47 protein-coding genes and 1 riboswitch (1 of these 48 only partly in view) are annotated in these 57,393 nt (G+C 62.1%); of the genes, 18 read left to right on the forward strand and 29 right to left on the reverse strand.

Features of this window, described 5'->3' with window-relative positions:
• The first annotated feature begins 256 nt into the window (after window positions 1-256).
• Complete coding sequence (locus tag ACJ8IN_RS22645) at window positions 257-1,309, forward strand: NAD(P)-dependent alcohol dehydrogenase (protein ID WP_047570363.1); 1,053 nt, start codon at window positions 257-259, stop codon at window positions 1,307-1,309.
• Between the two features lie 30 nt (window positions 1,310-1,339).
• On the opposite strand, the gene maa is transcribed toward ACJ8IN_RS22645, so the two are convergent.
• The 5 genes from maa to ACJ8IN_RS22670 all read right to left on the reverse strand — a co-directional run bounded on the left by maa (window position 1,340) and on the right by ACJ8IN_RS22670 (window position 4,692).
• Window positions 1,340-1,897, reverse strand: a complete 558-nt coding sequence (gene maa / locus ACJ8IN_RS22650; protein WP_041036886.1) for a maltose O-acetyltransferase — start codon at window positions 1,895-1,897, stop codon at window positions 1,340-1,342.
• Window positions 1,898-2,047: 150 nt separating this feature from the next.
• Window positions 2,048-2,401 carry an MmcQ/YjbR family DNA-binding protein gene (locus ACJ8IN_RS22655; protein ID WP_019453210.1) on the reverse strand — a complete coding sequence of 118 codons (354 nt, stop codon included), beginning with the start codon at window positions 2,399-2,401 and terminating at the stop codon, window positions 2,048-2,050.
• 4 nt (window positions 2,402-2,405) lie between these two features.
• Window positions 2,406-2,822 carry a secondary thiamine-phosphate synthase enzyme YjbQ gene (locus tag ACJ8IN_RS22660; protein WP_004936779.1) on the reverse strand — a complete coding sequence of 139 codons (417 nt, stop codon included), beginning with the start codon at window positions 2,820-2,822 and terminating at the stop codon, window positions 2,406-2,408.
• 126 nt (window positions 2,823-2,948) lie between these two features.
• Window positions 2,949-4,142 (reverse strand): amino acid aminotransferase, encoded by a 1,194-nt coding sequence (locus tag ACJ8IN_RS22665; protein WP_033636195.1) that lies wholly within the window; start codon window positions 4,140-4,142, stop codon window positions 2,949-2,951.
• Window positions 4,143-4,224: 82 nt separating this feature from the next.
• The gene (locus ACJ8IN_RS22670; RefSeq protein ID WP_004936775.1) at window positions 4,225-4,692 is read right to left on the reverse strand and encodes an Lrp/AsnC family transcriptional regulator; all 468 of its coding nucleotides are present in this window, start codon (window positions 4,690-4,692) and stop codon (window positions 4,225-4,227) included.
• A gap of 215 nt (window positions 4,693-4,907) precedes the next feature.
• Between ACJ8IN_RS22670 and ACJ8IN_RS22675 the strand changes: the two genes are divergently transcribed.
• Window positions 4,908-5,675 carry a transporter substrate-binding domain-containing protein gene (locus ACJ8IN_RS22675; RefSeq protein WP_039569645.1) on the forward strand — a complete coding sequence of 256 codons (768 nt, stop codon included), beginning with the start codon at window positions 4,908-4,910 and terminating at the stop codon, window positions 5,673-5,675.
• A gap of 44 nt (window positions 5,676-5,719) precedes the next feature.
• Here the strand turns inward: ACJ8IN_RS22675 and alr are convergent, their stop codons facing one another.
• Both alr and dnaB read right to left on the reverse strand, forming a co-directional pair.
• Window positions 5,720-6,799, reverse strand: coding sequence for an alanine racemase (gene alr / locus ACJ8IN_RS22680; protein ID WP_039569648.1), 1,080 nt, complete (start codon window positions 6,797-6,799; stop codon window positions 5,720-5,722).
• A gap of 17 nt (window positions 6,800-6,816) precedes the next feature.
• Window positions 6,817-8,241, reverse strand: a complete 1,425-nt coding sequence (dnaB, locus tag ACJ8IN_RS22685; RefSeq protein ID WP_025160134.1) for a replicative DNA helicase — start codon at window positions 8,239-8,241, stop codon at window positions 6,817-6,819.
• 167 nt (window positions 8,242-8,408) lie between these two features.
• Between dnaB and ACJ8IN_RS22690 the strand changes: the two genes are divergently transcribed.
• On the forward strand, window positions 8,409-9,392 hold the full coding sequence (locus tag ACJ8IN_RS22690; RefSeq protein ID WP_033654713.1) for a quinone oxidoreductase: 984 nt from the start codon (window positions 8,409-8,411) through the stop codon (window positions 9,390-9,392).
• A 300-nt stretch (window positions 9,393-9,692) separates the two neighbouring features.
• Here ACJ8IN_RS22690 and pspG read toward each other — a convergent pair whose 3' ends face one another.
• The 3 genes from pspG to ACJ8IN_RS22705 all read right to left on the reverse strand — a co-directional run bounded on the left by pspG (window position 9,693) and on the right by ACJ8IN_RS22705 (window position 11,762).
• A complete protein-coding gene (gene pspG / locus ACJ8IN_RS22695; protein WP_033654714.1) occupies window positions 9,693-9,911 on the reverse strand; it encodes an envelope stress response protein PspG in 219 nt (72 codons plus the stop codon).
• Window positions 9,912-10,068: 157 nt separating this feature from the next.
• The gene (dusA, locus tag ACJ8IN_RS22700) at window positions 10,069-11,079 is read right to left on the reverse strand and encodes a tRNA dihydrouridine(20/20a) synthase DusA (protein WP_033644410.1); all 1,011 of its coding nucleotides are present in this window, start codon (window positions 11,077-11,079) and stop codon (window positions 10,069-10,071) included.
• 110 nt (window positions 11,080-11,189) lie between these two features.
• Window positions 11,190-11,762, reverse strand: a complete 573-nt coding sequence (locus ACJ8IN_RS22705) for a sugar O-acetyltransferase (protein ID WP_033654715.1) — start codon at window positions 11,760-11,762, stop codon at window positions 11,190-11,192.
• Window positions 11,763-12,007: 245 nt separating this feature from the next.
• Between ACJ8IN_RS22705 and zur the strand changes: the two genes are divergently transcribed.
• Window positions 12,008-12,520: a zinc uptake transcriptional repressor Zur gene (zur, locus tag ACJ8IN_RS22710; RefSeq protein WP_015379223.1), complete on the forward strand. Its 513-nt coding sequence runs from the start codon at window positions 12,008-12,010 to the stop codon at window positions 12,518-12,520.
• Window positions 12,521-12,622: 102 nt separating this feature from the next.
• On the opposite strand, the gene ACJ8IN_RS22715 is transcribed toward zur, so the two are convergent.
• The 4 genes from ACJ8IN_RS22715 to ACJ8IN_RS22730 all read right to left on the reverse strand — a co-directional run bounded on the left by ACJ8IN_RS22715 (window position 12,623) and on the right by ACJ8IN_RS22730 (window position 15,667).
• Window positions 12,623-12,832, reverse strand: a complete 210-nt coding sequence (locus ACJ8IN_RS22715; protein ID WP_060425033.1) for a CsbD family protein — start codon at window positions 12,830-12,832, stop codon at window positions 12,623-12,625.
• Between the two features lie 315 nt (window positions 12,833-13,147).
• Window positions 13,148-14,485 (reverse strand): MATE family efflux transporter DinF, encoded by a 1,338-nt coding sequence (gene dinF, locus ACJ8IN_RS22720; RefSeq protein WP_060425035.1) that lies wholly within the window; start codon window positions 14,483-14,485, stop codon window positions 13,148-13,150.
• A gap of 102 nt (window positions 14,486-14,587) precedes the next feature.
• A complete protein-coding gene (gene lexA, locus ACJ8IN_RS22725) occupies window positions 14,588-15,196 on the reverse strand; it encodes a transcriptional repressor LexA (protein WP_004936736.1) in 609 nt (202 codons plus the stop codon).
• A 102-nt stretch (window positions 15,197-15,298) separates the two neighbouring features.
• The gene (locus ACJ8IN_RS22730) at window positions 15,299-15,667 is read right to left on the reverse strand and encodes a diacylglycerol kinase (RefSeq protein ID WP_015379225.1); all 369 of its coding nucleotides are present in this window, start codon (window positions 15,665-15,667) and stop codon (window positions 15,299-15,301) included.
• Between the two features lie 148 nt (window positions 15,668-15,815).
• Between ACJ8IN_RS22730 and plsB the strand changes: the two genes are divergently transcribed.
• Window positions 15,816-18,281 carry a glycerol-3-phosphate 1-O-acyltransferase PlsB gene (plsB, locus tag ACJ8IN_RS22735; RefSeq protein WP_033649708.1) on the forward strand — a complete coding sequence of 822 codons (2,466 nt, stop codon included), beginning with the start codon at window positions 15,816-15,818 and terminating at the stop codon, window positions 18,279-18,281.
• Between the two features lie 65 nt (window positions 18,282-18,346).
• Here the strand turns inward: plsB and ubiA are convergent, their stop codons facing one another.
• Window positions 18,347-19,219 (reverse strand): 4-hydroxybenzoate octaprenyltransferase, encoded by an 873-nt coding sequence (gene ubiA, locus ACJ8IN_RS22740; RefSeq protein WP_033636207.1) that lies wholly within the window; start codon window positions 19,217-19,219, stop codon window positions 18,347-18,349.
• Window positions 19,220-19,236: 17 nt separating this feature from the next.
• A complete protein-coding gene (ubiC, locus tag ACJ8IN_RS22745; RefSeq protein WP_033636208.1) occupies window positions 19,237-19,752 on the reverse strand; it encodes a chorismate lyase in 516 nt (171 codons plus the stop codon).
• 392 nt (window positions 19,753-20,144) lie between these two features.
• On the opposite strand from ubiC, the gene ACJ8IN_RS22750 reads away from it, so the two are divergent.
• From ACJ8IN_RS22750 to ACJ8IN_RS22760, 3 genes are read left to right on the forward strand one after another with little or no spacing between them, the layout of a single operon-like run.
• Complete coding sequence (locus ACJ8IN_RS22750; protein WP_033654718.1) at window positions 20,145-21,527, forward strand: MFS transporter; 1,383 nt, start codon at window positions 20,145-20,147, stop codon at window positions 21,525-21,527.
• Between the two features lie 24 nt (window positions 21,528-21,551).
• On the forward strand, window positions 21,552-22,553 hold the full coding sequence (locus ACJ8IN_RS22755; RefSeq protein ID WP_033649706.1) for a LacI family DNA-binding transcriptional regulator: 1,002 nt from the start codon (window positions 21,552-21,554) through the stop codon (window positions 22,551-22,553).
• Window positions 22,554-22,574: 21 nt separating this feature from the next.
• Complete coding sequence (locus ACJ8IN_RS22760; RefSeq protein WP_060425037.1) at window positions 22,575-23,558, forward strand: nucleoside hydrolase; 984 nt, start codon at window positions 22,575-22,577, stop codon at window positions 23,556-23,558.
• Window positions 23,559-23,613: 55 nt separating this feature from the next.
• Here the strand turns inward: ACJ8IN_RS22760 and malM are convergent, their stop codons facing one another.
• The 4 genes from malM to ACJ8IN_RS22780 form a co-directional block, all read right to left on the reverse strand.
• Window positions 23,614-24,513, reverse strand: coding sequence for a maltose operon protein MalM (gene malM / locus ACJ8IN_RS22765; RefSeq protein WP_308326076.1), 900 nt, complete (start codon window positions 24,511-24,513; stop codon window positions 23,614-23,616).
• A gap of 100 nt (window positions 24,514-24,613) precedes the next feature.
• Complete coding sequence (locus tag ACJ8IN_RS22770) at window positions 24,614-25,903, reverse strand: maltoporin (RefSeq protein WP_033649704.1); 1,290 nt, start codon at window positions 25,901-25,903, stop codon at window positions 24,614-24,616.
• Between the two features lie 32 nt (window positions 25,904-25,935).
• Window positions 25,936-27,045 (reverse strand): maltose/maltodextrin ABC transporter ATP-binding protein MalK, encoded by a 1,110-nt coding sequence (malK, locus tag ACJ8IN_RS22775; protein ID WP_033636214.1) that lies wholly within the window; start codon window positions 27,043-27,045, stop codon window positions 25,936-25,938.
• Window positions 27,038-28,009 carry an alpha-amylase family glycosyl hydrolase gene (locus ACJ8IN_RS22780; protein ID WP_033638605.1) on the reverse strand — a complete coding sequence of 324 codons (972 nt, stop codon included), beginning with the start codon at window positions 28,007-28,009 and terminating at the stop codon, window positions 27,038-27,040. The genes malK and ACJ8IN_RS22780 overlap by 8 nt, the downstream gene beginning before the upstream one ends.
• A gap of 358 nt (window positions 28,010-28,367) precedes the next feature.
• Between ACJ8IN_RS22780 and malE the strand changes: the two genes are divergently transcribed.
• Genes malE through malG form a run of 3 tightly spaced genes read left to right on the forward strand, consistent with a single transcriptional unit; the run spans window position 28,368 to window position 32,098 of the window.
• The gene (gene malE, locus ACJ8IN_RS22785; protein WP_033636215.1) at window positions 28,368-29,561 is read left to right on the forward strand and encodes a maltose/maltodextrin ABC transporter substrate-binding protein MalE; all 1,194 of its coding nucleotides are present in this window, start codon (window positions 28,368-28,370) and stop codon (window positions 29,559-29,561) included.
• 57 nt (window positions 29,562-29,618) lie between these two features.
• On the forward strand, window positions 29,619-31,196 hold the full coding sequence (malF, locus tag ACJ8IN_RS22790; RefSeq protein ID WP_101427454.1) for a maltose ABC transporter permease MalF: 1,578 nt from the start codon (window positions 29,619-29,621) through the stop codon (window positions 31,194-31,196).
• A gap of 11 nt (window positions 31,197-31,207) precedes the next feature.
• The gene (gene malG / locus ACJ8IN_RS22795) at window positions 31,208-32,098 is read left to right on the forward strand and encodes a maltose ABC transporter permease MalG (RefSeq protein ID WP_021505147.1); all 891 of its coding nucleotides are present in this window, start codon (window positions 31,208-31,210) and stop codon (window positions 32,096-32,098) included.
• 152 nt (window positions 32,099-32,250) lie between these two features.
• Here the strand turns inward: malG and psiE are convergent, their stop codons facing one another.
• Window positions 32,251-32,658 (reverse strand): phosphate-starvation-inducible protein PsiE, encoded by a 408-nt coding sequence (psiE, locus tag ACJ8IN_RS22800; protein WP_033636217.1) that lies wholly within the window; start codon window positions 32,656-32,658, stop codon window positions 32,251-32,253.
• A 225-nt stretch (window positions 32,659-32,883) separates the two neighbouring features.
• On the opposite strand from psiE, the gene ACJ8IN_RS22805 reads away from it, so the two are divergent.
• Window positions 32,884-34,317, forward strand: coding sequence for a capsule assembly Wzi family protein (locus tag ACJ8IN_RS22805; protein ID WP_033636218.1), 1,434 nt, complete (start codon window positions 32,884-32,886; stop codon window positions 34,315-34,317).
• Window positions 34,318-34,378: 61 nt separating this feature from the next.
• On the opposite strand, the gene pgi is transcribed toward ACJ8IN_RS22805, so the two are convergent.
• On the reverse strand, window positions 34,379-36,025 hold the full coding sequence (pgi, locus tag ACJ8IN_RS22810; protein ID WP_033636219.1) for a glucose-6-phosphate isomerase: 1,647 nt from the start codon (window positions 36,023-36,025) through the stop codon (window positions 34,379-34,381).
• A 228-nt stretch (window positions 36,026-36,253) separates the two neighbouring features.
• Between pgi and ACJ8IN_RS22815 the strand changes: the two genes are divergently transcribed.
• From ACJ8IN_RS22815 to ACJ8IN_RS22835, 5 genes are all read left to right on the forward strand, one after another.
• Window positions 36,254-38,062 carry a cation:proton antiporter gene (locus ACJ8IN_RS22815; RefSeq protein WP_033636220.1) on the forward strand — a complete coding sequence of 603 codons (1,809 nt, stop codon included), beginning with the start codon at window positions 36,254-36,256 and terminating at the stop codon, window positions 38,060-38,062.
• Window positions 38,063-38,114: 52 nt separating this feature from the next.
• Window positions 38,115-38,309, forward strand: a riboswitch (Lysine riboswitch).
• Window positions 38,310-38,417: 108 nt separating this feature from the next.
• Complete coding sequence (lysC, locus tag ACJ8IN_RS22820; RefSeq protein ID WP_033649702.1) at window positions 38,418-39,785, forward strand: lysine-sensitive aspartokinase 3; 1,368 nt, start codon at window positions 38,418-38,420, stop codon at window positions 39,783-39,785.
• 142 nt (window positions 39,786-39,927) lie between these two features.
• Window positions 39,928-40,845 (forward strand): ketopantoate/pantoate/pantothenate transporter PanS, encoded by a 918-nt coding sequence (panS, locus tag ACJ8IN_RS22825; RefSeq protein ID WP_025304471.1) that lies wholly within the window; start codon window positions 39,928-39,930, stop codon window positions 40,843-40,845.
• A 385-nt stretch (window positions 40,846-41,230) separates the two neighbouring features.
• Window positions 41,231-42,910 (forward strand): ShlB/FhaC/HecB family hemolysin secretion/activation protein, encoded by a 1,680-nt coding sequence (locus ACJ8IN_RS22830; protein ID WP_049211607.1) that lies wholly within the window; start codon window positions 41,231-41,233, stop codon window positions 42,908-42,910.
• A 45-nt stretch (window positions 42,911-42,955) separates the two neighbouring features.
• Entirely contained in the window at window positions 42,956-47,782 is a 4,827-nt protein-coding gene (locus tag ACJ8IN_RS22835; RefSeq protein WP_308326077.1) for a hemagglutinin repeat-containing protein, read from the forward strand.
• A gap of 48 nt (window positions 47,783-47,830) precedes the next feature.
• Here the strand turns inward: ACJ8IN_RS22835 and ACJ8IN_RS22840 are convergent, their stop codons facing one another.
• The 6 genes from ACJ8IN_RS22840 to ACJ8IN_RS22865 form a co-directional block, all read right to left on the reverse strand.
• Window positions 47,831-49,480 (reverse strand): Na/Pi cotransporter family protein, encoded by a 1,650-nt coding sequence (locus ACJ8IN_RS22840; protein ID WP_033636226.1) that lies wholly within the window; start codon window positions 49,478-49,480, stop codon window positions 47,831-47,833.
• A 240-nt stretch (window positions 49,481-49,720) separates the two neighbouring features.
• The gene (locus tag ACJ8IN_RS22845; RefSeq protein ID WP_060429165.1) at window positions 49,721-50,713 is read right to left on the reverse strand and encodes an ABC transporter ATP-binding protein; all 993 of its coding nucleotides are present in this window, start codon (window positions 50,711-50,713) and stop codon (window positions 49,721-49,723) included.
• Between the two features lie 4 nt (window positions 50,714-50,717).
• Complete coding sequence (locus tag ACJ8IN_RS22850) at window positions 50,718-51,503, reverse strand: ABC transporter permease (RefSeq protein ID WP_033636228.1); 786 nt, start codon at window positions 51,501-51,503, stop codon at window positions 50,718-50,720.
• Between the two features lie 17 nt (window positions 51,504-51,520).
• A complete protein-coding gene (locus ACJ8IN_RS22855) occupies window positions 51,521-52,366 on the reverse strand; it encodes an ABC transporter permease (RefSeq protein WP_033649696.1) in 846 nt (281 codons plus the stop codon).
• The gene (locus ACJ8IN_RS22860; RefSeq protein WP_033636230.1) at window positions 52,363-53,172 is read right to left on the reverse strand and encodes an alkaline phosphatase family protein; all 810 of its coding nucleotides are present in this window, start codon (window positions 53,170-53,172) and stop codon (window positions 52,363-52,365) included. The genes ACJ8IN_RS22855 and ACJ8IN_RS22860 overlap by 4 nt, the downstream gene beginning before the upstream one ends.
• 11 nt (window positions 53,173-53,183) lie before the next feature.
• On the reverse strand, window positions 53,184-54,245 hold the full coding sequence (locus ACJ8IN_RS22865) for an ABC transporter substrate-binding protein (protein WP_033649694.1): 1,062 nt from the start codon (window positions 54,243-54,245) through the stop codon (window positions 53,184-53,186).
• A 193-nt stretch (window positions 54,246-54,438) separates the two neighbouring features.
• Between ACJ8IN_RS22865 and ACJ8IN_RS22870 the strand changes: the two genes are divergently transcribed.
• The gene (locus tag ACJ8IN_RS22870) at window positions 54,439-55,149 is read left to right on the forward strand and encodes a UTRA domain-containing protein (RefSeq protein ID WP_033649693.1); all 711 of its coding nucleotides are present in this window, start codon (window positions 54,439-54,441) and stop codon (window positions 55,147-55,149) included.
• Between the two features lie 37 nt (window positions 55,150-55,186).
• Here ACJ8IN_RS22870 and metH read toward each other — a convergent pair whose 3' ends face one another.
• Window positions 55,187-57,393, reverse strand: partial view of a methionine synthase gene (gene metH, locus ACJ8IN_RS22875; RefSeq protein WP_154640464.1) — the 3' portion only. 1,489 nt of this gene lie beyond the right edge of the window; only the last 2,207 of its 3,696 coding nucleotides appear in the window; its start codon lies off the right edge, out of view; its stop codon occupies window positions 55,187-55,189.

A 57,393-nucleotide genomic window follows, 5' to 3' on the forward strand; every position in this document is an offset into this window, starting at 1 on the left:
CCCCCCCCCCCCCCCCCCCCCCCCCCCCCCCCCCCCCCCCCCCCCCCCCCCCCCCCCCCCCCCCCCCCCCGGCCCGTTTCGCTGCAATCAAACAGAAACAGGCAAGATTTCGACATTTTCAGGCATTTCCCTCCGCGCTCACCGCTTTTATCATCAATGTTCCCTCGGCGGCCGCCCTGTCTGACTCAGGCCGCGTCTCACCGGCACTCGCTGCCGGCCAAGCGTTGTCCCCCATACATTGATAACTGGAGCGACCATGAACATTACCCATGCCTATGCCGCGCATGACGCGAAGTCTGCGCTGGTGCCTTTCGATTACCAGCCGCGCGCCCTGCGCGAGCACGATGTGCAAATTCAGGTGTTGTTCTGCGGCGTCTGCCACTCGGATCTGCACCAGGCGCGCAATGAATGGAGCAATACCATTTACCCGGTGGTGCCAGGCCACGAAATCGTCGGCCGCGTTAGCGCCGTCGGCGGCCACGTCTCGCGTTACCGGGTCGGCGATCTGGTCGGCGTCGGGTGCATGGTAGATTCCTGCCGCAGCTGCCCGAGCTGCGATGAGGGGCTGGAGCAGTATTGCGAGAACGGCTTCACCGGCACCTATAACGGTCAGGATCGCCAGACCGGCGCCGTGACCTACGGCGGCTACTCCACCGATCTGGTGGTAGATCAGGACTTCGTGCTGCGCGTGCCGGAGAATCTCGATCCGGCCGGGGTCGCGCCGCTGCTGTGCGCCGGCATCACCACCTATTCGCCGCTGCGCCAGTGGGGCGCGGGGCCAGGCAAAAAGGTCGGCATCGTCGGGCTCGGCGGGCTGGGGCACATGGGCGTCAAACTGGCGCGGGCGATGGGCGCGCACGTGGTGCTGTTCACCACCTCGCCGTCGAAAATCGAAGACGCCAAGCGTCTTGGCGCTCATGAAGTGGTGATTTCGCGCAACCCGGAGGAGATGGCGCAGCACGTCAACAGCTTCGACTTCATCCTCAACACGGTAGCGGCCCAGCACGATCTGAATCCGTTCCTCAACCTGCTGCGCCGCGACGGCACCCTGACGCTGGTCGGCGCGCCGGAGCACGATCATCCGTCGCCGCAGGTGTTCAATCTGATCATGAAGCGCCGCCGCATCGCCGGTTCGCTGATCGGCGGCATCGCGGAAACGCAAGAGATGCTGGACTTCTGCGGCCAACACGGCATCACGTCGGATATCGAGCTGATCCCGATGCAGCAGATTAATGAAGCCTATGAGCGCATGCTGAAAAGCGACGTGAAGTACCGCTTCGTGGTGGATATCGACTCGCTGCGGGTCTGATGACGGCGGGCGCCCAACGGCGCCCGTTTCTTATAGCTGCTTGATGATCCTGGCCGGGTTGCCGCCCACCACGCAATTGGCCGGCACGTCTTTGGTTACCACCGCGCCGGAGGCAACGACCGCATTGTCGCCGATGGTCACCCCCGGATTGATCACCGCGCGCCCGCCGATCCACACGTTATCGCCAATCCTGACCGGCTTGCCGAACTCCGCCCCGCCGACGCGGGTCTCGGCGTCCAGCGGATGGGTCGCGGTGTAGATATGCACGCCCGGCGCCAGCAGGCAGTTGTCGCCGATATGCACCTCGCACACGTCGAGGATCACGCAGTCGAAGTTGGCGTAGAAGTTCTTGCCCAGATAGATGTTATAGCCGTAGTCGCAGCGGAAGGTCGGCTCGATGGTGCCGCCCTGATAGCCGCCCAGCAGCTCGCCCAGCCACTGTTTGCGCAGCTCGCCCTCTTCCGGCGAGGAGTGGTTATAGCGATGCGTCAGCTGGCGCGCGCGCCGACGTTCGCTGCGCAGCAGGTCATCGCCGGCGTCGTACAGTTCCCCGGCGATCATCTTGCGCTTTTCTTCGCTGATGGCCATGTCGGCCTCCTTATTTTACCCGCGTTTCTTGAATGCCCAAGCGTAGCCGCTTTAGCCCGGCAACAGAAAGGGAACGTTCCCAACTTAAAACCGCGATCACGCTTTAACATGAAAAAGCAGGAGAAAACGGGCGGCGCCGCCGCCCGACAATCAGGCGCGCAGTTCCTGGCGCACGTGTTCGGGCAGGCCTTCCACCACCAGCTGATAGGAACTGTCGATCAGCGTGTAAAACTGCGAGTTCGGCAGGTTGCCGTCAAGAAACACCGTGTTCCAGTGCGCCTTGTTCAGGCCGTCACAGGCGACGATCTCCGGATGGTGTTCACGCAGGCTTTCCGCCAGCTCCGGGCTGGACTTGACCGCCAGCGCCGGCCGCCCTTCGACCTCGCACACCATGGCGAACATCACGTCGCCCACCTTGATCTGGCTGGCCTGCCACTGGTTCTGGTCGCTTTGTTCCGCGCCCGGCTTCGCCATGCAGTACTCCAGCAATGCACTGTTATTCATTGGGTTATTCCCCCTGTAACGTGGCCACAATACGGCGTGCTCCGCCGTGGATGCGGTGCTCCCCCAGCCAGATGCCCTGCCATGTGCCCAACATCAGCCGCCCGTGCCTGACGGGCAGCGTCAGGGAAGCGCCCAGCAGCGAGGATTTGATGTGCGCCGGCATGTCGTCCGGCCCTTCGTAGTCATGCTGATAGGGTGCGTTTTCCGGCACCTGACGCAGGAAATGCTGCTCCATATCGGCTCGCACCGTGGGATCGCAGTTCTCGTTGAGCGTCAGCGAGGCCGAGGTATGCTGCAGCAACAGATGCAGCAGGCCGGTTTGCAGGCGGTGTAAGTGGGTTAACTGGTTGACGATCTCGTCGGTAACCAGATGAAAGCCACGCGCTTTTGCGCTGAGGATTAGCGTTTGCTGATGCCACATGAGTGAGCGCCCCTCAATCAGTATATTCTCTCTCCGGTTTGCGGCAACTTCGGCGGCGCGCCGGCAATAAAAAAGGAGCGATATCGCTATCGCTCCCCGATGAACGTCCGTTCAGACTAACAGGCGTTACTGCACCGCGGCAAACGCCTCGGCCACCTGACGCACGTTGTTGTGGTTCAGGCCGGCCACGCACATGCGGCCGCTGTGGATCAGGTAGACGCCAAACTCTTCACGCAGGCGATCGACCTGCGCCGCGCTGAAGCCGGTGTAGCTGAACATGCCGCGCTGCGCCAGCAGGTAATCGAAGTTGCGCTGCGGCAGCGCGCTCTTCAGGGTGTCCACCAGCGCGTGACGCATCTCGAGAATGCGGGTGCGCATGCTCTCCACTTCGTCCAGCCACTGGGTTTTCAGCTGGGCGTCGTTCAGCACCTTGGCCACCAGCTGCGCGCCGAAGTTCGGCGGGCTCGAGTAGTTGCGGCGCACGGTGGCCTTCAGCTGGCCCAGCACGCGCCCGGCCGCCTCTTCGCTTTCGCACACCACCGACAGGCCGCCGACGCGCTCGCCGTACAGCGAGAAGATCTTCGAGAACGAGTTGCTCACCAGGCACGGCAGGCCGGCCGCCGCGATGGCGCGAATGGCGTAGGCATCCTGCTCCATGCCGCCGCCGAAGCCCTGATAGGCGATGTCGAGGAACGGAATGATTTCACGCTCGGCGATCACCTTGACCACCTCATCCCACTGGGCAGGGGTCAGGTCGGAACCGGTCGGGTTGTGGCAGCACGGGTGCAGCAGCGCGATGCTGTGCTTCGGCAGCTGTTTCAGCGCTGCGAGCATGGCGTCGAACTTCACGCCCAGGCTTTCGCCGTCGAAATACGGGTAGGTATTCACCTTGAAACCGGCGCCGCTGAAGATGGCGACGTGGTTTTCCCAGGTGGGATCGCTGACCCACACCTGCGAATCCGGGAAGTAGCTTTTCAGGAAGTCGGCGCCCACTTTCAACGCGCCGGAACCGCCGACGGTCTGAATGGTGGCGATGCGCCCCTGCTGCAGCATCGGGTGCTGCGCGCCGAACAGCAGCTGCTGGATGGCGGAACGGTAGGGTTGCAGCCCTTCCATCGGCAGGTATACCGAGGCGCCGTGCTCGACGCTGTTCAACTGCGCTTGCGCCGCGGCGACCGCCCGCATCTGCGGGATGATGCCCTGCGCATCGTAGTACAGGCCGATACTCAGGTTCACCTTGTGCGCGCGCGGGTCTTGTTTGAATTTTTCCATCAGCGACAGAATGGGATCGCCGGCATAGGCGTCAACGTTCTGGAACACGGGGGTTTTCTCCTGGTTTATTGTGGTTTGGGCACAGCGTTACGTTCCTAATATAGACGGAAAACCGCATTCGGTTTTAGCTTTATCTCGCCACCGGCAACAAACCGTTTTCCTTGATGCGATTGAGCACCACCGCCGTTTTGATATGCGCCACGCTTTTGTGCGGCGACAGCGTCTGGCTGATGAACTCGCTCAGCGCCGGCAGATCCGCCACCGCCACTTTCAGCAGGTAATCGGCGTCGCCGGTGGTCTTGTAAGCGTCAAGGATCGCATCCACCTCCTCCAGCATCTGATGAAAGCTGTCGATCTGCTCCTGCGCGTGCGTGATCAGGCTGACTTCGATCAGCCCTACCAGCCCCAGGCCGACCGCCTCCGGCGCCAGCCGCGCGTGGTAGCCGCGGATCAGCTGCGCCTGCTCCAGGCTGATGCGCCGCCGCGAACATTGGGAGGCGGAGAGCCCGACCAGCTCGCTCAGTTCCTGATTGGTCAGACGGCCGTTGGCCTGTAACAGCGTCAGGATTTTCATATCAAAATCGTCAATGTTGTACATAGCCACCTGTAAACTGTGTTAATAAATGTTGACGTTACAGCCTACCAGTTTTTTTACCGTTGCCGACGTCACACCCTGGCGCTTAAATCGCGTACAGCAGCAACGCCCGGCGTTTTCGCCGGTAAGCGGCATAAAAAACGGCTAACTCATGCAGGTAAACGACAATTAACGGCGAAGTAACGCATAAAACCACGAATGTATAAAAAGGACGCCAGATGAAAAAGCTACTCCCTCTCGCGCTGCTGCTCGCCGCCGGCGGCGCCGGCGCGCAATCCCACCTGGACAAGGTGCTGCAGCAAAAGACCCTGGAAGTCTGCACCACCGGCGACTACAAGCCCTATACCTTCCTCAAGGAAGACGGCGGCTATGAAGGCATCGACATCGATATGGCGGAGTCGCTGGCCAAGAGCCTGGGCGCCAAAGTGAAGTGGGTGAAAACCAGCTGGAAAACCCTGACGCCGGACTTCGTCGGCGGCAAGTGCGATATCGCGATGGGCGGCATCTCTGTCACGCTGGAGCGACAAAAACAGGTGTTCTTCGCCGACAAGCTGGATACCGACGGCAAAATCCCGCTGGTGCGCTGCACCGACGTGAAGAAATACCGCACTCTCGAGCAGATCAACAAACCGTCGGTGCGCCTGCTGGAGCCGGCGGGCGGCACCAACGAAGCCTTCGTGCACGCCTATCTGCCGAAGGCCAAGCTGACGCTGACGCACGACAACATGAGCATTTTCCAGCAGTTGGTAGACCGCAAGGCGGACGTGATGATCACCGACGCCTCCGAGGCGCTGTACCAGCAGAAGCGCTATCCGAAACTGTGCGCGGTGAATCCGAGCAAACCGATGCAGTACGGCGAGAAGGCTTACATGCTGCCGCGCGACGATTTGAGCTGGAAACTGTATGTGGATCAGTGGCTGCACCTGGCCAAGGCGACCGGCGAGTATCAGAAGATTATCGACAAGTGGTTGGCGGTAAAGAAGTAACCCGCTGAGAAACGGGGCCGACGCGCGTCGGCCCCTGCTGCGCATCAGTCGCCGATGTATTCCATCGCCACGCGCTGCGTGAGCTTGGTGATCAGTTCGTAAGCGCTGATGCCGGTGCAGGCGGCGATGCGCTCGACCGGCAGCGCCTGGCCCCACAGCACCGCTTCATCCCCCACCTTATCGGCGGCGTCCGGCCCGAGATCGACCGAAATCATGTCCATCGACACCCGGCCGACGATCGGCACTTCGCGGCCGTTGATCAGGATCGGCGTACCGGTCGGCGCGCTGCGCGGGTAGCCGTCGCCGTACCCCATCGCTACCACGCCCAGCCGCGTATCGCGCGGGCTTACCCAGGTGCCGCCGTAGCCAACCGCTTCGCCGGCCTTGTGCTCGCGCACCGCGATCAGGCTGGACTTCAGCGTCATCGCCGGCTGCAGCCCATGCTCGGCGCCGCTGCCGTTATCCAGCGGCGACACGCCGTACAAAATGATGCCAGGACGCACCCACTCATTGTGGGCATCCGGCCACAGCAGCGTGCCGCCGGACGCGGCGACCGAGCGCTGGCCCGGTTTGCCGCGCGCGAACTGCTCGAAGCAGGCGATCTGTTTCAGGGTGGCGTCGGACTCCGGCTCATCGGCGCGGCTGAAGTGGCTCATGATATTGACCGGCTGCGCCACGTTGCGGCAGGCGCACAGGCGCTGATAAAACGCTTCCGCCTGTTCGGGGCGCACCCCCAGCCGATGCATGCCGGTATCGAGCTTCATCCACACCGGCACCGGGCGCGCCAGCTCGGCCTGCTCCAGCGCTTCGAGCTGTTCGATGCTGTGTACCGCGGTTTCGATGTTGTTCGCCACCAGCACCGGCAGATCTTCGGCACAGAAGAAGCCTTCCAGCAGCAGGATCGGTTTGACGATGCCGCCGGAGCGCAGCATCAGCGCCTCGCCGATGCGCGCCACGCCGTAGCAGTCGGCGTCTTGCAGGGTGTGTGCTGTTTCCAGCAGGCCATGTCCATAAGCGTTTGCTTTCACAACGGCAATCAGGCGGCTTTGCGGCGCCTGGCGGCGCACCTGTTGCAGATTATGTCGCAGAGCGCGGCGGTCGATTACAGCGGTTGCCGCTTTCATTTCAGTTCCTTAGCTGATTATTCGTCATCGTATTGTGGCCCCGCGTAGTTATCGAAACGCGACCACTGGCCGTTAAAGGTAAGGCGCACGGTGCCGATCGGGCCGTTACGCTGCTTACCGATAATAATTTCCGCGATCCCTTTCAGATCGCTGTTCTCGTGATACACCTCATCACGATAGATGAACATAATCAGGTCGGCATCCTGCTCGATAGAGCCGGACTCACGCAGGTCGGAGTTGACCGGGCGCTTATCGGCGCGCTGCTCCAGGCTTCGGTTCAGCTGCGACAGCGCCACCACCGGCACCTGCAGCTCTTTCGCCAGTGCCTTCAGCGAGCGCGAAATCTCGGCGATCTCCAGCGTACGGTTGTCGGACAGGGCCGGCACGCGCATCAGCTGCAGGTAGTCGATCATGATGAGGCTAAGCCCGTCGTGCTCGCGGAAAATGCGCCGCGCGCGCGAGCGCACTTCGGTCGGCGTCAGGCCGGAGGAGTCGTCGATGTACATGTTGCGCTTCTCCAGCAGGATACCCATGGTGCTGGAAATGCGCGCCCAGTCCTCGTCGTCGAGCTGGCCGGTACGGATGCGCGTCTGATCCACGCGCGACAGCGACGCCAGCATACGCATCATGATCTGCTCACCGGGCATCTCCAGGCTGAAGATCAGCACCGGTTTTTCCTGGGTCATCGCGGCGTTTTCGCACAGGTTCATGGCGAAGGTGGTTTTCCCCATCGAAGGACGGGCGGCGACGATGATCAGATCGGACTTTTGCATGCCCGCGGTTTTCTTGTTGAGGTCTTGATAGCCGGTATCGACCCCGGTCACGCCATCGTGCGGCTGCTGATACAGCTGCTCAATGCGCGACACGGTGTCTTCCAGAATACGCTCGATGCCCTTCGGGCCCTCGTCTTTGCTGGCGCGGTTCTCGGCGATTTGGAAGACGCGGGATTCCGCCAGATCGAGCAGGTCTTCGCTGCTGCGCCCCTGCGGATCGTAGCCGGCGTCGGCGATCTCGTTAGCCACCGAGATCATCTCGCGCACCACCGCGCGCTCGCGCACGATGTCGGCGTAGGCGCCGATGTTGGCGGCGCTCGGGGTGTTTTTCGACAGCTCGGCCAGGTAGGCGAAGCCGCCGACCGAATCCAGTTCGCCCTTTTGTTCGAGCGATTCGGACAGGGTGATGAGGTCGATAGGCTTGCTCATCTCCAGCAGACGCTGCATCTCGGTAAAGATCAGGCGGTGCGGGCGGCTGAAGAAATCGTTGGCGACCACGCGCTCCGCCACGTTGTCCCAGCGCTCGTTATCCAGCATCAAACCGCCCAACACCGACTGCTCGGCCTCCAGCGAGTGCGGCGGCATCTTCAGCCCTTCCATCTGACGATCTCTGGAACGCTCTCTGGTTTCGTCCGCGTTTGTTTTGTTGGTTGGTTTTTTTCCTGCCATGAAACGTAGTCTTTATCCGGTTGCGAATGAAGGATCCTGACGCGAGAGTATACGTGATTTTTGCGCCATAACCGATGCAAAAAAGGTATTGAACCCCGCACGGGCAAACTGGATCTCCGAGACTAAAAAGAATAGGGTGAAATCAGACACTCCAACGAGGTAACGATATGGCCAAGCGCATTCAATTCTCCGCCACCGGCGGGCCGGAAGTCTTGCAATACGTTGATTTTACACCGCTCGATCCGGCTGCCGGGGAAGTGCAGATCGAGAACAAGGCGATCGGCATCAACTACATCGACACCTATGTGCGCAGCGGGCTGTACGCGCCGGCCAGCCTGCCGAGCGGCCTCGGCACCGAGGCGGCCGGCGTGGTGGTCAAGGTCGGCGCCGGGGTCAGCGCGATCAAACCGGGCGACCGGGTGGTGTATGCGCAGTCGTCGCTCGGCGCCTACAGCGAGATCCACAACGTGCCGGAAGAAAAAGTGGCGCTGCTGCCGCACAACCTCAGCTTTGAGCAGGGCGCCGCCTCTTTCCTCAAAGGGCTGACGGTGCACTATCTGTTGCGCCAAACCCACGAAGTGCAGCCGGGAGAAGTGTTCCTGTTCCATGCCGCCGCCGGCGGGGTTGGCCTTATCGCCTGCCAATGGGCCAAAGCGCTGGGCGCGCGCCTGATCGGCAGCGTCGGCTCCGACGAGAAGGCCGCCCTGGCGAAACAGGCCGGCGCCTGGGCCACCATCAACTACCACAAAGAGGATATCGCCCAGCGGGTGGCCGAGCTGACGCACGGCGAGAAGGTTGGCGTAGTGTACGATTCGGTGGGGCAAAGCACCTGGCAGGCCTCGCTCAACAGCCTGAAACGCCGCGGCCTGATGGTCAGCTTCGGCAATGCCTCCGGCCCGGTGACCGGCGTCGATCTGGCGCTGCTCAACCAGAAAGGATCGCTGTACGTCACCCGCCCTTCCCTCAACGGCTACGTCACCAACCGCGCCGAACTACAGTACGCCAGCAACGAGCTGTTCTCGCTGATCGGCAGCGGCGCCATTCGGGTGGAGGTGAGAGACGAGCAGAAATTTGCGCTGGCCGACGCCCAGCGGGCGCACCAGGTGCTGGAAAGCCGCAGCACCAGCGGCTCCAGCCTGCTGATCCCCTGATAGCGGCAAAAGAAAAGGGCTCCTTGCGGAGCCCTTTCTGTTACTGCGTTTTGTAGGGGTAGAGCAGAGTCCGCCAGAGACAGGGGGTTGCTTCAGCAACACGAATTTTGGTTGTCTCTCACGGTGATGAAATCGGTCGCATCACTGCATCGACCCACATCCTAACAGCCCCGTTCGGCAAAAAACACGCTTTATGTGCCACATCGCCGGGGAAAACTGCCAAGCTGTGATCGTTGCCGCATTCGCGGTGCGAAAAATTGTGCAAGTTTCAGTGTGACTGTCTGATTATTCAGCAAAAAATCAGTAACGCCTGGCCTGCGGTTTCTGCATCGTGCGGTAAATCCATACCCCGACCACCGCCAAAATCAGCCACGGCAGCAGCTTGATGACCACCGCGAACAACCCGCCCACCAGCATGAACGCCGCCGCCGCCAACAGCGCAGCGAAGATCCCCAGCAGCGAGATGCCGGTCACCATCAGCATCACCACAAAGCCAATGAGAAAGAAAATTTCCAACATGATTGCTCCTTTGCAACTCAACGTATCTGCTGAATGGATTACAAGAAGCGTGCCAGAATGGCGGAAGGGCTAACCAATTGAAAAGATGGGACAGGCATCCGGCAACGCGCCGAATGCCTGGCGAAAAAGACTAACTGTTGGTCAAAATTTTTGTGGGCTACGCCATTTCGACACGCGGCTGACGCACCAGCGCCAGCGCCTGCTCCACCACCCGCGCATCGGCGCCCGGCTTGTGGGCGTTCTCGCTCAGGTGGCGACGCCACTGGCGCGCGCCCGGCACGCCCTGGAACAAACCGAGGATGTGGCGGGTGATGTGGCCGAGATAGGTGCCGTTGGACAGCTCGCGCTCGATATACGGATACAGCGCTTCGACGATCGCCACGCTGTCCGGCACTGCGGTCTGCGCGCCGAACAGTTCGCTGTCGACCCGCGCCAGGATGCCCGGATTCTGGTACGCCTCGCGCCCCATCATCACGCCGTCCAGATGCTGCAGGTGCTGCCGCGCCTCCTCCAGCGTTTTCACCCCGCCGTTGATGGCGATGGTCAGCGCCGGGAAATCCCGTTTCAGCTGATAAACGCGCGGGTAGTCCAGCGGCGGCACTTCGCGGTTCTCTTTCGGGCTGAGGCCGGAGAGCCAGGCCTTGCGCGCGTGAATGGTGAACATGTCGCACTCGCCGCGCCCGGCGACGGTCTCGATAAAGTCGCACAGGAAGGCGTAGCTGTCCTGATCGTCGATGCCGATGCGGGTCTTCACCGTCACCGGGATCGACACCACGTCGCGCATCGCCTTGATGCAGTCGGCGACCAGCGCCGCCTGCCCCATCAAACAGGCGCCGAACATGCCGTTTTGCACGCGATCGGACGGGCAGCCGACGTTGAGGTTAATCTCGTCGTAACCGCGCTGCTCCGCCAGTTTGGCGCAGTGCGCCAGCGCGGCCGGATCGCTGCCGCCCAGCTGCAGCGCCACCGGATGCTCTTCTTCGCTGTAGGCCAGGTAGTCGCCTTTGCCGTGGATGATCGCGCCGGTGGTCACCATTTCGGTGTACAGCAGCGTTTCCTTGGTCAGCAGGCGGTGGAAGTAACGGCAATGACGATCGGTCCAGTCGAGCATCGGCGCGATGGAGAAACGATTGGCGGCGTAGGTTGGGGCGTGGTTGTCTTTCGTCATGCTGAGTTACTGGCTACCTGAGTCTGTCTGGGTTCAACGAACGGCGCGCGGCCGCAAACGGCTATTATAACGACAATCGGCGCCGTTGGGAAAACCGCCTTATCTGCGCCCTATTCCAACGCGCGGATAACCCGGCACGGCTGCCCCAGCGCCAGCACGTTGGCCGGGATGTCGCCGGTCACGATGCTGCCCGCGCCGATAGTGGTGCCGTCGCCGATGGTCACGCCCGGCAAGATCACCACGTTACCGCCGATCCACACATTGCTGCCGATGGACACCGGCTGCGCCGAGGTGCGGAAAGGGAAAGCCGGGTCACCGGTAAAGCGTTCACCGGCCTTCAGCGGATGACTCGGCGTGTAGATTTGCACGTTGGGGCCGATCAGCGTGTTGTCGCCGATGGTGATGGTATTGCAGTCGAGGAACACCGCATTGACGTTGATAAAACAGTTCTTGCCGATGCGGACATGTTGCCCGTAGTCGCACCAGAACGGCGTTTCGATCCAGCTCGCCTCGCCCCAGGCGCCGAACAGTTCGCCGAGCAGACGGTTTTTCTCGTCCGCCTGATGCGAACCCAGCTCGCCCAGGCTTTTGGTCAACGCTCTGGCCCGATGGTACATAGCAATCAATTCTTCATCGCGGCTGTTGTACACCTGGCCGCTTAACAGCTTCTCTCTTTCCGTCATCGCACAAGGCTCCTGCTCATCACGCGGGTGAAGCGCGTTATACCGCTCTCGCCCGCCGCTCTCCAGCGCTAAAACCAGCAATGTTGATTTGTCGCCCTGCGGCGGGGAAAAGTTGTGATGCATCTCTCTTTTAGCGCACTCTGCGCGCCTTTCCCTGCGCAATCCTCAGGGGAAAAGGGGGCAACTCTCGGCGATTCGCCGTAATCATGGTAAAATCGGCTTTTTTACGTACCGGGATATTTGCGATGAACTCAACCACCCAGGAAAAGCTGCTGGCGCAGGCGGAACGCCTCTGCCAGCAACGCAATGTGCGATTGACGCCGCAGCGGCTGGAAGTGCTGCGTCTGATGACTCAGCAACCCGGTGCAATCAGCGCTTATGACCTGCTCGATCTGCTGCGCGTCGCCGAACCGCAGGCCAAGCCGCCGACGGTCTATCGCGCGCTGGATTTTCTGCTGGAGCAAGGGTTTATCCATAGAGTGGAATCCGCCAACAGCTACGTGCTGTGCCACCATTTCGAACAGCCGATGCACACGTCCGCACTGTTTATCTGCGATCGCTGTGGCCAGGTGACCGAACGCACCACCGAAGGCGTAGAGGAAACGCTGCAGAAGCTGGCGCAGGAAGCCGGATTTGCGCTGCGGCACAGCGTGGTAGAAGCGCACGGTCTGTGCGCCGGCTGCGTGGAGGTTGAGGCTTGCGACAGCAAGCATGACTGCGCCGAACACGATCACAGCATCGCCATCAAGAAGAAGTAAGACGAAGTCAGGTACCTCCCTGTACCTGCGGCCGGGGCGCCAGAGGATGAGAGCGACGCCGGCCTGCGCTGGGCAAGCCGCCTTCAATGGCGGCCCTGCAAATTACCAGCGGTGTTTGGTGTGTTCTTCCCAGGCTTTCACCTCTTTCTCAGCCGCCTCTTTCTGGTAACCGTAGCGCTCCTGGATTTTGCCGACCAGCTGTTCGCGTCTCCCTTCGATGACCGTCAGATCGTCATCGGTCAGCTTGCCCCATTTTTCCTTCACTTTGCCTTTCAGCTGCTTCCAGTTACCGTCGGCTTGATCTTTATTCATAGTCTCTCCGTTAACCTGTGGTGAATCAGTGATCCCTGTCGCCGGCCGGGGTTAACCAGAAATTTTTCTGACTGATGTTCCCTTCACCTTAAGGAGCACCGTCCCCCTTCATTTACCGGCCACATGATTCATTCTAGTTAAACGTGGAAATAAAAAAGCCAAAACACAGAATAAAAAACCATTAAATGACAAAATAAAAACAAAAAACGCCAGAAAACAACAAACTAACGCGAACAGGACTAGGCTGAAAACATGTAAGCAAACATGACAAAAAACATAAGAAAAACTAACCATTATCCCAACGGAACGCCCGGGTTAATGTGCGGTAAACCAGCTGCCGCGCACCTGGTGGCGGTGCCAAATCCAGCCCAGTGCCACGCCGCGCAACGTCAGAAACACCGCCAGCGCCAGCCAAAGCCCGTGGTTGCCAAGCAGCGGTACGCTGAACAGCGCCAGACCGTATCCCGCCGCAGCCACCGCCATGCTGTTGCGCATCTCGGCACCGCGCGTGGCGCCGATAAACATGCCGTCCAGCAAATAGCACCACACTCCGACCAGCGGCAGAATGACCTGCCACGGTAAATAATGGGCAGCCAACGCACGCAGCTCCGGCAAGGAGGTCAACGCCGCCACGATCTGCTGGCCGGTAACGGCATACGCCAGGCCGAAGGCCAACGCGACCAGCCCCGCCTGCCTGCAGGCCGCGTGCCACACCTTACGCAGTTGGCTATCGTCCCGGGCGCCGTAGGCGTGGCCTGAATGGGCCTCCACCGCATAAGCGAAGCCGTCGAGCGCATAGGCGGTGAACGTCAGCAGATTCATCAATACCGCATTGACCGCCACCACCTCGCTCCCCAGGCGAGCGCCGAAAATGGTCAGCGACGCAAAGCACAGTTGCAGCAACAGTGAACGCAGCATGATGTCGCGGTTGAGCGCCAGCAGGCGACGCAGATCGCCGCGCCAGGCCTGGCGCAGCATCGGCAGGGTAATACCGCGCAGGCGCATCACCCGCCACGCCAGCCACAGGCCGAGCAACAGCGTGGCGTATTCGGCGATGGCGGTGGCCGCCGCCGCCCCTCGCACGTTCCAGCCCAGGCCCATCACCAGCCAGATATCCAGTACGATATTCAGCAGGTTGCCGACGATCAGCAGGATCACCGGTGCCCGCACGTACTGCACGCCGAGCAGCCAGCCCAGCAGCACCAGATTGGCCAGCGCCGCCGGGGCGCTGAGCCAGCGGATCTCAAGAAAACGCCGCGCCTGTTCCAGCACTTCGCCATCGCCACCGACGATCCGCAGCGCCAGTTCGATCAGCGGATAGCGCAGCAGGACGATCGCCGCTCCGGCCAGCAGCGCCAACAGCAGCGGTTGCATAAAGGCGCGCGCCAGCGCCTGCGGGTTCTGTGCCCCCAGCGCCTGCGCCGCCAGGCCGGTGGTGCTCATGCGCAGGAACAACAGCAGCATGAACAGGAAGCTGGTCGCCACCGCGCCGATCGCCACGCCCCCCAGATAGATCGGGCTGTCGAGGTGGCCGATCACCGCGGTGTCCACCAGCCCGAGCAGCGGCACGGTAATATTGGAGAAAATCATCGGCAGGGCCAGGCGCCACAGAGCTTTATCGGTGTCGCTGGTAAAGGCGGAAATCAAGCGCATGATGAGACGTTCCCGTAGCGGTGGCGAATGGCAAGGTCAGAAACAAAAACGCCCCAGAACAGGGGCGATTGATACAAGGAGGCGGCACTGAGGGTGCGACGATTAAATCCAGTCGCCGTTGCGGATCACGCCGACCGCCAGCCCTTCGATAGTGAAATTCTGCTGACGCAGATCGACCACGATCGGTTGGAATTCGTTGTTCTCCGGCAGCAGTTCAACCACGTTGCCGTGCTTTTTCAGGCGCTTGACCGTCACTTCGTCTTCGATGCGCGCCACCACGACCTGGCCATTGCGCACGTCTTGCGTTTTGTGCACCGCCAGCAGATCGCCATCCAGAATGCCGATGTCGCGCATCGACATGCCGTTCACCCGCAGCAGGAAATCGGCGCTCGGTTTAAACAGGGAAGGATCCACCTGGTAGTGCCCTTCGATGTGCTGCTGCGCCAGCAGCGGCTCGCCGGCGGCGACGCGGCCGATCAGCGGCAGACCCTCTTCTTCTTCCATCAGCAGGCGGATACCGCGCGAGGCACCGGAGACGATTTCGATCACGCCTTTGCGTGCCAGCGCCTTCAGGTGTTCTTCGGCGGCGTTAGGCGAACGGAACCCCAGACGCATCGCGATCTCGGCACGCGTTGGCGGCATGCCCGTTTGCGAAATGTGCTCGCGAATCAGGTCGTAGACCTCTTGCTGTCTGGTAGTTAGTGCTTTCATTCCGCCCCCTGTTTGTTTATACAGTCTTGCTGTGAGTATATACAGGTAAGCGCGGATTGGGAACCGAAGATTAAATAAAAATCAGTCAGTAGGCGCTTTTCGTCAGCCGAAGTGCTGCCATAAGACCGTGCCCCAAACGAACAGCGCGAGCACGATCGCCAGCGACACCGCCGCCGATCCCATGTCCTTGGCCCGGCCGGACAGCTCGTGATGTTCGCTGCCGATGCGATCCACCACCGCCTCGATCGCGCTGTTCAGGATCTCGACGATCATCACCAGCGCTACCGATCCGATCAATAAAATGCGCGCTATCGCACCCACATCCAGCCAGACAGCCAGTATGATAGCCAGGAGGGTGACCACCAGTTCCTGGCGGAACGCCGCTTCGTGTTGCCAGGCGGCGGAAAGCCCTTTATAGGAATAGCCGGCGGCCTTGATGATGCGGGTCAGGCCGGTTGCTTGGTTTGCCATGTTTTCGTGCCTTTCTCAGAGGTCGGTCATAATAAAAAGAGTCTAGAACAGTCCGCGCTGACGGCTCTCGGATTTCGAACACCACAGATCTGCTACCCGGTTTCTGGTATGCTTGCGGCGCATTGCTAACAAGAGGCTTCACGTTGTTATGTCAGGTTGGCGTAAAATTTATTATAAAATATTGAATTTACCACTTAAATTGTTGGTAAGAAGTAAGGTCATCCCTTCAGATCCGGTTACCGAGCTAGGGTTGGATCCCTCACGGCCGATTTTGTATGTTTTACCTTACAATTCCAAGGCGGATTTGCTGACGCTGCGCACCCAGTGCCTGGCGCAGGATCTGCCCGATCCGCTCAACTCGCTGGAGATCGACGGCACCGTGCTGCCGAGCTACGTGTTCATTCACGACGGCCCGCGCGTGTTCCGCTATTACACCCCGAAAGAAGAGTCGGTAAAGCTGTTCCACGACTATCTGGATCTGCATCGCAGCAATCCGGATCTCGACATTCAGATGCTGCCGGTTTCGGTGATGTTCGGCCGCTCGCCGGGCCGCGAAGGCCACGGTACGCCGCACCTACGTCTGTTGAACGGCGTGCAGAAATTCTTCGCCGTGCTGTGGCTCGGCCGCGACAGCTTCGTGCGTTTCTCCAACACCGTTTCGCTGCGCCGCATGGCCACCGAACACGGAACGGATAAAACCATCGCGCAGAAACTGGCGCGCGTGGCGCGCATGCACTTCTCGCGTCAGCGCCTGGCCGCGGTGGGCCCGAGCCTGCCGGCCCGTCAGGATCTGTTTAACAAGCTGTTGGCGTCCAAAGCGATCGAAAAAGCGGTCGAGGACGAAGCGCGCAGCAAGAAGATCTCACACGAGAAGGCCCAGCAAAACGCCATCGCGCTGATGGAAGAGATCGCCGCCGATTTCTCCTACGAAACCGTGCGCCTGTCCGACCGCGTGCTGAGCTGGACCTGGAACCGGCTGTATCAGGGCATCAACGTCACCAACGCCGAGCGCGTGCGCCAGCTGGCGCAGGACGGCCACGAGATCGTCTACGTGCCCTGCCACCGCAGCCACATGGACTATCTGCTGCTGTCCTACGTGCTGTATCACCAGGGCCTGGTGCCGCCACACATCGCCGCCGGCATCAACCTCAACTTCTGGCCGGCCGGCCCGATCTTCCGTCGCCTGGGCGCCTTCTTCATCCGCCGCACCTTCAAGGGCAACAAGCTGTACTCGACGGTGTTCCGCGAATACCTCGGCGAGCTGTTCACCCGCGGTTACTCGGTGGAATACTTCGTGGAAGGCGGCCGTTCCCGCACCGGGCGCCTGCTGGAGCCGAAGACCGGCACCCTTTCGATGACCATCCAGGCGATGCTGCGCGGCGGCACCCGTCCGATCACGCTGGTGCCGATTTACATCGGTTACGAGCACGTGATGGAAGTGGGTACCTATGCCAAAGAGCTGCGCGGCGCCACCAAGGAAAAAGAGAGCCTGCCGCAGATGCTGCGCGGCCTGCGCAAGCTGCGCAACCTGGGCCAGGGTTACGTCAACTTCGGCGAACCGCTGCCGTTGACGGCTTACCTCAACCAGAACGTGCCGCAGTGGCGCGAGTCGATCGATCCGATCGAAGCCCAGCGCCCAAGCTGGCTGACGCCGACGGTCAACGATCTGGCCGGCCAGATCATGGTGCGCATCAACAACGCCGCCGCGGCCAACGCCATGAACCTGTGTTCCACCGCGCTGCTGGCCTCGCGTCAGCGTTCGCTGACCCGCGAACAGCTGATCGAACAGCTCGAGTGCTACCTGCAGCTGATGCGCAACGCGCCTTACGCGCGTGACGTCACCGTGCCGACGCAAACGCCGGACGAGCTGCTGGATCACGCGCTGAACATGAACAAGTTCGAGGTGGAGAAGGACAGCATCGGCGACATCATCATCCTGCCGCGCGAGCAGGCGGTGCTGATGACCTATTACCGCAACAACATCCACCACCTGCTGGTGCTGCCGTCGCTGATCGCCAGCATCGTGATGCATCACCGCCGGGTATCGCGCGCCGAGCTGCTGCGCCAAATCGGCATGATCTATCCGATGCTGAAAGCCGAGCTGTTCCTGCATAACGACAAGGAACAGCTGCCGGAGGTGCTGCGGCCGGTGATCGACGAGCTGATCCGTCAACAGCTGATCTGCGACAAAGGCGACGAGCTGGTGCTGAACCCGGCGCGCATTCGCCCGCTGCAACTGCTGGCCGCCGGGGTGCGCGAAACCCTGCAACGCTACGCCATCACCATGTCGATCCTCAGCGCCAACCCGAGCATCAACCGCGGCGCGCTGGAGAAAGAGAGCCGCATCATGGCGCAGCGTCTGTCGGTGCTGCACGGCATCAACGCGCCGGAATTCTTCGACAAGGCGGTGTTCTCCACCCTGGTGGCAACGCTGCGCGAAGAAGGCTATATCAACGACAGCGGCGATGCGATCCGCGAGCACACCCTCGAGGTGTACAACATGCTGAGCGATCTGATCACGCCGGAGATCAAGCTGACCATCGAAAGCGTCAACATGCCGGAAGAGACCAACGCCCTGCCGCAATCCGATGCGGAAGAAGAGAAAGACGAGTGATTTCGCCCGGCGCGGAAACACAAAAGGCACCCTCGGGGTGCCTTTTTTCTTGCGGAAGGGAAGCGTTACGTCGGCAGATAGCTCAGCGCGATGCCGATGAACACCACCAGCCCCACATAGTTGTTCTGCAGGAAGGCCTTGAAGCAGGCCTCGCGCTCGCGGCCGGCGATCTGTTTCTGCTGGTGAATGAACAGCGCGCCCGCCAGCAGCAGTGACCAGTAAAACGCCCCGCCGAGCTGCGCCAGATAACCGACCCACACCAGCAGCAGCAGCGTCGCGAACTGCAGCAGCCCGACGATCAGCTTGTCATAACGGCCGAACAGGATAGCGGTGGATTTGATGCCGATCTTCAGGTCATCGTCGCGGTCGACCATCGCATACAGCGTATCGTAGGCCACCGTCCAGCAGATGTTGGCCAGCAGCAGCAGCCAGCAGCTGAGCGGCAGCGATTCGCTGACCGCCGCATAGCCCATCGGAATGCCCCAGCCGAACGCGGCGCCCAGCACGAACTGCGGCAGGTTGGTCACCCGCTTCATGAACGGGTACGCCCAGGCCAGCGCCAGCGCCGCCAGCGACAGCCAAATGGTCATCGCATTGAGCGTCAACACCAGGCAGAACGAAATCAGCACCAGCACCACGAACAGCACCTTGGCCTCTTTCGCGCTCACCCGGCCGCTCGGCATCGGCCGCCCGGCGGTGCGTTTCACGTAGCCGTCCACCGCGCGATCGGCGTAATCATTCACCACGCAACCGGCGGCGCGCATCAGGAACACGCCGAGCACGAACACCAGCAAAATCGACAGCGGCGGCACGCCTTTCCCGGCCAGCCACAGCGCCCACAGCGTCGGCCACAGCAGCAACAGCGTGCCGATCGGTTTATCAATGCGCATCAAATGGCTGTAAGCCCGCCATTTACTTTGAGTCACGCTTCCCTCCAAGGTCTTGCTCTCCTCTCTTATGCAGGAACCGCTGAATACAGCGGCGAAGCCGGTAAAAACAGTTCGGTCAGCAACAGCGGTTTGCCCGCCAGCCGCAGCCGTGAACGGCGCGCCCACAGCGCGTCCTGCCGGCCGATATGAATATAGTCGCGGGTCAGCTCGCCGCTGCTGAACAGGTAGCGCCCCAGCGGCAGCGTGCCCAGATCCACCAGCGCCTGGTCGGGGCCGGTCAGCGTATTTTCCGGGATCACCGTGCGCCCCAGCAGCCAGGGCTGGTCGTCGCCCAGCAGCACCACTTCGCGCAGCCAGTAGCGCGGGCTGTCGGGCAGGTGCTTCGCCTCGTCGCCCAGCGCCTCGCGCGTGACGAAGCATTCGCGCTGCGGTTCGACGCGCACCTGGGCGCAATGGCGTTCAAATCGGCGGGTCATGGAGCCTAACTCCATCAGCCAGTCGCTGACGGCGGCGGGCGCCGGAGGATCCTGTTCGGACAACCACTCCAGCGGCGGCAGGATGGAATCCCTGATGCCAGACATTGCTTTACTCCTCGCCTGAACCGCAGCCGGTACGGCGCGCCAGACGATACAAACTGTTAACAGGCCCCCATTGTAGCGCAGAAATGCGAAAGCGGCAGGCTGATTCGTGGCGAAAACGGCAGGCCTATCGGCCGGAAAAACCGGGGTTCTGTCATCTTTTTGCCATCCGTATTCTCTATCTTCGTTCCCCGGCACGATGACGATTCTGTGATCGCCTGCAAAGTTTCATCTTTGTCGCGTTGTTTTATCTACGCGCGTAGATACTCTAACACCGCAGCGTTGAATCGCCATGCGTCCGACATCATTTGTCGGCACACCTTTGTTGCCGGCACCAGGGAAACCATCTTTAACCGCGCCCCTCCAGGCGCAGAACAAAAGAGGATAGCACCGTCATGAGCGAAACAACGCTTGCCACTCCACAGACCGCCGACGCCGCGCTGGCGGCCGATGAACGCCTGGCAACCAAAGAGGGGCGCAGCCAATTTTGGCGCGCCACCTTCTCCTGCTGGCTCGGCACCGCCATGGAATACGTCGACTTCGCGCTGTACGGCCTGGCGGCCGGCATGGTGTTCGGCGATGTGTTCTTCCCCGAGGCCACGCCGCTGGTCGCTCTGCTGGCCAGCTTCGCCACCTACTCAGTCGGTTTCGTCGCGCGGCCGATCGGCGCGCTGGTGTTCGGCTGGATCGGCGATCGCAAAGGCCGCCGCGTGGTGCTGATCACCACCGTGGCGCTGATGGGCATTTCCACCACGCTGATCGGCCTGATCCCGTCCTATGCGCAAATCGGCGTCTGGGCGCCCACCTGCCTGGTGATCCTGCGCTTCGCGCAGGGGTTCGGCGCCGGTGCGGAGCTGTCCGGCGGCGCGGTGATGCTGGCGGAATACGCGCCGGCCAAGCGGCGCGGGCTGGTGGCCTCGATCATCGCCATCGGCTCCAACAGCGGCACCCTGCTGGCGTCGCTGGTATGGCTGCTGGTGCTGCAACTCGACAAGGAAGATCTGATGAGCTGGGGCTGGCGCATTCCGTTCCTCGCCAGCATTCTGATCGCCGGGGTGGCGCTGTACCTGCGCCGTCACGTGCGCGAAACGCCGGTGTTCGAGCGCGAGCTGCAACAAAACCACCAGCGCATGCTGGACGCCGCTCAGGCCGCGCCGGACTCACGCAGCTACCTGCAGCGCACCAAAGCGTTCTGGGTGATGCTCGGCCTGCGCATCGGCGAAAACGGCCCCTCCTATCTGTGCCAGGGCTTTATCGTCGGCTACGTCGCCAAGGTGCTGATGGTCGATAAATCGGTGCCGGCGCTGGCTGTGCTGATTGCCTCGCTGTGCGGTTTTCTGGTGATCCCGCTGGCCGGCTGGCTGTCCGATCGCTTCGGCCGCCGCGTCACCTACCGCTGGTTCTGCCTGCTGCTGGTGCTGTATGCCTTCCCGGCGTTCTGGCTGCTCGACAGCCGTGAACCGGCGATCGTCATCTCGGTGATCGTGGTCGGAATGTGCATCGCATCGCTGGGGATCTTCGGCGTGCAGGCGGCCTACGGCGTCGAACTGTTCGGCGTGAAGAACCGCTACTCCAAGATGGCGTTCGCCAAGGAGCTCGGCTCGATCCTCTCCGGCGGCACCGCGCCGCTGATCGCCACCGCGCTGCTCTCCGGCTTCGGTCACTGGTGGCCTGTCGCCGCCTATTTTGTTGTAATGGCGGGCATCGGCTTAATCACCACCTTCTTTGCTCCCGAAACCCGCGGCCGCGATCTCAACCTGCCGCAGGATGCCGCGTAGCGAGAAGGCGAACAGGATCTCAATTTGGATAATCACTCCGCGCGACGCGTTACCCGCGCCGACGTGGCCCGCGTAGCGGGCACCTCCGTCGCCGTGGTCAGCTACGTGATCAACAACGGCCCGCGCCCGGTGGCGGAAGCCACCCGGCTGCGCGTGCTGGCGGCGATCGAGCAGACCGGCTACCGGCCGAACGACATCGCGCGGGCGCTGGCCTCCGGCAGCACGCAAACCTACGGGCTGGTGGTGCCGGATATTTCCAACCCGTTCTTCGCCACCCTGGCGCGGGCGCTGCAGCAGGAAGCCTTCAGCCGCGGCCGCGTGCTGCTGCTGGGCGATGCCGGCGACGATCGTCAGCGCGAGTATGAGCTTATCAACAACCTGCTGCGCCGCCAGGTCGACGGCCTGCTGTACACCAGCGTCGATCGCCACCCGTGGTTCGATCTGATCCGCGCTTCCGGCACCCCCTGCGTGATGATAGACACCATCGACAGCCAGGCCGGCGTCTGCGCCATTCGCGTCGACGAACGCGACGCCGCCTGCCAGGCGACCCGCCATCTGCTGCAGCACGGCTATCGCGACATCGGCATTTTTATCGGCCCACTGACCATGCTCAACGCGCAGGATCGCCTGAACGGCTGGCGCGATGCGCTGCTGGAGGCGGGCATCGCGCCACGCGACGCGTGGATTTTCGAAGCGCCCTACACCCGCCAGGGCGGTTACCAGGCCACCCAGCGTCTGGTGCAAGGCCCGCGACCGCGCGCCGTTTTCACCTCCAACGAGCAGCAAGCGCTCGGCTGCCTGTCGGCGCTGGCGGAGCATGGGCTGCGCGCGCCGGACGATCTGGCGCTGATCTGTTTTAACGGCACGCAACAATCCGAATTCAGCGTGCCGCCGCTCAGCGCGGTCGAGCAGCCGATCGACGCCATGGCCAAGCGGGCCATCGCCATGCTGGCCGCCGGCGCCGCGCCCGCCGAGCTGCATGAATTCGCTTTTCAACTGCGCATCCGCCGTTCGTGCGGCTGTTAGCGGTTTTTCAGGACACCTTATATGCGTTTAATCATTGATTGCGATCCCGGCAACGGCGTTCCCGGCGCCAACGTCGACGACGGCCTGGCGCTGGCCCTGGCGCTGGCGGCCAAACCGCAGCTGCAGCTGGAGTTGATCAGCATCGTGGCCGGCAACACCCCGCGTGAAGTGGGCTTCGCCGTCGCCAGCGATCTGCTGGCACAGAGCGGTTATCAGGTGCCGGTCGCTCTCGGCGCGGCGCGCGCCCTGAGCGAACCGCCGGAGCCGTGGCGCGCACACCTGGACCGCCCGATCGCCGATCCTAAGCTGGCGGCGCTGTGGCGTGACCTGCCCGCGCCCTCGCTGGCCAACGCGCCCGTGCCGGACGCCGCCATCGCCATCGGCGAACTGATCTGCCGGCATCCCGGCGAGATCACGCTGGCGGCGATCGGCCCGCTGACCAACGTTGCGCACGCCATGCAGCTTTACCCGCAGATGGCGCAGGCGGTGAAAGAGATCGTGATCATGGGTGGCGTGTTCAACGTTGAGGGATATATCAAGGACACCAATTTCGGCCTGGATCCGGAAGCGGCGCGGCTGGTGTTGAACAGCGGCGCCGCTATCACGCTGGCGCCGCTGGATGTCACCACTCAGACCATGCTGACCCAGGCGGATCTGGCCGCGTTGACCCAGCCGGATACCCCGCTGTGCCGCTATTTGCGCGCCACGACGCAGCCGTGGATCGACTATTCGCGCCATACGCGGCACCTGCCGGGCTGCTGGATCCATGATGCGCTGGTGATCGCCTGGCTGCTGGCGCCGCAGCTGGTCACCACCGAGATGTTTCATGTGGATGTGGCGCTGGAAGGGGCGTTGACGCGCGGCAGCTCACGCCGCTGGCGGCCGGACAGCCTGCGCCTGACGGTCGGCATGCCGGCGCCGCAGGGCAAGCCGGTGCGCGTCATGCAGCAGGTGGACAACGCCCGTCTGCTGGCGTTGATCGGCGCAACGCTGGCCCGCGGATGAAAAAAGGTGCGCCAAAGCGCACCAATCATCGAGCCAGCATCGGCAGCGCCGGGTGTTACCCCTTGCCTTTAACGCTGCTGATAAACGTTTTACGCGCGGTGGCCGAGCCCAGTTTCTCGGCCTCATTCATCAGCTTCAGCGCCTTATCGATATCGCCCGCCTTCACCGCCTGCTTGATGCCGTTATTGAAGTAGCTTTCGGTATCGTTGAGCATCGGCTCCGCCGGTTTCTCCGGCGCAGGCGCCGCCACGGCGGCAGGGGCGGTCGAGCCCACCACCACCGGCGCCACGGTCGGCGCAGGCTGCAGCATGCCGATCATCACGTTGCCGGTGCCCTGTTCCGCGGTCACCTTAAGCTTCAGCGTGCCGGTCGTCGCGTGGCCGGCGATCGGATCCGGGATATCCGGCACCGCGTTGCCCACGCCCTGCGCGTAGGCCTTGGCCGGGTTGGTCAGCTGCGTGGTTTTCGCCAAGTCCTGGCGGGTGGTGTACACCAGCAGGTAAATCTGTTTTTGACCGAGCGCCGGCGTCAGTTTCAGCGTGCCTTCGAGGCGATCGGAGGACATCGCCCCCGGCGGCTGATACGGGAAATAGCTGCTCGGGTAATACGCCGCCGGGCGCAGATGCTCATCCAGCACCAGCACGCTCGGCGCGTACAGCGAATTGTTTTTGGCGAGGCTGCTCAGCGTCACTTCCAGCGAACCGCGATCGGCCGGCAGCGTATAGGCGGCGATCGCCCCCTGAATTTCGCCCTGATTGAGCTGCGGGCTGACGGCGTCGAGCTTCACCTCTTGCGACACCGGCGGCTGCAGCGGCTGCCACGGCAGGCTTTGCAGCGTGGCGGCGCTGATGGCCGGCGCGACGGAAACGTTGGCCGGCGTGTCGGCGTTGGCCGCCAAAGGCGCGCCGACGGTCAGCGCCAGCGACAGGCAGAGTGACAGCAGATTCTTTTTCATCGTTATATCCTCTTTCAGCGCCGCGGCGGATCAGGCAAGAGATCCGGCCGCGGCGAATGCGGTTGGGGGAGAGCCGATGGCCCTCCCCGCCCTGTCGTCGTTACCACCAAATTTCCATCTGGGCGCCGAAGGTGACTTCGTCATCCTTGCCGCGGCTGAAGGTATGCATGCTGGTGTCGTTGTAAGCGGTGCCGGTGTTATACCCGGTGTCGTCACCGGTGGCGTAGCCCCACTTCTCATCCCACTTGGCGTAGGTGGCGAACAGACGGATGGCCGGACGCGACCAGATGCTGTTGCCCGCCTGCCACTGCTGCGCCAGGGTCACTTTATACTGGCCGTTGCGATCGCCGGTGCGCTGGGATTTGACGTTGTCATAGCCGGCTTCCAGCAGGGTGCTCATGATCGGCGTCCATTTGTACATCGGGCGCACACCCACGGTGTACCAGGTGGTGCCGTTGTTGTTATCGCGGTCGATGTCCTGGAACATGGCGACGTACATCAGCGCCCATTGATCGTTGAAGTCGATGGCGCCGTGATCCAGCACGCGGATCATCTTGCCGTTGTTATCGATGGTGGCGCCTTCGTTGCGGCCGTTGTTCTGCGAGGTCATCGAGTCGGTGGCGTACTGCAGCACGAATTTGTTGTAGCCGTTCAGGATGCTCTGCGTGTGTTCCGCGGTGAACATCCAGCCGTCTTTGCTGGCGCCGTCGGCCAGGCGATAGTTATCCTGCGCATTGGCGCGGCCGTAGTCCACGCCCAGCTCCAGGGTGCCGCCCGGGTTCAGCTCCAGGCCGGCCAGACGCAGGTCGAAGGTGTCGTTGACGGTTGGGCGCTGTTTCCATTCGTTATCCAGGTAGCCGTAAGAGCCGCCGGATTCGGAGTTGCGGGTCACGGCGGCGGACAGCTTGCCGAAGCCCAGATCGATGTTTTCCAGACCGGCGCCCGGGCCGGAGATATCCCAGTAGTAGAAGTCGATCATGTGAACGTCATGACGCTGATAGAAGCGCTTACCGGCCCACAGCGTGGAGCCCGGCAACCAGTCGATCAGGTTTTTACCCTGCACGTTGACTTCGCGGAAGCCCGGGGTCACGTCTTCCCAGTCGGAACGTTGCGAGACCGAATAGGCCAGGTTGGTGTCGAAATAGAAGCTCTTGTCGCCTTCTTTCCACACTTCCTGCCCCAGTTTCAGTTCGGCGTAGGTTTCGCATTCGTTGCCGAGACGGTATTTGCTCGCGGCACCGGTGGCCTTGAAGCACTGTTGCTCACCGCCGCTGCCGGTCCAGCCGATGCCGGAACGGGCGTAACCGTGAAAATCCACGGCCAGCGCCTGGGTAGAGAGAACACCGGCGGCGACAGCCAGTGCCAGAGGAAGTTTGCGCAGAGTAGTCATCATTATTCTCCTGTTATACCGACTTTGATGCTTTAAACGCCCGGCTCCTGGTGCAGCCGTTTACATGCCGTACCGTCTTCACGGAACAGGTGGCAACGATGAGGCGGCAGGCCGATGGCGAATGTGGCACCTTCTTCTACCAGCACCACGTCATTCTGGCGGTACACCAGGTTTTGACGGATGGCCGGGATTTGGATGTGGATTTGCGTCTCGTTGCCGAGCTGCTCCACCACCTGTACGTCGCCGGTAAGCCGCACTTCTGAGGCTTCGCCGGGCAGCAGATGTTCAGGGCGAATGCCCAGTGACAGGTTGGCGCCGGGCTGAACGCCCTCGCCTTCCACCGGCAGCCAGACCAGCTGGCGGTTGGGCAGTTCGACCTGCACCTGTTGCGGCTGCGCCGCGGTCACCTTGACCGGCAGGAAGTTCATCTTCGGCGAGCCGATAAACCCGGCGACGAAGCGGTTGGCCGGGTAGTGATACAGCTCCAGCGGCTTGCCGACCTGCGCCACGCGACCGGCGTCGAGCACCACGATCTTGTCGGCCAGCGTCATCGCTTCGACCTGATCGTGGGTGACGTAAATCATGGTGCGCTGCAGGCGCTTGTGCAGACGGGAAATCTCGATGCGCATCTGCACCCGCAGCGCGGCGTCGAGGTTGGACAGCGGTTCGTCGAGCAGGAACACGTCCGGCTCGGCCACCAGCGTGCGGCCGATCGCCACGCGCTGACGCTGCCCGCCGGACAGCGCCTTCGGCCGCCGATCGAGCAAGTGCGCCAGCTGCAGCACCTCGGAAACCTGATTCACCCGTTGATTGATTTCCGCTTTCCTGGCGCCGGCCAGCTTCAGGCCGAACGACATGTTGTCCGCCACCGACAGGTGCGGATACAGCGCGTAGGACTGGAACACCATGCCGATGCCGCGCTCGGAAGGCGGCACCTCATTCATGCGTTTCTCGCCGATCAGCAGGTCGCCGGAGGTGATGTCCTCCAGCCCGGCGATCATGCGCAGCAGCGTCGATTTACCGCAGCCCGACGGCCCGACAAACACCACAAACTCGCCGTCTTCGATGGTCAGATTGACGTCTTTGGAAATCACGGCCTCACCGAAGGCCTTATAAACGCTGCGCAGTGTCACGCTAGCCATGCGTTACTCCCCTGCTTTCGCAGTTAACATGTCGTGTGAAAATGGCGGAGGCAAAGCCCGCCAAAACCCATTGATGACCCTCTTGCTGCGCGCCGTGCTGCCATGCCAACGGCAAGGTCGCCTCAGACGGCGCGGCCGCCTGAGTATAAGGCTGCAGGTTTATCAGCGCTTCAAGGCATTGATCCTGATGGGTAATAAGTAAGCGCACCACGCCGTCCCGCTGGCTGATCGCGTTCAATTCGCCGCGCTGGATGAGCGGCGAACGGCGCAGGGCCAACAGCGCCTGGCAGTAACGTAAGGTGGAGTGGCTGTCGTGCTGTTGGCGGCTGATGGCCAATGCGCGGTGTTCGATCGCCACCTGTTGATACCAGCTGATTTCGCCGGCGGTGACCTGTTCGGGGGCTTCATGCCACGGCATCGGCGTTTGCGCGCCGCGCGGATCCTGCAGCCCGGCGGCATGCGGCAGCCCCAGCTCCTCGCCCTGGTACAGGCAGATCGGCGCCGGCAACATCGCCAACAGCGTCAAAAAGGCGGCGGCGGAACGCAGGTCGCCCTGCCCCCAGCGGCTGACCACTCTTGGCTGATCGGCGTCGCCGGTGCTCCACAGGCTGTCCGCCAACGTGGCGCGGCGGGCGTGTAGCACCGCCACCAGCTTCTCCGCGCTGAACGGCATCACGTCCAGCGCCAGCGCGCCGTGGACGAACCGCTGTGGCGCAACGGCATTGCGAACGCGGTTGGCTTCATCGCCATACCACAGCGTCAGCCCTTCGGCCGTCACCGTCGCCTCGGCCTCCGGCGCCAGCGTCTGCGGCAGCAACAGGCCGTCGATCGACAGCGCTTTCAGGTACGGCAGCGCCGCCAGCATGCCGTGCGCGTCGCCCACGCCGTCCCCGTTTCCGTCACGGAAACTGGCCGGATGGATCCGGTACAGGGTGGGCTGAGTGGCGATAGGCATTGACGACATAAATCCGGTATCCCTGCTGCGCGTGGCGTTAAAAATCAATGGGCCGATAGTGCGGGAGTCGCCGGAAAGGGTAATCATCCGTAACAGGATTTTTCATGGGGGAGGAGGCGGGAGGATGAGAGAACGACCGCGGCGATGAGAAGTTCCGCGCTTAAGGCAAATCTGTGATCCGTCTGGCAAAAATCGCCCCCCTATTTTGTGCCTGACGCCACAGAATAGAGCGCAACGTTAACTGGATCACACTCCTCATCTCAGGGGCGTAGAGGGGGGGAGGATGAGAATATGTCGCGTTGTGACCCACTATTACCGCGAAACGTCACTCCTTGATTTATGTGCCCACAAAAAGAAGGACTGGATTATGACTCGCAGCATTACCCTCGCCCGCACGCTGGCGCTCTCGGCACTGGCCACCCTGGTGCTCTCTTCTTCCGCCTTCGCCAAGATCGAGGAAGGCAAACTGGTTATCTGGATCAACGGCGACAAGGGCTATAACGGCCTGGCCGAAGTCGGCAAGAAATTCGAAAAAGACACCGGCATCAAGGTCACCGTCGAACACCCGGACAAGCTGGAAGAAAAATACCCGCAGGTGGCCGCCACCGGCGACGGCCCTGACATCATTTTCTGGGCCCACGACCGCTTCGGCGGCTATGCGCAGTCCGGCCTGCTGGCCGAAATCCACCCGTCCAAAGCCTTCCAGGACAAGCTGTTCCCGTTCACCTGGGACGCCGTGCGTTATGACGGCAAGCTGATCGGCTACCCGATCGCCGTCGAGGCGCTGTCGCTGATTTACAACAAAGACCTGGTCAAACAGCCGCCGAAGACCTGGGAAGAGATCCCGGCGCTGGACAAGCAGCTGCGCGCCAACGGCAAGAGCGCCATCATGTGGAACCTGCAGGAACCCTACTTCACCTGGCCTATCATCGCCGCCGACGGCGGTTATGCCTTCAAGTATGAAAACGGCAAATACAACATCAAGGATGTCGGCGTCGCCAACGCCGGTTCGCAGGCCGGCCTGCAGTTCATCGTCGATCTGGTGAAAAACAAGCACATCAACGCCGATACCGATTACTCGATCGCCGAAGCCGCGTTCAACAAAGGCCAGACCGCGATGACCATCAACGGGCCGTGGGCCTGGAACAACATCGAGCAGAGCAAAATCAACTACGGCGTGACGCTGCTGCCGACCTTCAAAGGCAAACCGTCCAAGCCGTTCGTCGGCGTGCTGACCGCCGGCATCAACGCCGCCAGCCCGAATAAAGAGCTGGCGACCGAGTTCCTCGAGAACTACCTGCTGACCAACGAAGGGCTGGCGGACGTCAACAAAGACAAGCCGCTGGGCGCGGTGGCACTGAAGTCCTACCAGGAAACGCTGGCCAAAGATCCGAAGATCGCCGCCACCATGCAGAACTCGCAAAACGGGGAAATCATGCCGAACATCCCGCAGATGAGCGCCTTCTGGTACGCCGAACGCAGCGCGGTGATCAACGCCGTCAGCGGCCGTCAGACGGTGAAAGCCGCGCTGGACGACGTGCAGACCCGCATCACCAAGTAACGACGTCGTGCGGGGTGCCACGGTGCCCCGCCGTTGCTTCACAGAAAGGAACGCCCTATGCAATTCGCTCACGCCGGGACGCCTGCGCGTAAAAAATCGAAGTGGTGGCAAAGCGACGCGCTGAAATGGCTGGTAGTCAGCCTGTTCAGCCTGGTGACCTGCTACCTGATTGTGTTGATGTATGCACAGGGTGAATACCTGTTCGCTATCCTGACGCTGATCCTGGTCAGCGCCGGGCTTTACGTCTTCGCCAACCGCCGCGCCTACGCCTGGCGCTATGTGTATCCCGGCGTCGCCGGCATGGGGCTGTTCGTCCTGTTCCCGCTGATTTGCACCATCGCCATCGCCTTCACCAACTACAGCAGCACCAACCAGCTGACCTTCGAGCGCGCGCAATCGGTGCTGATGCAGCGCCAGTTCCAGAGCGGCAAAACCTTTACCTTCGGCCTCTACCCGGCGGAAAACCAGCAGTGGCGCCTGCAGCTGACGCCGCCGGACGGCGAAGCACCGCTGATCTCCGAGCCTTTCCGCCTCGACGCCGCCGCGCCGCAAACTCTGAAACTGACGGCGCAGAGCGCCGCGCCGCAGGGCGAGCACGCCACGCTGCGGGTGATCACCCAAAACCGGCAGGCGCTGAGCCAGCTGGTGGCGCAGCTGCCCGACGGCGGTGAATTGCGCATGAGCTCCCTGCGCCAGTTCTCCGGCACCCGCCCGCTGTATGCGCTGGACCAAGACGGCAGCACGCTGACCAATAACCAGACCCAGGTGCGCTACCGGCCGAACGGCGACACCGGCTTCTATCAGGCGATCAACGCCGACGGCGGCTGGGCGCAGGAAACCCTGAGCCCGGGCTATACCGTCACCACCGGCTGGAAAAACTTCCTGCGGGTGCTGCAGGACGAGGGCATCAAAAAGCCGTTCGTGTCGATCTTCATCTGGACCATCGTGTTCTCGGTGATGACGGTGATCCTCACCGTGGCGGTCGGCATGGTGTTGGCCTGCGTGGTGCAGTGGGAGGCGCTGAAAGGCAAGGCGATCTACCGCGTGCTGCTGATCCTGCCCTATGCGGTGCCATCATTCATTTCGATCCTGATCTTCAAAGGTTTGTTCAACCAGAGCTTCGGCGAGATCAACATGATGCTCAGCCATCTGTTCGGCATCAAACCGGCCTGGTTCAGCGATCCGCTCACCGCCAAGAGCATGATCCTGATCGTCAACACCTGGCTCGGCTACCCGTACATGATGATCCTGTGTATGGGGCTGCTGAAGGCGATCCCGGACGATCTGTACGAGGCCTCGGCGATGGACGGCGCCAACCCGTGGCAAAACTTCTTCCGCATCACCTTACCGCTGCTGATCAAGCCGCTGACGCCGCTGATGATCGCCAGCTTCGCCTTCAACTTTAACAACTTCGTGCTGATCCAGCTGCTGACCAACGGCGGCCCGGACATGATCGGCACCACGACGCCGGCCGGCTATACCGATCTGCTGGTCAGCTACACCTACCGCATCGCCTTCGAAGGCGGCGGCGGGCAAGACTTCGGGCTGGCGGCCGCCATCGCCACGCTGATCTTCCTGTTGGTGGGCGCGCTGGCGATCCTGAATTTGAAAGCCAGCAAGATGAACTTCGATTAGGGAGAATGACGATGGCCATGGTTCAACCCAAATCCCAGCGCCTGCGCCTGTGGATCACCCATATTTTGATGCTGTGCTTTATCGCCCTGATCATGTTCCCGCTGCTGATGGTGGTCGCCATCTCGCTGCGCTCCGGCAACTTCGCCACCGGCAGCCTGATACCGGAAACCCTCTCCTGGGATCACTGGCGGCTGGCGCTCGGCTTCAGCGTCACCCACGCCGACGGCAGCGTGACGCCGCCGCCGTTCCCGGTGCTGCTGTGGCTATGGAACTCAGTCAAGATCGCGGCGATCACCGCCATCGGCATCGTGACGCTGTCTACCACCTGCGCCTACGCCTTCGCCCGCATGCGCTTTCGCGGCAAGAGCACGTTGCTGAAAAGCATGCTGATCTTCCAGATGTTCCCGGCGGTGCTGTCGCTGGTGGCGCTGTACGCCCTGTTCGATCGCCTGGGCCAGTACATTCCGTTTATCGGCCTGAATACCCACGGCGGCGTGATCTTCGCCTACATGGGCGGCATCGCGCTGCACGTCTGGACCATCAAGGGCTATTTCGAAACCATCGACAACTCGCTGGAAGAGGCGGCGGCGCTGGACGGCGCCACGCCGTGGCAGGCGTTCCGTCTGGTGTTGCTGCCGCTGTCGGTGCCGATTCTGGCGGTGGTGTTCATTCTGTCGTTTATCGCCGCCATCACCGAAGTGCCGGTGGCGTCGCTGCTGCTGCGCGATGTGAACAGCTACACGTTGGCGGTGGGGATGCAGCAATATCTCAACCCGCAGAACTACCTGTGGGGCGACTTCGCCGCCGCCGCGGTGCTGTCGGCGATACCGATCACCGCCGTGTTCCTGCTGGCGCAGCGCTGGCTGGTGGGCGGCCTGACCGCCGGCGGCGTGAAGGGGTAATTTGTGCCACTGCAGTGCGTTTGATGTCTTTCCTTATCTTTTACCCTATGGATTTCAAGTTACAGCGAGTGCAGTCAACAACGCTGTAGCTTGAAAGACGACGGGTAATGATATCCTGTGTCTTCGGCGGCCTTGGGTCGCCATTTTTATCGCTACTCTCGTTTCAGCCGGTCGGTATTGGCCAGATAAAGCGTCACCACCAGCACCAATATCGCCGCGGCGTAGATCAGAGTATCGATAGGGTTTTTGTGATCCACGATAATCAAACGAATAATCGCGGTAATGCCAATGTAAATAAAATAGCGCAGCGGGAAATGATAACCCGACTCAAAATACTTGACGATCAAGGCGATAAATTCAAAGTACAGGAAATAAATCACAATGCCTTCAATCAACAGGTAAGAGGAGGACTCTTCGCTGTTGATAAATAACACCTTCGCCAGGTGGAGGGTTTCCTTGACCAGAAACACCACCAGAATGGCCGCCAGCAGCAGCAAGCCCACGTTCAGCACCCGCTGCAGCCCCTTCGCTATCATTATCGAACGCGACGTTTTTGCCATAAAACCTCTCTCTGAATACCGCGTATATGATTCAACCGTGCCAATATAGGCATTGTCCTAAAAATTCCGCCCCTCGCGAAAGCACTTTAAACCCCATTTAATTCATCACGTTATAATAAGATGTTTCTGACTTATAGATTTGTAGCAAATCGAAATGTCAACTATCATGGGTCACAGAGATCTTTACATAAAACCAATAACCTCGAATTAACAAGGGAATTCTTTATGCGCGCTAAACTTAACGGACTGGTCGCTGCGGGCCTGTTTACCTGTGCATTGTCCGGCCACGCCGCCGGCCTGGTAGCCCCTGACAACGATCTGCGTAACGATCTCGCCTGGCTGTCTGACCGCGGCGTCATCAACGTCAGCCTGTCCACCTGGCCGCTGAGCCAGGAAGAGATCAGCTCCGTTATCGCGCAGGCCAAGCCGGTGACCAACACCGAGAAAAACGTTATAGACCGCGTACAACGCCGCGTCGATGCCCTGAAAGCCAACATTCGCGTCAGCGGTTACGCCTCGACCGATAAACCCGGCACCCCGCAGGGCTTCGGCCAAAACGAATACGCCGACGATCGCCTGACCATCGGCGCCGGCGCCAACGGCGAGTTCTGGGACGTGCGTCTGCAGGGCTCGGTGGAAGGCGATCAGCGCGTCAGCGACGGCTCCAAATTCAACATGAACGGCTCCTACGGCGCGGTGAAAATCTGGAACCAATGGCTCTCCTTCGGCGAGGTTTCCCAGTGGTGGGGCCCGGGCTACGACGGCAGCCTGATCCGCTCCGACGCCGCGCGCCCGGTGGCCGGCTTTATGCTGCAGCGCGCCGACCAATCGCCGTTTGAAACCCCGTGGCTGTCGTGGATTGGCCGCTGGCAATACCAGTTGTCCGCCGGCCAACTGTCGCAGTACGCTGCCGTGCCGGACACCAAGCTGATCGGTGGCCGCCTGACCATGATGCCGACCGACTTCCTGGAGTTGGGCGCTTCGCGCGTCATGATGTGGGGTGGTGATGGCCGTCCGCACTCCTGGAGTTCCTTCTGGGATGGCGTCACCGGCAACGACAATACCGGCGATCCGAAAAACGATCCGGGCAACCAGTTGGGCGGTTTTGACTTCAAACTCAAGCTGCAGCCGCTCATCGGCATGCCGGTCAGCCTGTATGGCCAGATCACCGGTGAAGATGAAGCAGGCATGTTGCCTTCGCATAACGCCTACATGCTGGGGCTTGAAGGCCATCCGGAATGGGGCCCGACCACGATCAACTGGCATATCGAAGGTACTGATACCCGCTCTAACGGCAACGCCAACAACGTGATGTACAACCACTACATCTATCGGGGCGGTTACTACCAGCAAGGTTATCCGCTGGGCCATGCGATGGGCGGCGACGGTCAGATGCTGTCCGGCCGCGTGGAAATGGTGCTGGACGACGGCCAGCGTTGGAGCACCCGCCTGGTGTACGCCAAGGTGAATCCGAACAACCAAACCATCAACCGGGCGTTCCCGCGTTCCGATACGCTGAAAGGCATTCAGCTCGGCTGGGGTTACAGCTTCGATTCTCAGGTTAAATTCGATACCAGCCTGTGGTACACCAACAGCGATCACAGCACCGCCGACGACGTGGGTGCCGGCGTCAGCTTCGAAGTGCCGATCAACCTGTAATTTTTTGCAGACGTAAAAAAACCCGCCGCGGCGGGTTTTTTATTGGCTTCAGCTCAGGCGCTTAGCGCCATTCCTTGAAGCGGTTGATCAGCGCATTGGTCGAGCTGTCGTGGCTGCTGATTTTCTCGCTGCCCGCCAGCTCCGGCAGGATGCGGTTAGCCAGCTGTTTGCCCAGCTCCACGCCCCACTGATCGAAGGTAAAGATGTTCAGGATCGCGCCCTGGGTGAAGATCTTGTGCTCGTACAGCGCGATCAGGCTGCCCAGGCTGAACGGGGTGATTTCGCGCAGCAGGATCGAGTTGGTCGGGCGGTTGCCTTCAAACACTTTGAACGGCGCCACGTGCTTGACCTGCTCAGGGGTTTTACCCTGCGCCGCGAACTCGGCCTCCACCACGTCCAGCGACTTGCCGAACGCCAGCGCTTCGGTCTGAGCGAAGAAGTTGGACAGCAGTTTGGCGTGATGATCGCCCAGCGGATTATGGCTGATGGCCGGCGCGATGAAGTCGCAAGGCACCAGCTTGGTGCCCTGGTGGATCAGCTGGTAGAACGCATGCTGGCCGTTGGTGCCCGGCTCGCCCCAAATGATAGGGCCGGTCTGATAATCCACCGGATTGCCGTTGCGATCGACGTACTTGCCGTTGGATTCCATGTTGCCCTGCTGGAAGTAAGCGGCAAAACGGTGCATGTACTGATCGTACGGCAGAATGGCTTCGGTTTCGGCGCCGAAGAAGTTGTTGTACCAGATACCGATCAGCGCCAGCAGCACCGGCAGGTTCTTCTCCGCCGGCGTTTCAGCGAAGTGCTTGTCCATGGCGTGCGCGCCGCTCAGCAGCTGCTCGAAGTTGTCATAACCGATGGACAGCGCGATCGACAGGCCGATCGCCGACCACAGGGAGTAACGGCCCCCTACCCAGTCCCAGAACTCGAACATGTTGTCGGTATCGATGCCGAACTCGGCCACCGCTTTGCCGTTGGTGGACAGCGCGGCGAAGTGCTTGGCCACGTGTTGTTGATCGGCGGCGCTGCTCAGGAACCAGTCGCGCGCGCTGTGGGCGTTGGTCATGGTTTCCTGAGTGGTGAAGGTTTTGGAGGCCACCAGGAACAGCGTGGTTTCCGGGTTCAGCGGCTGCAGCGTTTCGGCGATATGGGTGCCGTCGACGTTGGAGACGAAGTGCATGTTCAGGTGGTTTTTATACGGGCGCAGCGCTTCGGTCACCATGTAAGGGCCGAGATCCGAACCGCCGATGCCGATGTTCACCACGTCGGTGATCGGTTTGCCGGTGTAGCCTTTCCACTCGCCGCCGATGACGCGCGCGCAGAACTGTTTGATCTTGGCCAATACCGCATTCACTTCCGGCATCACGTCTTTGCCGTCGACCAGGATCGGGCTGTTGCTGCGGTTGCGCAGGGCAATGTGCAGCACCGCGCGATCTTCGGTGCGGTTGATTTTCTCACCGGCGAACATCGATTTGATGGCGCCTTGCAGATCGGTTTCTTTCGCCAGCGCCTGCAGCTTCTCCAGGGTTTCCTGCGTGATACGGTTCTTGGAATAGTCCACCAACATTTGGTCGTTGAAGGTCGCGGAGAACCTGGAGAAACGATCGCTGTCCTGGGCGAACAGGTCGGCGATCCGTACGTCTTTCATCTGTGCATAATGTTGCTGCAGGGCTTGCCAAGCAGCGGTTTGACTAGGATTGATATTTTTCATAGCAACACTCTTAGGCTTGAGAATAAAAATGACGCGTTGTCCGATTGTAGCCTGTTCGACTGTGATTATGATCTCTTTTCTTGCGATAGGCGCTAACTGTCAACGCAGTGCCGCCTCGTTTCAGCTTTCACTCTATACTTTTGGCTAACGGCCTGTTATCGGGGTTGCCGAATTGTCATCAGGCTGTGTCATTGTTGCTTATTTCGTCATTTGAAAGGGATCTCGCTTATGGAATTATCTGCCCCGCTCATGTTGGTGCTTATCGGCCTGGCGTCGCTGCTGGCGCAGTGGCTGGCCTGGCTGCTGCGCCTGCCGGCCATTTTGCCGCTGTTGCTGTTCGGCATCGTGCTCGGCCCGACGGTGCATCTGGTGCAGCCGGATCTGCTGTTCGGCGATCTGCTGTTTCCGCTGGTGTCGCTGTCAGTGGCGATCATCCTGTTCGAAGGGGCGCTGACGCTGCGTTTCGAGGAGATACGCGGCCTCGGCGGCGTGGTGCGCAATCTGGTCACCGTCGGCATGCTGGTCACCTTTCTGGTCATCAGCCTCGCCAGCTGGTGGCTGCTGGATTTCCCGCCGGAGCTGGCGGCGCTGATCGGCGCGGTGACGGTGGTGACCGGGCCGACGGTGATCGCCCCGCTGATGCGCGTGGTGCGGCCGAACGCCAACATTAACCAGGTGCTGCGCTGGGAAGGGATCGTCATCGATCCGGTCGGCGCCATCTTCACCCTGCTGGTGTTCGAATTCATCGTGCTGAAACAGAATGCGGAGTCCTATACCCATCTATTTTGGACGCTGGGCATGACCGCCGCCGTCGGCCTGATCGCCGGCGCGCTGTTCGGCTACCTGCTCGGCCTGGCGCTGCGCCGCGTCTGGCTGCCGCGCTACCTGCAGAACCTGGCGGTGCTGGCGATCATGCTGACCGCCTTCGGCGTTTCCAACGCCATCGCCGACGAATCCGGCCTGCTGACCGTCACGGTGATGGGCATCTGGCTGGCCAACATGCGCGACGTGGACACCAGCGATATTCTGGCGTTCAAAGAGGAGCTGTCGGCGATCCTGATCTCGGCGCTGTTCATCATTCTGGCGGCGCGGCTCGATATCCAGGCGCTGTGGAACATGGGCTGGCCGCTGCTCCTGCTGCTGCTGGTGGTGCAGTTCATCGCCCGGCCGCTGTGCATCGCGGTGTCGACCTGGCGCTCTTCCCTGCACTGGCGCGATCGGCTGTTGCTGTGCTGGATCGCCCCGCGCGGCATCGTCGCCGCGGCGGTCAGCTCGCTGTTCGCGCTGACGCTGCAGCGCAGCGGCTACCAGGGCGCCGACCGGCTGGTGACCGTGGTGTTCGCCATCATCATCGGCACCGTGGTGCTGCAAAGCCTGACCAGCGGGATGATGGCGCGCTGGCTGCGGGTGCAGCAGCAAAAGCCGCGCGGCGTGCTGATCGTCGGCGCCAACAGCGTGGCGCGCATGCTGGCGCAGGCGCTGATCAAGCTAAACGTGCCGGTAATCGTCACCGACAGCAGCTGGGAATACTACCGCCAGGCGCGCATGGAAGGCATCCCGGCCTACTATGGCCACGCCTACTCCGAACACGCCGAGAACTATCTCGATCTGAGCAATATCGCCCAGGTGCTGGCGCTGTCGCCCAATCGCCACCAGAACGCGCTGGCGGTCTACCACTTCGGTCATCTCTTCGGCGAGGATCACGTGTTTGCCATCCGTTCGGGAGCGCCGCTGAAAGGGCGCGGCGCCAGCGCGGAAAGCTCGCGTTTCCGCCGGCATGAAATTTTATTTAATCAGGAAGCCACCTACGGCCGCCTGAGCAGCCTGCTCGCCAGGGGAGCCACCATCAAAGCGACCAAATTGAACGAAAATTTCGGTTGGCTGGAGTATTTGGAGAAACATCAGGGCGTTATTCCGTTATTCAGCCAAAAGGAAGACGGTTCTCTGCAACCGATTGGCGCCGGTTCCACGCCCGCGATGCCCTGTACGCTTATCGCGCTGGTGCAAGATGAAAATCCCTCACCGTCTGTACGTTGACAGAATGGCGATAACCGGCTATTCCTAACAGCCTACTTGCGCACCCGGTGCGCAAGCCAGAAGAGGCGCGTCGCCCAGGTAGAGTGTCAGAGGAGCCGTTTCTCCGTTGACGGCACCCGAGGGGGAGCGACGCCGAGGTAGGATAATGGCCGGCCATTATCCTATCGACTACAGGGGCTGAATCCCCTGGGTTGTCACCAGGGGATCGCCCGCAGGGCGATCGACAAGGTGGGGCGCTTCTGGGTGTATCGTAGCCTGACCTCTACGCCTGCCCCCTGTTTACCGCTCTCCCCTTGTGCCAAGGCTATGGAATTACAGTGCCCTCAAACGGGCATCCCTGACACGAGGTTTCTAGATGAACCAAGCAGCACCCCAGAATTCCACCGTGGTAGCCAAATTCGGCGGCACCAGCGTCGCCGACTTTGAAGCCATGAACCGCAGCGCCGACGTCGTGCTGGCCAACCCGCAGGTCCGCCTGGTGGTGTTGTCCGCCTCGGCGGGCGTCACCAACCTGTTGGTCGCCCTGGCCGAGGGTTGCGAGGCCGACAAGCGCAACTACCGGCTTGATGAGATCCGCCGCATCCAGTACGCCATCCTCGATCGCCTCACGGCGCCGGCGGTGATCCGCGAAGAGATCGACCGCCTGCTGGAAAACATCGCCATGCTGTCGGAAGCCGCGTCGCTGGCCACCTCGACGGCGTTGACCGACGAACTGGTCAGCCATGGGGAGCTGATGTCCACCCTGCTGTTCGTTGAAATCCTGCGCGCCCGCAACGTGCAGGCCGAATGGTTCGACGTGCGCAAAGTGATGCGCACCGACGATCACTTCGGCCGCGCCGTGCCGGACAGCGCCGCGCTCAGCGAACTGGCCCGGGCGCAGTTGCAGCCGCGCCTGCAGGAAGCGCTGGTGGTCACCCAGGGCTTTATCGGCAGCGAGCCGAAAGGCCGCACCACCACGCTCGGCCGCGGCGGCAGCGACTATACCGCCGCGCTGCTCGGCGAGGCGCTCGGCGTTGGCCGGGTAGATATCTGGACCGACGTGCCGGGCATCTACACCACCGATCCGCGCGTGGTGCCGGCGGCCAAGCGCATCGACAAAATCGGTTTCGAAGAGGCGGCGGAAATGGCCACCTTCGGCGCCAAGGTGCTGCATCCGGCCACCCTGTTGCCGGCGGTGCGCAGCGACATTCCGGTGTTCGTCGGCTCCAGCAAGGATCCGGCGGCCGGCGGCACGCTGGTGTGCAACACCACCGAGAATCCGCCGCTGTTCCGCGCGCTGGCGCTGCGTCGCAAGCAAACGCTGCTGACGCTGCACAGCCTGAACATGCTGCACGCGCGCGGCTTCCTGGCGGAGGTGTTCAACATTCTGGCGCGCCACAACGTCTCCGTCGATCTGATCACCACCTCGGAGGTCAGCATTGCGCTGACCATGGACACCACCGGCGCCACCTCCGTTGGCGGCAGCCTGCTGACCACCTCGCTGCTGACCGAGCTGTCGTCGCTGTGCCGGGTGGAAGTGGAAGAAAACCTGGCGCTGGTGGCGATCATCGGCAACCAGCTGTCGCGCGCCTGCGGCGTGGGCAAAGAGGTGTTCGGCGTGCTCGATCCGTTCAATATCCGCCTGATCTGCTACGGCGCCAGCAGCTATAACCTGTGCTTCCTGGTGCCGGGCGAAGAAGCCGAACAGGTGGTGCGTACCCTGCATCACAACCTGTTCGAATAAGTCATTATCCCCGATTGCGGGCGCAGCACGCTGCGCCCCTGCGTCTAAAAAATCCGTTCAAAACCGGCAGGGGTTCAGCATGTTGAACCCGCAAAAAACACAACCACACCCACCGTTCTCAATCTGGCTAAGGAAAACCTGCATGTTGGCATTACTCACGCGTTTATTCCCCCTGTGGGCGATACTGCTGTCCGTCGCCGCCTATTACACGCCGACCACCTTTACCGGCATCGGCCCCTACGTCAGCCCGCTGCTGATGCTGATCATGTTCGCCATGGGCGTTACGCTGCGGCTGGACGACTTCAAACGCGTGCTGGCGCGCCCCGGCCCGGTGGCGGCCGGCATCTTCCTGCACTATCTGATCATGCCGCTGGCGGCCTGGATCCTGGCGATGCTGTTCCGCATGCCGCCGGATCTGTCCGCCGGCATGGTGCTGGTGGGCAGCGTGGCCAGCGGCACCGCCTCCAACGTGATGATCTATCTGGCCAAGGGCGACGTGGCGCTGTCGGTGACCATCTCGGCGGTCTCGACGCTGGTGGGCGTGTTCGCCACGCCGCTGCTGACCCGTTTGTACGTCGACGCCGAAATCAGCGTCGATATCATGGGCATGCTGCTGAGCATTCTGCAGATCGTGGTGATCCCGATCGGCCTGGGCCTGATCGTCCACCATACCCTGACCAAAACGGTGAAACGCATCGAGCCGCTGCTGCCGGCGCTGTCGATGGTGTGCATCCTGGCGATCATCAGCGCGGTGGTGGCGGGCAGCCAAAGCCATATCGCCTCGGTCGGTCTGGTGGTGATCGTCGCGGTGATCCTGCACAACGGTATCGGTCTGTTGAGCGGCTATTGGGGCGGCAAGCTGTTCGGCTTCGACGAATCCACCTGCCGCACGCTGGCGATCGAAGTCGGCATGCAGAACTCCGGGCTGGCGGCCACGCTGGGCAAAATCTACTTCTCGCCGCTGGCCGCGCTGCCGGGCGCACTGTTCTCGGTCTGGCACAACCTTTCCGGTTCGCTGCTGGCGGGTTATTGGTCCGGCCGCCCCATCAAGAAAAAATAAACCGCCTGTAGGGACGCAAACAATTGCGTCCCTTTTCTTTCCTGAGAAATTTCGTATTTCCCACTGGTCGGATTGTCATAATTCCCCTCATCCCCTATCATCCGTGAAAAATAAAAATTCAGATTCTTCCTATCCATGCCGATAATGTTGGCAAGAGGAAGAGACGTTCTACTTTTTTTAATTAATTAAGTCGCCAGGGTTGCCCGCCATAAAAGAAGCAGCCTAATTATTATTTAGATATATACCCACCGTCTTATTTGCCGCGGCAAATCAAGATACCTCGCAATGTGCATGTCGCTCATTATTTCGGGCCGGCCGTCGGCCGCCCGTGGTTAACCTCATGGATTGGGCTGGCTGCCCCGGCGGCCTCTCATAATGGATTACAATGATAAAAAAAATCACCGCTTTGACGCTGTTGGTCAGCACGGCCCTTTCCGCCGAAACCCTGCCGGACGCCCACATGATGCGGGATATGTCGATGGGGGAGTCGCGCCGCGCGCTGCAAGACAGCACGCGTGAAGTCAACCAGTTGATTGAGCAACGCCGCTACCAGCAGCTGAAGCAGCAACGCTTGCTGGCGGAGCCGGAACCGGCCGCGCCCGCCCTGCCGCAGTCCGCGCAGTGCCTGCCGATCGCCGGCGTTTATCTGCAGGGCGTCACCCTGCTCTCGCCGGCCGATTTATCCGCCCTGAGCGCGCTGCCGGAACAGTGCATCAGCAGCAACGATATCAATCGCCTGACCCGTGAATTAACGCGCCTTTATGTGCAAAAAGGCTATATCACCGCGCGCGTGCAAATTGTTCGCCCTAATTCACAGGGAGAATTGGGATTAAGCGTCACCGAAGGATTTATCGAGAAAATAGAAGGCGGCGATCGCTGGGTCAACAGCCGTTTATTATTTCCAGGGCTGGAAGGCAAGCCGTTGAAATTAACCGAGCTCGACCAGGGATTGGATCAGGCCAACCGTTTGCAATCGAATACCACCAAGCTGGATATATTGCCCGGCCGCCAGGTTGGCGGTTCGGTCATTCGTTTGCGCAATCAGCATGCCAAGCCCTGGCTGATGACCGTCGGCACGGATAATTACGGCCAAAAAAGCACCGGCCAGTGGCTGGCTCGCGCCACCGCCACGCTGGACAGCCCGTTCGGCCTGTCGGACTTCGTCAGCCTGAACGCCAACAGCACGCTGGAAAACCCGGCTCATCGCTATAACCGCGCCTATACCCTGCTCTATTCGCTGCCGTACGGCGCGTTCACCTTCAGCGGGTTCGCCAGCTTCTCCTCCTATGAGAACCACCAGCAGTTGCCGCACAACCTGGTCAAACTGCACGGCCAGACCCAGCAGTATGGTCTGCGCAGCGACTACGTGTTTTACCGCGATCGCGATCAGATAGACAGCCTGAGCGGCCAGTTGACCTACAAGCGCATCGACAACTACTTCGAAAGCGTGCGCCTCGAGGTCAGCAGCCCCACCCTGACCCTGGCCGAACTGAGCGCCAGCCACCTGCAAATTCTGCCCAACGGGGTATTCAGCGCCAACCTCAGCGTCGAACAGGGCCTGCCGTGGCTGGGGGCCGGTCGCCACCCAAGCTCGGTGCACCTCGACAGCCAGTTCACCAAAGGCAAACTGTTCGCCAACCTCAGCCAGCGCCTTCACCTGGGTGACGCCACCTATCAGCTCAACAACCTGTTCTACGGCCAGTACAGCCGCGACCCGCTGCCCGGCGTGGAGTGGCTGAGCCTTACCGATCGCAGCGCCGTGCGCGGCTTCAGCCGCAGCACCCAGTCAGGCGACAACGGCTGGTATCTGCAGAACACGCTGTCGCGCAGCTTCAATCTGGGTGCCACCACGCTGACGCCGCGCCTCGGCGCCGACGTCGGCCGCATTTTGCCGCGCCAGGACAGCTCGGGGTGGCGCAGCAGCGCCGGCCTGAGCAGCGGCGCCACGTTGCGCTATCGGCAGGCGCTGGTCGATCTCGAGGTCAGCCGCGGCTGGATCTTGTCGAATCACGCCACGCCGGAAGATCCCGTTCAGGTACTGGCGCGCTTTTCTTACACCTTTTAATCAGCAGTTTTGCAGGACCCCACGGCAATATACGGAGAAACATGGATGAAAAATAATAACTTCAGGCTTTCAGCAGCGGGCAAACTGGCCGCCGCGCTGGCGATTATTCTCGCCGCTTCCGCCGGCGCCTACGCCGCGGAGATCGTGGCGGCCAACGGCGCCAACGGCCCCGGCGTTTCCACCGCCGCGACCGGCGCGCAGGTGGTCGACATCGTCGCGCCGAACGGCAACGGGCTGTCGCACAACCAATACCAGGACTTTAACGTCAACCAGCCCGGCGCCGTGCTGAACAACTCCCGCGAAGCGGGGCTGTCGCAGCTGGCCGGCCAACTGGGCGCCAACCCCAATCTGGGCGGGCGCGAAGCCAGCGTGATCCTCAATGAAGTGATCGGCCGCAACCCGTCGCTGCTGCATGGCCAGCAAGAGATCTTCGGCATGGCGGCCGACTACGTGCTGGCCAACCCGAACGGCATCAGCTGCCAGGGCTGCGGGTTCATCAACACCAGCCGCTCCTCGCTGGTGGTCGGCAACCCGCTGGTGGAGAACGGCCTGCTGCAGGGCTACAGCACCCTGGACAACCGCAATACCCTGAGCCTCAACGGCGTCCTGAACGCCGGCGGCGTGCTGGATCTGATCGCGCCGAAGATAGACAGCCGCGGCGACGTGATCGTGCAAGACTTCACCCATCGCAACGGCAGCGTGACGCCGGCGGCGATCAACGCCATCAGCGGCCATAACCGGGTGGCGCGCGACGGCAAGGTGCAGGCCAGCGTACAGCCGACCACGGCGCTGGACAGCTACTACCTCGGCAGCATGCAGGCCGGGCGCATCAACATCATCAACACCGCGCAGGGCAGCGGCGTGAAGCTGGCCGGCACGCTGGCCGCCGGCGACGAGCTCAAGGTGAAAGCCTACGATATTCGCAGCGAAAGCCGCGTTGACGACGCCAGCAGCAACCGCAACGGCGGCGACAACTACCAGAACTACCGCGGCGGCATCTACGTCAACGATCGCAGCAGCAGTCAGAAGCTGACCCGCACCGAGCTGAAAGGCAAGAACATCAGCCTGGTGGCGGATAACCACGCGCACCTCACCGCCACCGATATTCGCGGCGAAGACATCACGCTGCAGGGCGGCAAGCTGACGCTCGACGGCCAGCAGTTGAAACAGACCCAGGGCCACACCGACGACCGCTGGTTCTACTCCTGGCAATACGACGTCACCCGCGAGCATGAGCAGCAGCAGCAGGCGGGCAGCACCGTCGCCGCCGGCGGCAACGCCACACTCGTCAGTACCCGGGAAGACGTGAACCTGTTGGGCGCCAACGTCAGCGCCGATCGGGCGCTGAGCGTCAAAGCGGCGCGCGACGTGCACCTCGCCGGGCTGGTGGAGAAGGATAAGTCCACCGAGCGCGGCTATCAGCGCAACCACACCTCCAGCCTGCGCACCGGCAGTTGGAGCAGCAGCGACGAAAGCGAGAGCTTGAAGGCCAGCGAACTGCGTAGCCAGGGCGAACTGACCTTGAAAGCCGGTCGCAATGTCACTACCCAGGGCGCCAAGGTCCACGCCCAGCGCGATCTGACGATCGACGCAGACAACCAGATCCAGGTCGGGGTGCAGAAAACAGCCAACGCCAAAGCGGTACGCGATGACAAAACCTCCTGGGGCGGCATCGGCGGCGGCGACAACAAAAACAACAGCAACCGCCGCGAGATCAGCCACGCCTCCGAGCTGACCAGCGACGGCACCCTGCGCCTGAACGGCCAGCAGGGCGTCACCATCACCGGCAGCAAGGCGCGCGGCAAGGAAGGCGGCCTGGTCACCGCCACCCAGGGCGGCCTGCGCATCGACAACGCGCTGAGCACCACCGTAGACAAAATCGATGCGCGCACCGGCACCGCCTTCAACATCACCAGCAGTTCGCACAAGGCCGACAACCGCTACCAGAGCAGCACCGCCAGCGAGTTGAAGTCTGACACCAACCTGAAGCTGGTCAGCCGTAAGGATACCGACGTCATCGGCAGCCAGATCGCCAGCGGCGGCGAGCTGAGCGTCACCTCTCAGACCGGCAGCATCAACGTCAAGGCCGCCGAACAGCAGCAAAAAATCGATGAGCAGAAGACCGCGCTTACCGTCAACGGCTACGCCAAAGAAGCCGGTGACAAGCAATACCGCGCCGGTTTGCGCATCGAACACACCCGCGACAGCGAGAAAACCACCCGCACCGAGAACCACGGCGCCACCCTCAGCGGCGGCAGCGTGAAGCTCGAGGCGGAGAAGGACGTGACCTTCAGCGGCTCCAAACTGGTCGCCGACAAAGGCGACGCCAGCGTCAGCGGCAACAAGGTTTCGTTCCTGGCGGCCGACGATAAAACCACCTCGAACACCGAGCAGACCAAGATCGGCGGCGGTTTCTATTACACCGGCGGCATCGACAAGCTCGGCAGCGGCGTGGAAGCCGGCTACGAGAACAGCAAAACGCAGGCGCAGAGCAGCAAGGCGGTCACCTCCGGCAGCGACGTCAAAGGCAACCTGACTGTCAACGCCCGTGACAAGCTGACCCAGCAAGGCGCGCAGCACAGCGTCGGCGGTGCCTATCAAGAAAACGCCGCGGGCGTCGATCATTTGGCCGCCGCCGACACCGCCAGCAGCACCACCACCAAAACCGACGTCGGTGTGAACATCGGCGCCAACGTCGATTACAGCGCCGTGACCCGCCCGGTTGAGCGCGCGGTCGGCAAGGCGGCCAAGCTGGACGCCACCGGCGTCATCAACGACATCGGCGGCATCGGCGCGCCTAACGTCGGCCTGGATATCGGCGCGCAGGGCGGCAGCAGCGAAAAACGCAGCAGCAGCTCGCAGGCGGTGGTCAGTTCGGTGAAAGCCGGCAGCATCGACATCAACGCCAAAGGCGAAGTGCGCGATCAGGGCACGCAGTATCAGGCGAGCAAAGGCGCGGTCACGCTGACGGCGGACAGCCACCGCAGCGAAGCCGCGACGAACCACCAGGAAGAGCAGAACCGCGATACCCGCGGCAGCGCCGGCGTACGCGTCTACACCTCCACCGGCAGCGATCTGACCGTAGACGCCAAGGGCGAAGGCGGCACCCAGCGCAGCAACAGCAACGCCAGCCAGGCGGTGACCGGCACGATCGACGCCGCGAACGGCATCAACGTCAACGTGAAACAAGACGCGGTCTATCAGGGCACCGCGCTGAACGGCGGCAGCGGTAAAACCACCGTCAACGCCGGCGGCGATATCCGCTTCGATCAGGCCAGCGATAAGCAGAGCGAAAACCACAGCGGTTTCAACGTCAAAGCCTCCGCCAAAGGCGGTTTCACCGCCGACAGCAAAAACTTCGGCGCCGGCTTCGGCGGCGGCACCAACAACGGCGAAAGCAACAGCAGCACCGCGCAGGTCGGCAACGTCAGCGGCCAACAGGGCGTGGAGCTGAAGGCGGGCCGCGATCTGACGCTGCAGGGCACCAACGTCAAGAGCCAGGGCGACGTCACCCTGAGCGCGGGCAACAAGGTTGCGCTGCAGGCGGCGGAATCGACCCAAACGCGTAAGGAGAACCAGCTGTCCGGCAATCTCGATCTGGGCGCCGGCAGCAGCGACAGCAAGGAAAAAACCGGCGGCAGCCTCTCCGCCGGCGGCGCCTTCGACATCGCCAAGGTGAATGAGTCCGCGACCGAACGCCAGGGCGCCACTCTCGCCTCAGACGGCAAGGTCACCCTGTCCGCCAACGGTAAAGGCGATGACGCGCTGCATCTGCAGGGCGCCAAGGTCAGCGGCGGCAGCGCCGCGCTCGAGGCGAAAAACGGCGGCATCCTGCTGGAGTCCGCCAAGAACGAGCAGCACAAGGACAACTGGAGCCTGGGCATCAAAGCCAACGCCAAAGGCGGCCAAACGTTCAACAAGGACGCCAACGGCAAGGTCGATCCGAACACCGGCAAAGACACCCATACGCTGGGCGCCGGTCTGAAGGTCGGCGTGGAACAGCAGGATAAAACCACTCACGCCAACACCGGCATCACCGCAGGCGACGTGGCGCTCAACAGCGGCAAAGACACCCGCCTCGCCGGGGCGCGCGTCGATGCCGACAGCGTACAGGGCAAGGTGGGCGGCGATCTGCGCGTTGAAAGCCGCAAGGACGTCGAGAAAGGCGTGAAGGTGGAGGTGGATGCCGGGCTGAGCCACAGCAACGATCCGGGCAGCAGCATCACCTCCAAGCTGTCGAAGGTGGGCACGCCGCGCTACGCCGGGAAAGTGAAAGAGAAACTGGACGCCGGGGTGAATAAAGTGGCCGACGCCACCACCGACAAGTACAACAGCGTGGCGCGTCGTCTCGATCCGCAGCAGGACACCACCGGCGCGGTCAGCTTCAGCAAGGCCGACGGCAAAGTGACGCTGCCGGCAACGCCGGCCGGCGAGAAGCCGCAGGGCCCGCTGTGGGATCGCGGTGCACGCACCGTCGGCGGCGCGGTGAAAGACAGCATCACCGGGCCGGCCGGTCGCCAAGGGCAGCTCAAGGTCAATGCCGACGTGGTGAACAACAACGCGGTCGGCGAGCAGTCGGCGATTACCGGTAAGCACGGCGTGGCGCTGCAGGTCGGCGGCCAAACCCAACTGACCGGCGGCGAGATCCGCAGCCGGCAGGGCAAGGTGGAACTGGGCGGCAGCAAGGTCAGCCAGCAGGACGTCAGCGGCCAACGCTATCAGGGCGGCGGCCGCGTCGATGCGGCGGCCACGGTAGGCGGGCTGTTAGGCGGCGCGGCGAAGCAAAGCGTCGACGGCAACGTGCCGTTCGTCAGCGGCCATGCTTCGACTCAGCAGGCGGACGCCAAAGCCGGCGTGTTCAGCGGCAAATAACGCACCTCTCCTGCACAACGCCCCCGATGAAAACCGGGGGCGTTTTTTTTACAGCGTGCTCGGGGTGTCTTCCCAGTCGCGATCGTCGTCCTTGGCATCCTGATCCAACACGTTGTAAGCCACGGCGCAGAACAGCGAGTTCAGGCGCTTCATGTCCCCCAACAATCCCAAATGCAGCGAACTGGTCTCGATGCTCTGCACGTTTTGCTGATGCAAGCGATCGACGTGCGCGTGCGCGTAGCGGCGATCCAGAATGCGGAAGCGATGCTTGGAACGGCGCAGGCGCTTGGCGCTGGTGACGTCGCCGGACAGGAACACCGACAGCCCCAGGCGCAGGTTGCCGATCAGCCGCTCATGCAGCCCGTCCAGTTCCGCCAATCCTTCCGCCGAGAAGGCGCGGCGCGCGGCGTGCGACTTGGCGCCCACGTCGCCGGCCATGCGCTCGATGATGTCGCCCGCCTGTTCCAGGTTAAGCGCCATTTCGATGATCTCCGCCCAGCGGCGCGAGTCTTCCTCGCCCAGATCTTCCTTCTGGATCTGCGCCAGATACAGCTTGATGGCGGTGTACAGCACGTCGACGTCATCGTCGAGGCGCCGCACTTCTTTATCCACCCCTTGCTTGCCGTGCAGCACTTCGCGCTGCAGGATCATCATGTGTTCCACCACGTCGCCCATGCGCAACGTTTCGCGCGCCGCATTGGCCAACGCCAGCGTCGGCGTGTCCAGCGCGCTGGCGTCCAGATGGCGCGGACGCATGCGCGGATCGTCGGCCGCCACGTCGACGATCAGCCGCTCGCACAGCGTCGCCATCGGCCCGGCCAGCGGGATCATCACCAGGCAGCGGATCAGGTTGTAGAACACGTGGAAGTAGATCACCAGCTCTTCGCTGCCGCCCGGCAGCTGAGCCATCACATCCGCCAGATAGGAAACGAACGGCAGCACCAGCACACAGCCCACCAGCTTGAACAGCAGGCTGCCGAGCGCCACGCGCCGCCCGGCGGCGTTCTGGCCGCTGGCGTTGATCATCGCCAACAGGCCGCTGCCGAGGTTGGCGCCGATCACCAGGCAGAGCGCCACCTTCAGCGAGATCACGCCGGATGCGGTCAGGGTGGCGGTCAGCAGCACCGCCGCCAGGCTGGAATAGCTGACGATGGCGAACAGCGCGCCGGTCAGGGCGTCCAGCATCACGTCGCCGGTCAGCGACGAGAACAGCACTTTCACCCCGGCCGCCTGGGTGATCGGCGTGGCGGCAGCCACGATCAGCTCCAGCGCCAGCACGATCAGCCCAAGGCCGATCAGGACGCGCCCGATCTGGCCGATCCGCATCTGCTTGCGGCTGAGGAACAGGAAGACGCCGATCAGGATCAGCAGCGGCGACAGCCAGGAAAGATCGAAGGTCAGCACGCGCGCCATCAGCGCGGTGCCGACGTCGGCGCCGAGCATGATCACCAGTGCAGGCGCCAGCCCCACCAGCCCCTGAGCGACGAAAGAGGTCACCAGCAGCGCCGTGGCGTTGCTGCTCTGCACCAGCGCGGTCACGCCGATGCCGGAAACGAACGCCAGCGGCTTTTTCTCAACGCTGTCGCTCAACACGCGCCGCAGATTGGCGCCGTAAACCCGCATGATCCCGGTGCGCACGATGTGGGTGCCCCACACCAACAGCGCCACGGAGGAAAGCAGGTGAAGAAGGGTCAGCACGGAAGATACGCTCCATTAACGCCCGGCCAAAGGAGGCTGGTACCCGATGCCTGTCAGGCGGTGCGGAAAGACGGAACGGTTCTGTTCGCCTTAGCCGCAGCCGGTAGGCCAAAAGATGACGGGTACAGCGCGCGGTCCCGCCTGCCGGGCGTAGGTCTGGCAGGACAGCGGGCGGGCGGCAGACCGCAGAAGAGAAGGGTTAATGCGGCGGCGGAAAGGCCCCGGCGCCGCGCTGCGAAGTCATGCAACTTCCCGCAATACAACAGGTTCCAAGTGTAGCCCAATTTGCTCGCCGTCGGGCCGCAGGTCGGCCACCGACCGGTTGAGCACGTCAACCAGCAATTCTACACCGCGAACCTGAATCCGATAGCGTACCACATTCCCGAGCAAACTGTGGCTCAGGATCACCCCGCCGATCCCCTGCCCGGCCGGCAACAGGCCGATCGATTCGGGCCGGATCGCCACCTTGCCGACATAGCTGCGCCCGGTCAGCTGGGCGGCCTGTTCGGCGGTCAGCAGATTATAGTTGCCGATAAACCCGGCGGCGAAGGCGTCCGCCGGCTGGGTATACAGGGTTTCCGCATCGCCGCTCTGCACGATCTGCCCCTTGTTCATCAGCACGATACGATCCGACAAGGTCAGCGCCTCTTCCTGATCGTGGGTGACGAAGATCGCCGTCAGGTTCAGCTCGCGTTGAATGCGCCGGATCTGCTCGCGCAGGTGTTTGCGGATGCGCGCGTCCAGCGCCGACAGCGGTTCGTCGAGCAGCAGCAGCCGCGGGCGAGTGACCAGCGAACGCGCCAGCGCCACGCGCTGACACTGGCCGCCCGACAGCTGATGCGGATAGCGCTTCGCCAGATCGCTCAGCTCCACCAGCGCCAGCACCTCCTGCACCCGCTGGCCGATCTGCCCGGCCGCCAGCTTCTGCATTTTCAGCCCGAAGGCCACGTTGCCTTCCACCGTCATATTGGGAAACAGCGCATAGCTTTGGAACACCATGCCGATGCCGCGCTTTTGCGGCGCCAGCGGCACCAGATCCTGACCCTGCAACAAGATTTGCCCGCTGTCGACCGGGGTCAGGCCGGCCAGACAGCGCAGCAGCGTCGATTTTCCGCAGCCGCTCGGCCCCAGCAGGGTGACGAACTCCCCCTCTTCGGCGGTGAAATCGATATCCTGAAACACCTGGGTCTGGCCATAGTGTTTGTTCAGGCGGGTGACGTTGAGATAAGCCATCAGGTTAACCCTTGTTTTTATTCAGCAGGTTCGCCAGCCAGGTGACGAGCAGCACCACGGCGAAATAGGAGATGACCAGCGCGCTGGTAAAGTGCCCGCTGCCGTTGCGCATGTTGTACAGGTAGACCTGCAGCGTTTCATACTGGCTGCCCACCAGCAGGTTGGCGAACACGAACTCGCCGATCAGGAACGAGAACGACAGCAGCACGGCGATCGTTCCGCCCTTACGCAGGTTCGGCAGCACCACCCACAGCGCCGCCTGCCAGGTGCTGGCGCCGAGCAGGTGCGCGGCGTCCATCAGATCGCGCAGGTTGATCGCCTGCATGTTGTTGCTGATGGCGCGGTAGATAAACGGCAGCGCGATGGTGAAATAGCAGCCCACCAAAATCCAGGGAGTGCCGAGCAGCGGCAGCGGATCGGCGGCGAACAGCTGCATCAGCCCCACCGCCGACACCACCGGCGGCACGGCGAACGGCAGCAGAATCAGCACGTTCATCACCGCGTCCAGCTTGGGAAAGTAGTAAGCGATCACAAACATCGCCGGCAGGATCACCACCACCGACAGCAGCAGCGTGCCGAAGCAGATCAACAGCGAGTGCCACAGCGCCTGCAAAAAGCGCGGGTCGCTCCACAGCGCCGTCAGCCACTTCAGGGTAAAACCGTCCGGCAAAATGGTGGCGCCCCACTGGGTGGCCAGCGCATAAATCAGCGTCGCCGCCAGCGGCAACAGCAGGATCAGCAGCAGCAGGCCGGTCACCGTGCGATGGTACAGGCGTTCAGCACGCGACATGAGCATTCTCCATCCGATTATGAGCGCGCATTGAGGTAGCTCCTGCGCAGCATCCACTGGTGGATCACCGTGATAAACGCCATCATCACCACCAGCAGCATCGCCAGCGCGCTGGCCAGGTTCGGATCGAGGGAGATGTCCCCCGCCACCAATGCCGAGATGCGGATCGGGATCACGTTGAAGTTGCCGGTGGTCAGCGCGTAGACCGTAGCGTAGGCGCCCAGCGCGTTAGCCAGCAGAATGACGAAGGTGCCCATCAGCGCCGGCGCCAGCACCGGCAGGCCGATATGCCGCCAGTAGCGCCAGGGGCCGGCGCCGAGCAGCGCCGCCGACTCGCGCCAATCGGCGCGCAGCGCGTCGAACGCCGGATACAGCAACAGCACCCCCAGTGGGATCTGGAAGTAGGTATACAGCACGATCAGGCCGCTCTTCGAATAGAGATTGAAGCTCTCCATCAAACCGTATTTGCGCAGCAACAGCGTCAGGCAACCGTTCAGCCCCAGCAGAATGACGAAGGCGAACGCCAGCGGCACCCCGGCGAAGTTGCTGGTCATGTTGGTGAACGACATCACGAAGTCATGAAATCGGGTCTGGCCGAGCTGGCGCAGCGAGTAACTGCCCACTAACGCAATCAACAAGCCGTAGACGCTCGACCACAGCGAGATCTCCAGCGAGAACTGAAAGGCCTGCAGGTAGAACGGCGAGGTGAGGATATCGACATAGTTGCCCCATCCCCAGCCGCCGGTCTCACTGAAAAAGCTGTGAACGGCGATCCACACCAGCGGGGCGATCTGAAACGCGCCGAACAGCACGATAAACGGCAACAGGCACAGCGCGGCGATCCATTTGGTTTTGCCGTTCATCGCGCATCCTGCGCCAGCAGCGCCCGGCAGCGCGGCTTGTCGTGCGGCGCCTGCAGCAGATCGCAGATCGTGCCGCACAGCTCGGTTTGCTGCGGATCGGCATCGTCCTGGCTGAAGCCCGAGCCGAACACGAACAGCGGCACCTGGCGCTCTTCCGGCAACACGCCGCCGTGGCTGCGATCGTCGTTCATGCCGTGATCGGCGGTGACCAGCACCTGATAACCGGCCGCCAGCCACTCGGGCAGATAGCGCGACAGCGAGCCGTCGGCGCGCCGCGCCGCATTGCGGTACTGCGGCGAAGAGAGGCCGAAGCGGTGCCCGGCGTCGTCGATGTTCATCGGGTGGATCAGCAGGAAATCCGGCTGATGCCGCAGGCGCAGGCTTTCGGCGTCGTCGAACAGATGGCTGTCAGGGTAGCCGTCGTCGTAATAGAAATGCCCGTGCTGGATCGGCAGCTCGGGGGCGTCGGTATGGCGGTCGCGCGCGGCGTCGAACGGCGTGCGGTTATACAATTCGCTGAACCAATGATACGCGGCGGCGGCGGTGGTCAACCCGGCGGCGCGCGCGTAATGAAACACGCTTTGTTGATGAGAAAGGCGCGAGACGTGGTTGTGCACCACGCCGCTCTCCACCGGCGTGACGCCGGTGAGGATGCATTCATACAGCGGCCGGGAGAGCGAGGGCAGCTCGCTCTCCAACAGGTACAACCGTCCGCGTCCCGCCGCGCATTCGGCCTGCAGATAGCCCATGGCGTCGTGCGCCACCCGGTAGTTGAGGCCGTCCAGCAGCACGAGGATCGTTTTCATGGTGCGTTAACTCACTGCTGCATAAACATAATGACGTTTTCCTGCCACAGACGCGGCAGCGCTTTGGCGCTCTGTTCCCAGGCCGCCGGATCGGCGATCGGGTGCGCGTTCTTGTACTGCTCGGCCGGCAGCAGCTTGGCCTTGACGTCGTCCGGCAACGTCAGATGCTCGGCGCGGATCGGGCGCGCATAGCCGCGCGCCAGGTTGATCTGGCCGGCGTCGGAGAAGATGTATTCGCGCGCCAGCTTGGCGGCGTTCGGGTGCTTGGCGTATTTGTTGATGATGGTGGTGTAGCCGGAGGTGATCGAGCCGTCCGACGGGATCAGCACTTCAAAACGGGTTTTGTCGATCTGATCGCGGTAGTTCAGGCCGTTGAAGTCCCACACCACGCCAACCTGCACTTCCCCTTTCTCCAGCGATGCGATCACCGGATTGCTCAGGCTCAGACGGCCGGCCTTGGCCAGCTTGCCGAAGAATTCCAGGCCCGGCTTGAGGTTTTTCTCGTTGCCGCCCATGGCGTAGGTGGCCGCCAGCACGCCGCTGGCCGCCTGCGACGCGGTGCCGACGTCGCCGATGGTGACCTGATAGCTGCCCTTCAGCAGATCGGCCCAGCTGTGCGGAATGTCTTTCACCTGCTGTTTATTGATGATGAAGGCGATAGTGCCGGTGTAAGCCAGCGCCCAGTGGCCGTCTTGGTCTTTCGCCCACTCCGGCACCTGATCCCAGGTAGAGGGTTTGTACGGCTGCGTCACGCCCTTCTGCACCGCCACCGGGCCGAAGGCCGCGCCGACGTCACCAATGTCCGCCGTGGCGTTGTTCTTTTCCGCATCGAATTTGGCGATCTCCTGCGCGGAGCTCATGTCGGTATCGACATGCTTCAGGCCATATTTGCTCAACAGATCTTGCCAGGTGCCTTTCCAGTTGGCCCAGCTGTCCGGCATGCCGACGCTGTTGACTTCGCCTTCTTTCTTCGCGGCCTGCTCCAGCGCCGCCAGATCGGTATCCGCGGCCCAGCTCATCTGGCTGGATAACACGATGGCACTGGTTAACACAGAAGCGCACAAACGTTTCATAACTGATGCTCCAGGTGGTAGTGTGGGGAGGGCTGGACTAGTCCAGCAAGGACCAAACCAATCTAACGGACGAATGTGATAATTATATGTCAGCTTAAAAAAGCGACGGTTTTATCACCCATTGCAACGGCGAAAACGCGACGCTGGTCTACCTTAAGGGAGGCCAAACGCACTGAAACGGGACACCCGCTGTATGAGTGAAGCACCGACGACCGTAGCCACCATCTGCCAAACGCTGAACGCGCGCATCGCCGCAGGCGAGTTCGCCGTGGGCGGCAAGCTGCCCTCCGAACGCGCCCTGAGCGAACAGTTCGCCACCACCCGCATTACCTTGCAGGAGGCGCTCGGCCAACTGGAGGCGCAGGGGGTCATCTACCGCCAGGTGCGGCGCGGCTGGTTCATTTCGCCCCCGCGTCTTATCTACAACCCGCTGCAGCGTAGCCATTTTCACGCCATGGCGCAGCAACAGGGGCGCGCCGCCCATACCGAGGCGATCGACAGCGCGGTAGTCACGCTCGACGCGCCGCTGGCCGGCCGCCTGGCGCTGCCCCCCGGCGCCGAGGCCTATCGCATTCGCCGGCTGCGCTACATCGACGGGCGCGCGGTGCTGTACTGCGAGCACTACCTCAACCCGGCCTACTTCCCCGGCATACTGGACGAAGATCTGACCCAGTCGCTGACCGCGCTGTACGCCGCGCGCTACGGCATTCACTACGGCCGGGTGCGTTTCGACATGCTGCCCACCCTGCTGCCGCAGCAGGCCGCCGCCATGCTGAAGGTGACCTACGGCAGCCCGGCGCTGTTCATTACGCGGGTTAACCGCGATCAGCACGACCGGGTGATCGATTGCGATCTGGAGTATTGGCGTTACGATGCGCTGCACATCGACGTGGAAGCGCAGTAAATGACAAGGGCGCATCGCTGCGCCCTTAAAGAGGAAATCAGTCGGCGTCGTAGCCGAGGTTAGGCGCCAGCCAGCGTTCGACCTCGCTCACGCTCATCCCTTTACGCGCCGCGTAGTCTTCCACCTGATCGCGCTGGATCTGCGCCACCGCGAAGTACTTGCTTTCAGGATGGCTGAAGTACCAGCCGGACACCGCCGCGCCCGGCCACATGGCGAAGGACTCCGTCAGCTCCATGCCGGTGTGGCGGTTGACGTCCAGCAGCTGCCAGATGGTCGCTTTCTCGGTGTGTTCCGGACAGGCGGGGTAGCCCGGCGCCGGCCGGATACCCTGATAGTTTTCGCGGATCAGCTCTTCGTTGCTCAGGCTCTCGTCGGCGGCATAGCCCCAGTGCAGCTTGCGCACCTGCTCATGCAGGTATTCGGCGAAGGCCTCCGCCAGGCGATCCGCCAGCGCCTTGACCATGATTTTGTTGTAATCGTCGTGCTGCGCGTCGTACGCCGCCGCCAGCGCGTCCTCCTCCAGCCCGCCGGTCACCGCGAAGGCGCCGAAGTAGTCGGCCTTGCCGCTGCTTTTCGGCGCCACGAAATCCGCCAGGCAGTAGTTCGGGAAGTCGGTTTTTTCCGTCTGCTGGCGCAGATGGCGGCTCACCGCCAGCACCTCGTCACGCCGTTCGTCGCAGTACACCTCCACGTCATCGCCGACGCGGTTGGCCGGGAACAGACCGTAAACGCCGCGCGGGTTGAGGCTGCGCTCGGCGGCCAGCCGATCCAGCATCTGATTGGCGTCGTGGAACAGGCGCTTGGCCTCTTCCCCCACCACCTCGTCTTCCAGGATGCGCGGGTATTTGCCCGCCAGCGACCAGGTCATGAAGAACGGCGTCCAGTCGATATAGTGGCGCAGCGTCTCGATGCCGGCCGCCACCGGGAACACGCCGAGCTGCCGCGGCACAGGCGGCTGATAATCGGCCCAGTCCAGCGCCATGGCGTTGGCGCGCGCCTTCTGCAAATCGACCGGCGGCGTGCGCGGCTTTTTGCGCGCATGCTGAATGCGCACCGTTTCATACTCTTTGCGGGTGCGCGCCACAAACTCGTCGCGCTGGGTGGCGGACAGCAGCGCCGACACCACGCCCACGGTGCGCGAGGCGTTTTGCACGTAGGTGGTCGGGCCGCTGTAGTTTTGTTCGATTTTCACCGCGGTGTGCGCCTTGGAGGTGGTGGCGCCGCCGATCAGCAGCGGCAACGTAAAGCCCTGGCGCTCCATCTCTTTGGCCACGTTGACCATCTCGTCCAGCGATGGCGTGATCAGACCCGACAGGCCGATGATGTCCACGTTCTCCTCGCGCGCGGTGCGCAGGATTTTCTCCGTCGGCACCATCACGCCCAGATCGACGATTTCATAGTTGTTACACTGCAGTACCACGCCGACGATGTTCTTGCCGATGTCATGCACGTCGCCCTTCACCGTCGCCAACAGGATTTTGCCCGCGGAGGTGCCCTGCTGCTTGCTGGCCTCGATGTAGGGTTCCAGGTAGGCCACCGCCTGCTTCATCACGCGGGCGGATTTCACCACCTGCGGCAGGAACATCTTGCCCTCGCCGAACAGATCGCCGACCACGTTCATCCCCGCCATCAGCGGCCCTTCGATCACTTCGATCGGGCGTTCGGCCTGCTGCCGCGCTTCTTCGGTGTCCAGCTCGATAAATTCGGTGATGCCCTTCACCAGCGAATACTCCAGCCGTTTCTCCACCGGCCAGCCACGCCACTCCGCCTGCTGCACCGCCACGTCATTATCTTTGCTGCCGCGGTACTTTTCCGCCAGCTCCAGCAGGCGTTCGGTGCCGTCCTCGCGACGGTTGAGGATCACGTCCTCCACCGCGTCGCGCAGCTCGGCGCTTAAATCGTCATAAATCGCCAGTTGCCCGGCGTTGACGATGCCCATGTCCATGCCGTTGCGAATGGCGTGATACAGGAACACCGCGTGGATCGCTTCACGCACCGGATCGTTGCCGCGGAACGAGAACGACACGTTGGACACGCCGCCGGAGATCATCGCGTGCGGCAGGTGGGTTTTGATGTCGGCACAGGCTTCGATAAAGTCGACGGCGTAGTTGTTGTGCTCTTCGATACCGGTAGCGACGGCGAAAATGTTCGGGTCGAAAATGATGTCTTCCGGCGGGAAGCCGACGCGCTCGGTCAGAATGTTATAGGCGCGGCGGCAGATCTCGAACTTGCGCTCGCGGGTGT

This window comes from Serratia sp. CY31944, assembly GCF_052169175.1.
Classification (GTDB): Bacteria; Pseudomonadota; Gammaproteobacteria; order Enterobacterales; family Enterobacteriaceae; genus Serratia; species Serratia sarumanii.

Excerpts from the sequence above, each read along its gene's own strand:
- ACJ8IN_RS22845 (WP_060429165.1), bottom strand. The coding sequence starts at position 50,713 with ATGGCTTATCTCAACGTCACCCGCCTGAACAAACACTATGGCCAGACC.
- dinF (WP_060425035.1), bottom strand. The coding sequence starts at position 14,485 with ATGCGCTTGATTTCCGCCTTTACCAGCGACACCGATAAAGCTCTGTGG.
- ACJ8IN_RS22855 (WP_033649696.1), bottom strand. The coding sequence starts at position 52,366 with ATGAACGGCAAAACCAAATGGATCGCCGCGCTGTGCCTGTTGCCGTTT.
- ACJ8IN_RS22750 (WP_033654718.1), top strand. The coding sequence starts at position 20,145 with ATGAGCGAAACAACGCTTGCCACTCCACAGACCGCCGACGCCGCGCTG.
- ACJ8IN_RS22715 (WP_060425033.1), bottom strand. The coding sequence starts at position 12,832 with ATGAATAAAGATCAAGCCGACGGTAACTGGAAGCAGCTGAAAGGCAAA.
- ACJ8IN_RS22675 (WP_039569645.1), top strand. The coding sequence starts at position 4,908 with ATGAAAAAGCTACTCCCTCTCGCGCTGCTGCTCGCCGCCGGCGGCGCC.
- ACJ8IN_RS22850 (WP_033636228.1), bottom strand. The coding sequence starts at position 51,503 with ATGTCGCGTGCTGAACGCCTGTACCATCGCACGGTGACCGGCCTGCTG.
- lysC (WP_033649702.1), top strand. The coding sequence starts at position 38,418 with ATGAACCAAGCAGCACCCCAGAATTCCACCGTGGTAGCCAAATTCGGC.
- pgi (WP_033636219.1), bottom strand. The coding sequence starts at position 36,025 with ATGAAAAATATCAATCCTAGTCAAACCGCTGCTTGGCAAGCCCTGCAG.
- malF (WP_101427454.1), top strand. The coding sequence starts at position 29,619 with ATGCAATTCGCTCACGCCGGGACGCCTGCGCGTAAAAAATCGAAGTGG.
- ubiC (WP_033636208.1), bottom strand. The coding sequence starts at position 19,752 with ATGTCTGGCATCAGGGATTCCATCCTGCCGCCGCTGGAGTGGTTGTCC.
- ACJ8IN_RS22645 (WP_047570363.1), top strand. The coding sequence starts at position 257 with ATGAACATTACCCATGCCTATGCCGCGCATGACGCGAAGTCTGCGCTG.
- plsB (WP_033649708.1), top strand. The coding sequence starts at position 15,816 with ATGTCAGGTTGGCGTAAAATTTATTATAAAATATTGAATTTACCACTT.
- ACJ8IN_RS22780 (WP_033638605.1), bottom strand. The coding sequence starts at position 28,009 with ATGTCGTCAATGCCTATCGCCACTCAGCCCACCCTGTACCGGATCCAT.
- ACJ8IN_RS22760 (WP_060425037.1), top strand. The coding sequence starts at position 22,575 with ATGCGTTTAATCATTGATTGCGATCCCGGCAACGGCGTTCCCGGCGCC.
- ACJ8IN_RS22670 (WP_004936775.1), bottom strand. The coding sequence starts at position 4,692 with ATGTACAACATTGACGATTTTGATATGAAAATCCTGACGCTGTTACAG.
- ACJ8IN_RS22870 (WP_033649693.1), top strand. The coding sequence starts at position 54,439 with ATGAGTGAAGCACCGACGACCGTAGCCACCATCTGCCAAACGCTGAAC.
- malG (WP_021505147.1), top strand. The coding sequence starts at position 31,208 with ATGGCCATGGTTCAACCCAAATCCCAGCGCCTGCGCCTGTGGATCACC.
- pspG (WP_033654714.1), bottom strand. The coding sequence starts at position 9,911 with ATGTTGGAAATTTTCTTTCTCATTGGCTTTGTGGTGATGCTGATGGTG.
- psiE (WP_033636217.1), bottom strand. The coding sequence starts at position 32,658 with ATGGCAAAAACGTCGCGTTCGATAATGATAGCGAAGGGGCTGCAGCGG.
- ACJ8IN_RS22830 (WP_049211607.1), top strand. The coding sequence starts at position 41,231 with ATGATAAAAAAAATCACCGCTTTGACGCTGTTGGTCAGCACGGCCCTT.
- zur (WP_015379223.1), top strand. The coding sequence starts at position 12,008 with ATGAACTCAACCACCCAGGAAAAGCTGCTGGCGCAGGCGGAACGCCTC.
- ACJ8IN_RS22805 (WP_033636218.1), top strand. The coding sequence starts at position 32,884 with ATGCGCGCTAAACTTAACGGACTGGTCGCTGCGGGCCTGTTTACCTGT.
- dnaB (WP_025160134.1), bottom strand. The coding sequence starts at position 8,241 with ATGGCAGGAAAAAAACCAACCAACAAAACAAACGCGGACGAAACCAGA.
- ACJ8IN_RS22655 (WP_019453210.1), bottom strand. The coding sequence starts at position 2,401 with ATGAATAACAGTGCATTGCTGGAGTACTGCATGGCGAAGCCGGGCGCG.
- lexA (WP_004936736.1), bottom strand. The coding sequence starts at position 15,196 with ATGAAAGCACTAACTACCAGACAGCAAGAGGTCTACGACCTGATTCGC.
- ACJ8IN_RS22835 (WP_308326077.1), top strand. The coding sequence starts at position 42,956 with ATGAAAAATAATAACTTCAGGCTTTCAGCAGCGGGCAAACTGGCCGCC.
- alr (WP_039569648.1), bottom strand. The coding sequence starts at position 6,799 with ATGAAAGCGGCAACCGCTGTAATCGACCGCCGCGCTCTGCGACATAAT.
- ACJ8IN_RS22860 (WP_033636230.1), bottom strand. The coding sequence starts at position 53,172 with ATGAAAACGATCCTCGTGCTGCTGGACGGCCTCAACTACCGGGTGGCG.
- ACJ8IN_RS22660 (WP_004936779.1), bottom strand. The coding sequence starts at position 2,822 with ATGTGGCATCAGCAAACGCTAATCCTCAGCGCAAAAGCGCGTGGCTTT.
- malK (WP_033636214.1), bottom strand. The coding sequence starts at position 27,045 with ATGGCTAGCGTGACACTGCGCAGCGTTTATAAGGCCTTCGGTGAGGCC.
- ACJ8IN_RS22730 (WP_015379225.1), bottom strand. The coding sequence starts at position 15,667 with ATGGCAAACCAAGCAACCGGCCTGACCCGCATCATCAAGGCCGCCGGC.
- ACJ8IN_RS22705 (WP_033654715.1), bottom strand. The coding sequence starts at position 11,762 with ATGACGGAAAGAGAGAAGCTGTTAAGCGGCCAGGTGTACAACAGCCGC.
- dusA (WP_033644410.1), bottom strand. The coding sequence starts at position 11,079 with ATGACGAAAGACAACCACGCCCCAACCTACGCCGCCAATCGTTTCTCC.
- malE (WP_033636215.1), top strand. The coding sequence starts at position 28,368 with ATGACTCGCAGCATTACCCTCGCCCGCACGCTGGCGCTCTCGGCACTG.
- ACJ8IN_RS22690 (WP_033654713.1), top strand. The coding sequence starts at position 8,409 with ATGGCCAAGCGCATTCAATTCTCCGCCACCGGCGGGCCGGAAGTCTTG.
- panS (WP_025304471.1), top strand. The coding sequence starts at position 39,928 with ATGTTGGCATTACTCACGCGTTTATTCCCCCTGTGGGCGATACTGCTG.
- maa (WP_041036886.1), bottom strand. The coding sequence starts at position 1,897 with ATGGCCATCAGCGAAGAAAAGCGCAAGATGATCGCCGGGGAACTGTAC.
- ACJ8IN_RS22815 (WP_033636220.1), top strand. The coding sequence starts at position 36,254 with ATGGAATTATCTGCCCCGCTCATGTTGGTGCTTATCGGCCTGGCGTCG.
- ACJ8IN_RS22770 (WP_033649704.1), bottom strand. The coding sequence starts at position 25,903 with ATGACTACTCTGCGCAAACTTCCTCTGGCACTGGCTGTCGCCGCCGGT.
- ACJ8IN_RS22865 (WP_033649694.1), bottom strand. The coding sequence starts at position 54,245 with ATGAAACGTTTGTGCGCTTCTGTGTTAACCAGTGCCATCGTGTTATCC.
- malM (WP_308326076.1), bottom strand. The coding sequence starts at position 24,513 with ATGAAAAAGAATCTGCTGTCACTCTGCCTGTCGCTGGCGCTGACCGTC.